Origin of the sequence: Vibrio sinus (assembly GCF_023634645.1) — a bacterium.
Lineage (GTDB): Bacteria > Pseudomonadota > Gammaproteobacteria > Enterobacterales > Vibrionaceae > Vibrio > Vibrio sinus.
Window position 1 is genome coordinate 288357 of sequence record NZ_JAMKMR010000001.1, and the last position, 57671, is coordinate 346027.

The following is a 57671-nucleotide window of genomic DNA, read 5'->3' on the forward strand; positions in this document are numbered from 1 at the left end:
ACCTTCGTTGTTGTACATCCGCTGACGAACAAAGCCATCACCAATACAATAAACACATTCTGTTGCATCTCAATATTCCAAAACAAGGCTCTGCCATAGCGAACAATGGATCTCTAGGCTGGCAATAGATACTGCTTTCGTTCACCAAGTAGATTCAATACCATTTGATTAAAGGTCATTATTTTCTTCGGTGTGACTCGTTTTTGCGCATAAATCAAACTCAGCTTTTGTGCTCTAACGGACCAGCCGGGGAAAAGTGGGTATAGTCTACCTTGTTCTAAGTACTCTTCAACTTGGTAATACGGCAGGCTTGCAACACCCAAATCCTGCATAACGAGCGCCAGCGCCGTTTGATAGTTGTTCGCACTTAAATTTCCCGTAACATTGACATGAAACTCCTGTGAACCGGAGATCAAATCCAGTGAATTCCATTCGCTTTTATAATTGTTCAATACAAAGGGCAACGCCTGAATATCAATCAACTCTGTGGCTTGATGTTGTGCGATAAAATCGGGGCTACATACCAACACATTGCGGATATAACCCAAATTCTTCGCAATGACGTCTTGGGGCAGCTTTTCATGGGCACGGATGGCAATGTCAAAATCACCTGACTCTACACTCTTCTCGTCAACGTCAAAGTTAAGTCTCAGATCGACTTCCGGAAACTGGCTAACAAATTGAGGAATGATAGTGCGACAAAGCATTTGGCCAAACTCAGGTGCTGCAGTAATTTTCAGCTCCCCAGACAGATCATGGGTCAGGTCCTTGACTCGCATTTCCGCTTCAATCGATAACATTCGAATTTGTTGTGCTTTCAAGAATAACTCGTGGCCTGCCTCTGTAAGGTCGATCTTACGGGTTGTTCGATGAAAAAGCTTAGCCCCTAGATGCTCTTCTAACTTTTGAATATGCCGCGATACCAGTCCTTTCGATACATCCAATGACTCCGCCGCTTTTGTGAAGCTGCTGGTTGTCGCTACACTAAGAAAGGTTTGAAGATGTTCAAGGTTCATCATTAACACCATTTTTTAAACAGTGTTATTATTTTTTACGGTTTTTCACTATTCGTAAAGTCAATATCATCCATTTTGTAATCAAATACAGGTGGAGAATATTATGAAAATCTTAATCATTGGCGCAGCAGGTACCATAGGGCAAGCCGTCACGTCAGCGCTTGAAAACGATCATCAAATCATCACAGCGGGAAGAAAAAGCGGTGACGTTATTATGGATATTACCTCAAATGATTCCATTTACACCGCGCTTGAGTCCGTTGGAACGTTGGATGCCATTATCTGTGCGGCCGGGGATGTCGGTTTTAACCATTTTGAAGATTTAACAGCGGCTGATTGGGAAAAGGGAATTAGAAGTCGATTGATGGGGCAAATCAACCTCACACAAATTGGTATGAAATATCTCAGTTCGCACGGCAGTATCACATTAACAGCAGGGATCATTGCCGACCATTCCATTGCCCAAGGTACTAGTGCCGCAACTCTAAACGGGGCCATTGAGCATTTCGTCAAATCCGTGGCGAACGAGCTGCCTAATAGGCAACGAATCAACGTCGTCAGCCCTTCTGTCGTTACTGAATCTTTAGGCGCGTATGGTGACTTCTTCCCCGGCTTTTTTTCAGTCGATGCAAGCGATGTCGCCAAATACTACGTCCGAGCGGTGCTTGGGGTTGAAACGGGTAAAACATTGAAAGCTTTTGGTGGCAACTAATCGCAGCAAATCCATAAAAAGAGTGTGCATCAAAGTACACTCTTTGATTTATATCCAGTCTTTACCCAGGTTAGTCAAATCGTCGCGCTAGATGTCTCTCGGACTCAAATACCCATTCATAAAAACCATATGTCTTGGGTCAACTTTAATTAATCAACAAGATAATTAATGATTGATTACCATCCAAAATTAGTGCGTTAAATTTCAATTAAAATCATAAATAACAATAATTTATATGGATTCCTCTTGAAATATTGAGCTCATTGAATTATTCCAATTCTGACGATATATTCCACTTATGGTCAGGAATCATACTGACTTAAGAACAAATAAAAAGACGGACATATGATCACCATATATCCGACTAGGAGGCTTCAGATTCGCTCATCTTCTGAAGAGTTTGGCTTGGACGCTTAAATTCAACCCAACCTTTGAAGGAGTAGATTATGCCTACACCACAATCAGTCGAAATGTCAGATTTTTCCTCACGTCGCAGAAGAAAATTCGCTATGTACGAGGAAGACACTACACTTTTTCAAGACCTAAACCCATTGTATAAAGATCTCCTTGATGTATTTTCTAAAGCATCTATCGAAAAAAGCATTGGCACAAAGCTTAAAGTCGTTGCCCAGGGGGCAAGTACAGCCAATACTGTGAAATCTTCTATTCAAACCACGGCTAAATATGTTCGTACGCAGCATAGCAAAAGTCATGGCTCTGATTCTCAAGACAGTGCATCTGAACAAATATCCTCTCAAGTCGTTGATAATTTAAAACAACATGCGATGAGTAAGCGTAAAGGGCTATCAAAGCACTTGAAATCGTCGATTTCAGAACAACTTGCGAGCAAACAGCAAGAATTATATGGCCTTGTCCCTCACATCGTTAAGACCATTATTAGTGAGTTGAACCCCGTCACCAAAGAGCTCAATGAAGCAAGAAAGGCGGCAATCAGTGCGTTAAAATCAGTGAAATTGCTGTCTGATACCAGTGGCCTAAGTAAAATAGGTACAACGCGATCGGCTTCGCTCATTATTGAGCGAGTTCGCTCTGAAGTAAAATCAGTCGCATTAAAACAATCTGGGTTACTCGTCCTTAACGCGGGCTTAATTACTATTAAGGTCATTAGCTTAGGTGTTGGAACGGTCGTAACCACCATCGTTAATGCGGTCATGGCCGTGTTTAACTTCTTAAAGGGTGTTTATGACAGGTGGCTAACCGAGCTTAAGTATATATGTTTCCAAGATCAGTGCCGCAACATGCTACTCAAAGCCGATACTCTAACCGACAAGCAATTTGAATCTTGGTTTTCTAACCAGATGGCGGAGATCCCTGTCATTGCGTGTTACATGATGTGCATGCCGAGATTCAGCTCCCCTTATGACTTCTTGAAGATCACAGACTCCACTCCGCCACCAAAAACTTTAGGAATCATTGTTTCACGTTGCTTGAAGAGGCGTTATCACAATATGTTCAAATCTGGCGAGTTTGATGGCTATAAAACCAGTCATCAAAAGTCATTGTACAGTGCCTATACCTCTTTACAGGCTCAGGCCAAAGAGTTTGTAAAAGAAGCGGTGATCAAGCTGACCAGTACTGACACAGCGGTCAATAAATTGCTGAGGGCGGCGCAAGGGGAAATTAACTATATCCCGGGTTGTAACTCTCAAATGATTAAATCAGCATTGATTAAAAACAGACAAAAGCAATTGGGCAAATATGGCGGCTATGCAGCAGGCCGACTGGAAGCGTTGTATTACACTAGAGAGCTGTAACAGACAAAGCATTGGTGTAGGCCAATATAAAGTAGGCTCACACCATGTGTTCTCGCGACCTAGTTCTTGGCAGGAAAATAGTAGTCGAATCTAACTGTTTGGTTTTTACGAGCAACGACTTGCTTACCTTTCGGGTAAATGGAAAATCTCCACTGAGACAACGCCTTTAGCGACGATTCATTAAAAATATACTCAGGCTTGGCATCAAGTACACGTATATTGGTAACATCACCCTTTTGGTTCACGTCGTAAGCGAGATTGACGTAGCCTTCAACATGTCGCTCAATAGCAAATTCAGGATAGACAGGGACGATACGAATAATCGGCTGGGTATAAGTATTTTGTGACTGATCGTACTGGACAATTTTTGCCTCAGGTACTTTTGGAGTCATGCTACAGCCGCCAACAACCAATAAAACTAACACCAATAGCAAACGCAATCGCATTTTTTCTCCAATTCTACAAAGGTAAAAGCTAAGCCATTAGAATAGATTGCCGTCCATAATGCAATCTATTGCGACGTCTAACTGCTACTTTCTTGCAATCACTGACTCCCGGGCCACTAGGCTACCTGGCACCATCGGTTTAGACGAGATCGGACGTGATTGTAAATAGTCAGTTAACTCTGCGATAGCCGCCTCAACCATCTTTTCGGACGGGTAGCTGATGCAGGTTAAAGGCGGTGTCAGCTGATCAGCTAGCGCGGAGTCTTGTAAAGATACAATCGAGACTTCTTGTGGAACGGACAAGTTAAAGTCCTTTAGCAGTCTCATTGCCACGGCTGCGTGACTATCTCGCATCACCAATAAAGCGGTAAATGAGGAATAACTGTTTAATAAGGCAAGCATGGCCTGCTCAACACCATCACTGGCCGTTACGATAAGCTGGCGATTCATTGGTATCGCCATGTTTTGCAGGGATGTTTTATAACCCTGCAACACTTGTGAAGACGCATGCCCGTCATCATCCAAAATCAAAGCCACACTGGAGTGTCCTTTGCTTGATAGATATCGGCAGGCGCTCTCACTGGCGAAACAATAGTCGTAACCAATAGCTCTATGATCGCCACTTAAGCCGCTATCGATGCAAACAATATTATCGCCTAACGCATCTGGCAGATGGCCACCAATAGCAATAATCGCGTCACAATGTCTTTTATTAAGCTCATCAACAACTCTTAGATACTCTTCGGGGGTGTCGGCAAAATTCACCAACATATATTTACCCATTTTTTTCAAGTGATTAGAAAAAAGAGGTAAATACGTCGACACTTGCCCCGCATCCGTGGTTGAAAGGATCACCCCAATATAATCCGAGCGTTGATTTGCTAAGTTCTGAGCAGCAGCACTGGGACGATAATTCAGCTCCTCTGCCGCTTTTAACACCGCATCACGACTGGCTGATTTCACACCTCGGCTACCACTCAATACTCTCGAAACCGTGGCTTTAGACACTTTTGCAAGTTGAGATACATCGGTGATGGTCACCATCTAACCTTACTCCATCAATATGGGTATAAAATCTAATAGCTTTAGGATATATGGAAACCGGTTTCAAGGATAGTTGATTTTTTACGGGTGGTTATTGTAATGACAAAGTCGCTTGGGAATTAGCCTGAGTTCAGAGCCATAAGATCATTGACAATGATCCCAAAACTCAATTAATCCGCAAATTCTTTTCAAACTGGGTCTAGCCTGTAAAAATATAAAATCAATTTCATATGTTGCATAAACGTACAAGTCAACAGTATAGAAAGGACAAAAGATGAGTGTAAAAGCTACAGAATGTTTTCAAATCAATTCAGGGTGTCAACAGTTTTTCTCTGAAGCCTCGCGCACCCAAGACACACAGCTTAGTCAGTATGTTCAAGTTTGTGATCAGGCAGGCTGCTCCAAAGACAAAAACACCGTCATAGATTACGTTCATACTGCAGTGGATGCTGGTGAGCTCCTTCTAGATATAGCAGATGCAGAAGACCTCGTTGATGGGTTATTTATTGCTATTGATGCCACAGATTTTATTAAAGATGTATTATCATTAATATTTGGTTCATCTAGAAAAATGGCTATACATATAATGAACCAAACTAGCTTAGACATAGTAATAACTGGTGATGGGGATAATGATGTCTACATTGACCATGGATACGAAGTATCTGCTCCCAAATTGGGTAGTATTCCTAAGATGGATAGTGAGGGAGATGCTAGTGTTGGGACCTATGCATTCTCCAACTGCTCTGGGGCACTTTATGGAACCATGGGAGCAATAAAAATGCGGTTAGTGGGAAGTGGCAATCCACAGACCGCTGTTGGATGGGTTGGTTCGAATGACGAGCAGTTTTCAATTGGATGGGAGGTGCCTTATAGTGGGGATAACCACTGTTTAACTCATGTCAATGAAGAAGGTAACTTCGGTCTTAAAGATTGGTATAAAAAAAAGGTATCGAAGCACGGAAAGTCTTCTGATTCATCATCATCTGACAAATATAAAGTTACATGTGCTCTTAGTACAACTAAAGGGGATAAGGCGACATTACTAGTGACAGTCACTGAAATCTAGAAATGGATCACTCCATAACCAACTTTTAGTATGCCTAACAGTTGTTACATTTGTAATTTCTATATAGCTAACAACTGGTAGGCTTGACTAAAAGAGCAATTTAACTAATACGTTTCGGAGCACGAACCGCTCTGTGTTTGAATTTGCTTCAAACACGAGGCATCGGTAAAGGTAGTTTAAAGTTCAGCAATATGAGACAAGGTTTCTGGATGGCGCTGCACCAATTTAAGAAGGGTTACAGCTTGTCCATTTGGGACACTTCGCCCTTGTTCCCAATTTTCTAATGTGCGAGATGATGTGTGCAATAAGCGAGCAAACACACCACGAGACATATTAAACTGTTCCCGAATACTAACAATCTCATCAGGTGAAATAATCAACTCATTGATGTCGTTAACTTGATGAGTTTTAAGGGTAAGCTTACCTTCTGAGTGCTCTTTAGATTCGACAAGAGCTGAGTTCAATTCTGTAAATAGGTCACGATTGCTCATTGCGCCACGCCTCCATAAAAGTCTTTAATTGTTTCTTTTGATCTGCGGTTAAGTCGGACATTTCGCTTTTGCCATAAATTGTCAGCAAATAAAAACGTCGTTTTTAATCGAGAAAGTAATAAATAACGCGGGAGCCACCACGCTTTCCCTTAGTCTTACTCACAACTCGAACTTTTCGCAAACCACCCGTCCCCTGAATTACATCTCCCTGTTTAGGGTTAAACATTAACTCAGCTTGAAAGAGTCTAAACTCTTCATAACTAAGATATTCATTACGGTATTTTTCAAAAATAGATGACTCAACAAATACGCTTTTCATAGGCCAAGTGTACGTAATTTACGTATAGATAGCAAAGTCATGCATTAACAAATGCATTTTAGGTTAGCTAAACTATCATTTTTTTGTGTACATCGATAAGTTCAGTAACGAGCTCTTTTGCGAGCATTGAAGTCATTAAATGGTCTTGTGCGTGAACCATGATGAGCGTCATTTGAGTTTTACCCTCTCCCTCATCCTGCTCTATAAGCTGCGTCTGAACTAGGTGCGCTTGATTGGCATAGGTTTGGGCCTCATGCAATAGCCCATCCGCCTCCTCAAACTGACCTTGTTTTGCACATTTCAAGGCTTCATAACAAAGACTCCTCGACTGACCAGCATTGATGATAATGCCCATGACTTGTTCTTCAAGATCCATCGCCATACTCCTTATTCCACCTCAAAACCGTTGTCTTTAGAGACTTGTGCAAACCACTCGCCACTTTTCTTAACACTTCGTTGCTGAGTCTTAAGATCCAGCTGATAAAATCCATACCGATTCTTGTAAGCATTACACCAAGACCAGTTATCAATAAATGTCCATAGGTGATATCCCAAACAATTGGAACCTTCCTCTAAGCCCTTGTGCAGCCATTTTAAATGTTCTTGGATAAACTCGATTCGATAATCATCTTGAATCTGACCATCTACTAAAAACTTTTGTTCTCCCTCGACACCCATCCCATTTTCCGAGATATAACAAGGGATGTTTCCATAATTTTCTTTTAAGTTCATCAATATATCGTAGATGCCTTTTTCAAAGATCTCCCATCCACGGTGCGGGTTCATTTTGCGTCCAGGCATCTCGTAATAATCAAAGAAATGCTCTGGCATAAAGGGGGCGTCAGGATTCACAGCATTTTCTCTTGCTTTCACGCGGCGAGGCTGATAGTAATTGACCCCCAATAGATCCACTTTCCCTTTAGCAATGAGTTCACAATCGCCTTCTCTCACTTCAGGCATTTGTTGATGTTCCTGTAATAGAGAAACCAATTCTTGTGGGTACTCGCCCTTTACCGCCGGATCTAAAAAGCTTCGGTTAAACAAGAGATCGCAAATTCTAGCGGCTTTAGTATCAGCAGGATGTTGAGAGCGCGGATAGGAAGGAGTGAGATTAAGAATGATGCCAATCTGACCTTTCAGTTCTAGAAGGCGATATTTTTCAACCGCTTTGGCATGAGCAAGCATAGTATGGTACGCGACTGTCACAGCTCGTTTAAAATCAACCACATTTGGGTAATGAAAATCGTACAAGTACCCGCCTTCTACTGGCACTATCGGCTCATTGAAGGTAAACCAGTGTTTGACCCTGTCGCCATAAAGCAAAAAACAGGTTTCAGCGAAATTAGCATAAGCGTCCAATACTTCTCGATTTTCAAACCCACCTATTTGTTGCATCGATAACGGCATATCAAAATGAAATAAGCAAATGAACGGCTGTATCCCCTGTTTAATTTGTTCATCAATAACATTTGAGTAAAACTCAACCGCCTCTTGATTAACACTACCCACTCCGTTGGGAATTAAACGCGACCATGAAATCGATGTTCGAAAACTGTTGTGGCCGATGTCTTTCATCAACTGAATATCAGCTTGGTAGTTACAATAAAATGTTGAGGCTTCTGTCGAAGAAATGCCGTTATGGAATCGATTTGGCTCATGTTTAAACCAATGATCCCAAATGCTTTCCCCTTTACCTGATGAGAAGGCTGCACCTTCTGTCTGAGTGGATGAGGCTGCACTACCCCAGTAAAAATTCTTTGGAAATTGATACTTCATCTTCACATCCTATTATGGGCACGAGGCCCCAAAAAATTTATGCGTTACACAGCGATAGGTTTGGTTTTTGGTTGTTGCTGCTCTTCCTCGAGTTCTTGCTTCAGCAGCTGCTTTTCGTAAGCTTTTAAAAACGGTAGGTACATCACCGCTGCCGTTGCCATACAAAATAGACTCATGACCACGGGAGCAAATGTCCAATTTGCCGCCCACGATGCGCCAATGGGGCCAGGTGTAGTCCATGGAGTTAGAGAAACAACGTGCTCTACTAACCCAAATTTGGTTGCAAACCAGGCTAGGCTGGCATTGACCATGGGAACAAAGATAAAAGGTAGGAAAAACATAGGGTTCATGATAATAGGAGCGCCAAAAAGGATGGGCTCATTAATGTTAAAAAAGCCAGGAACAATCCCCATTTTACCAATAGTGCGCAGGTGAGCGGCTTTACTACGTAACAGCAAAAACGCAAGAGGCAGCGTCGAGCCCACTCCACCAATCAGCAGGTAGTGATCCCAAAATCCTTGGACAAAAATATGAGGAATCGCTTCACCCGCCGCCATTGCAGCTTGGTTTGCTGAAAGGTTTGCCATCCAAAAGGGGTTCATGATACCGGTGACGATCAAAGCGCCATGAATCCCTGCAAACCACAACACTTGGCAAACCAACACCGCGAGCAAGACGGCAGGTAAGGTGTCTGAGGCAGAAACCAAAGGTTGTAGTAAAGACATAATGGCCTTGGGTAAGATCATTCCAGTCTCGGCTTGAACAAACAGATTTAACGGATGCAGTGTTAGTATGATGGCTAAAACTGGAATCAATATTTCAAACGAGCGGGCAACGCCAGTAGGCACTTCTGGAGGCAGTTTTATGGTGACTTTTTTTCTCTTCAAAAATGCATACACTTCGGTTGAATAAATCGCCGTCAGAATGGCGGTGAAAATACCTTGACCCGATAGGTACTGCATGGAAATCGCGCCATCTTTGATTGGTGCTGCAACCAGTAAAAATGACATCAAAGACAGCAATCCCGCCGTCACTGGTTCCAAATCATGGTGCTTCGCCAAACTGGCCGCAATACCAACGGAAATAAATATCGTCATGACCCCCATGCTCAAATTAAACGGCAGCATGAGTTGCTCGCGATAAGTCTTGGAAAAATCGAGCCAAGCCCGCGCAAAGCCCCAGCTGGTATCCGAAGAAAATGGAGGAAAGATAAACACCAGCATAAATGAACCCACAATCATAAAAGGTAATGCTGAAATAAACCCATCGCGAATTGAAGTAATGTATTTTTGTTGACCTAGCTTCCCAGCTATCGGAGTCACTTTTCGTTCAATGACATCGACCATATTGTCGTACAAAGCACTCATAATGTTGTCCCAATTGATGTGGAGTAAATGCAGATTAGTGGTTCGCTAAAATCAACGCTGGTTAATGAGCTCCAAAGCAAAATCCAGCACTTTGTCGCCCTTTTGCATTCCGTAATCCATCATGTTGATCGGCTCAACCTTGATACCAAAGCGATCCGCTTCTTTTTGCAGATCCGACTGCATGTACTTCACCTGAGGGCCGAGTAAAACGACTTGAAAACTGCCCACCTGATTGCTGAACTCCGACGCGCCATAGGCTTTTATTTCAGCGTCTATGCCACGCTCTTTGGCACTGGCTTCCATCTTTCTTACTAACAGAGAAGTGGACATCCCTGCTGAACAACAAAGCATTATCTTTTTCATTTGAGTACTCCTTTGTGGTTTAGAACCACGATTAATTTTCATGAGGAGCTATGACAGCCCTACGCTTCAGGAGTATTAATATGCGCCTTAAGGAAAATTTTGGAAACCGGTTTCCAAAACATTTCCGAGCCGCTGTGAAATCGATCATTACAATGGCTAACTTATCGCCAGATTTCGTGATCTGGATAAGATTTAGTAGAGGTAAAGGGTGCTAAAGCTTTCGTAAAGCTCAAATTGCAAACTGTGGACTAGCTGGCATTAATCGTGTTGTTTGATCGCCATCATTAATTATTTCGATATTATCCCTTACATTCGCCTCTGACTTAGGCCTGCCCAGGACCTGATATGAATCATTCACTTGCTGGCTTTGTTACTTCCCAATTAGAATTCTATCTCGCCCCTATCGCTCGTAAACTCGCACAAAACGTACACCTATCAGCTTTACGAGACGGCTTTCAGCTCTCTATGCCCTTTATATTTGTCGGTTGTATGTTTGTCCCTATCATATTTCCGCCATTTTCTGTGCCGCATTCAGAGTTCGCGACTTGGTGGGCCCATATCGCCCGCGCCTTACGGCCAACACTGCTTCCTACTTACCAACTCACTCTGGGAGTGGTTGGTCTTATCGTTGCTTTTGGTATTGCCACCAGCCTTGCGAAGCAATATAAATTGCCAGAACGAATATCGGGGTTAACGGGATGTATGGCTTTCTTAATGTTGGCAGGTATGGCGGACCCTACCCCACAGAACATTCGCTATTTGGGTGGCGCTGGCATTTTTACCGCGATCATCGCCAGCATCTATTCTGTAGAAGTAATACGTTTGTTTATCAAAAACAAATGGTATATTTCCATGCCAGAAGAGGTCCCATTGCTGACAGTTCAAAGCTTTCGTCTTATCGCTCCGATTATGATCATCATGCTGACATTGTCTTCTTTCAACCTGTTTCTCACCAGACACTTTGGTTTGCATTTCCCTCAACTGATTGAAGAAGTTTTTCATCCACTTCTCATGGCATCCGACACTTTAACGGCGGTGTTGATATCGATACTAATTTGCCAACTGCTTTGGTTTGTTGGCATTCATGGTGCCTTGGTAGTAACGGGAATTATGAACCCGTTTTGGATGTCTAATTTGCTGGCAAATCAGCATGCGATGGAGGCAGGCGCTGTAACACTTCCCCATATCTATCTGCCAGCATTTTGGGATTTTTTTGTTTTGATTGGTGGGGTGGGTTCAACGCTACCTTTGATCTATTTGGCGATCAAAAGTCGCTCAATTCACTTACGCTCCGTAGGGAAAGTCGGATTGGTTCCTTCGATATTTAATATCAATGAACCCATTTTGTTCGGCTTTCCTATCATCATGAACCCGATATTTATGATTCCATTTGTCTTAGTCCCGATGATCAATGCAACGATTGCGTGGTATTTAACTTCTGCGGGGATATTGGCCAAAGTGGTGACGATGATTCCCTGGTCGGTCCCAGCTCCAATAGGGGCTGCCTGGGCATCTAATGGCAGTTTCGCCAATGCTATGATGGTTGTACTCGCGATGGTTATTGCTTATTTTCTTTATCTGCCTTTTTTCAAGGCTCATGAAAAAATACTGATTGCCCAGCAAGAAGAGCGGCGAGGTGCTTTCCCGAGAAACCTTGCAACTCACCCCTCAAAGTGAAAACGTAAAGTATTGACAGCACGGCCGACTATATCAATCGGTCGTAATGCCTGTCCTTTTGACGATTTCCGTATCAAAACCATCAATACTGGTTTGGTTTTTCTTCACCCAATAGCGCTCGATTCCATCTTTACCTTGTTTCTCCGCCCAATTGGCCAAGTCATCTCGATCACTGACATAATCAAAATAAGGAACTGATTTCCCGCATGATGTCTGCACAGTATGAATTTTCTGGATGAAAATTTGCCTCATACCGTTACTTGGTGGGAACAGATCGACGTATTGCTTCCATTCGTCATCAAGCTGGTGGAGCACGGTGGCTTCTCCGTAGGTCCTAAGAATCAAAGGCGCACCTTCAAAAGCGCAAAACATTAACGTCATTCTGGGATTAAGGAGCACATGACTGGCGGATTCATTGCCACTGCCCGTTAAGTTTTGCCATGCAATGGTGTTTTCATCAATAACTCGTAACGAATCTCCGCCCTTGGGAGAAAGATTTACACTTCCTTCTCCAGCTGCGGTGGCAACAAAGTAAAGCTTTTGTTGCTGAATAAATTCAATATGCTTGTCCGATAGCTTTGAAAACTTTTGTCCCATATTTTCATCCTCAACTAACAAATAATTCTTACAATTTAGAAAAACACCAGAGAAATATCCAAATATTCAGGATACCCTATGAGATCTTATATTAGGCCCTTTCAACTTCACTTCACTCTATCACATCTTACCTTTTATGATAGCTATCGATTTTTCTATCCACTTTTGCAAACGCCAACATAGAAATATGACATTCGTATGACGAAAAATTTAGTTTTTTCTGTGTAATACCATTGAGATAAATGTAAATAATGAGTGACTTACCATCACGAAAAACTGTACATTAGCAATTAAATGTAAAATAATAGGGCGCAAATGCATTGAGCAGTACTGGTACAAGTAGACCTGAGCCTAAGAGTAGCAAGGTTGGACCAGTCAATGTTGTATCTATTGTCGAGTAAAGTCAGCTAACCAAATTCTAGGTGGAATTGCTTTATTCTCGAAGAAAAATAGATCTCCCTCAAAGACATTGAAAAGTGTCAGTTGCAAGATAGTAGCAAGAGCAATGCAGTATTAATCAATACAACATAACAGTGCGTCGTGCAGTACGGTTGGGCTTTTTCACGCAGGGAGATTTGGCGAAACTCCTGTCGTTAACTATTAATCAATTTTGTGCATTAAATAAATGAGTCAAGACAAATTCACCAATATCTATCGATTGCCAGGATCTATTCAAATTAGGATCGGCAAATGGCAGCAGACTTTTCGCGGCACTTCAGACATTGTGTTACACCAAGCTATTCAAGTCCGCAACAAACAATTTAAATCGAGAATACTTTCTCCTACTGGGTGGACGGTAAACTTGTTTGACAGCGAAGATATCTCTGTCACTCATCACGGAAAATATATACAAACGGCAATGCGCGCTCTAATTGACAGAAAAGTGGCCTACAAGAGAATTTACTTGTCCACTATGCCAATGGATCAGGCGGAGCCCGCTTTGGTGATGTTTAAACAAGAATGGATTCAAAAACACAATCGCGTAGCTAAAAAATACAATCATATAAAGCTTAAAGAGTTCTTAAGATACGCGATTGAAGAGCAAGAAACCTTGTACCCTTCAATACCTGAAGCTAAGTTTGATAAAATGCTTTGGAATAAACTGGTCACTTCTGAGCTTGGCCCTGCCAAAAAGTTCAATAACCCATTTTTTGTTAAGCAAGCATTAATAAAATAAAGTATGGCATATGAAGGTTTGCTAATATAAATAACTAACTCTCATTGCTATCTATATTTTTTCATAATACTTTGGTAAATCGTCACCCCATCTTCATTTTTTTTGGCCTTTATTCTGTTGAGGCCTTTTTGCAGCTCTTCTCGTACCGATTTATTTATTGACCTATTAAACGCGTAATATAAATAACCGTTATTTAGAATATATACAGTTTCGAAGATACTCGAATCTAAACCAGATTTCGCTGACCACCAATAAATGCTGTTTTCAGAGAAAGCCAATAAATCAATTCTATTTTTCAATAATAGCTCTAACAACCTAGTCACGTATGGCGCTTCTCGCATAGCCGCTCGAGGGATACCTAATGCCAAAAGCTTTTGCTCTCCTATATCATCACGGACAACGCCCACTCTATATTTTGCGATATCAATCGGATTATCAATTTTAACTTTCGAGCCCTTTCTAGTGATCAATACTAACTTGGCATCAGTAATTGGCCCAACCCAATTAAAAAGTTGCTCTCGGTGACTGGTACGAGTGGTTGAAAAAAGCACTGCTTTAGGGTTCGTTAAGGTTTCTTTATATGCAAAGGACCACGGCACCACTTGAATCTGGCTCGGTTTAATTTCCTGTCCAACCGCTGCCGCAGCTGCAACCAAAATATCCACCGAATACCCTTTCGCCACATCACCTTCAGAAAAATTAGAGGGAGGATAGTTTTCCGTGAAAAAAACGAGATCAGAAAAGCTGTTTTCACTTGCAGTTGCTAAAGAACTTGCAAGCATCAACGCCCATAGCATCCCTATTAACACATTGACGTGTAGCCATTGCATGTCGTTCCCTAAATGCGACATTATACGTACTCTAAAGCTAGTTGATAAATAATTTGTCGTCTAGAGTTTCACTATGTTTGTCTGGAGAACATATCGCCTATGTACACTACAGTTCTGGATTTCTGGTTTAATCAATTAACCCCCGACCAATGGTTTGCCGTCGACGAAAAATTGGATCAAAAAATACGAGAACAATTTTCCACACTTTTAATACAGGCCTCACGCGCCGAGCTTTTCGATTGGCGTCACTCTGCCAGAGGACGTCTAGCAGAAGTCATACTACTGGACCAATTTTCTCGCAATATTTATCGAGGAAGAGCAGAATCATTCAGCCAAGACCCATTAGCACTGGCCCTTGCTCAAGAAGCGGTGTCTCTCGATTTAGATATGGAACTGATACCAACCGAGCGTTCTTTTCTTTATATGCCGTATATGCACAGTGAATCGAAAAAGATACATGCAGAAGCCATCAAACTGTTTGAAAAACTCGATAATGAAAGCAACCTTAAGTATGAGCATTTACATAAAGATATCATCGACAAATTTGGCCGTTATCCACATAGAAACGTGATACTAGGTCGAGAGAGTACAAGCGAAGAGATTGAATTCCTAGCTCAACCCAATTCCAGCTTTTAGATACGAAGTCCACAAGCTTTGGGATTGTATAGGAAGATAATAAGGTACTGTACTGGGAGAAGAGAAAGCTCTGATGTCAACTAACATACAATTAGTTCACGGCGATATCACCACAGCGGTAGTCGATGTCATTGTAAATGCTGCAAATCCAAGCTTACTCGGTGGCGGGGGTGTCGACGGTGCTATTCACTCGGCTGCGGGCTCTAAGCTACTTTCTGCTTGTCGAAAGCTGCCTGACAACAACGGAATTCGCTGCCCACATGGCGGTGCAAAAATCACCGAAGCAGGAGACTTGCACGCGAATTACGTCATTCATGCTGTTGGGCCTATCTATAGTCAATCTCATGACCCTGAAACAACACTTCGCTCTGCTTATGCCAGTTCATTGGATCTTGCCATCGAGAACCAATGCCAAAGTATTGCTTTTCCTGCGATATCTTGTGGCGTATATGGCTACCCGTTGCCTGATGCAGCGAATATTGCTTTAACTACCTGTTTACTTAAACAATATGCCCAATTAGACATTCGTTTTTATCTGTTCAATCAAACGATGTTTACCCTTTGGCAACAGCAGCTTGATCGGCTAACTTAAACCTTGTCCACGAATTTGGTGATTCCTATATGAACTTGTTAACTGACTTACCCAGCAATTTGTCTGATGAAGTGTTTGAAGATCTTCTCTGTGCTGAGCACATTCGCATCGAGAGAATCGTCTCCAAGGGACACAGTTCTCCTGACGACTACTGGTATAACCAAGATGAAAATGAATGGGTCGTTGTGTTGTCTGGTGAAGGCTGTATCGAGTATGAGGATGGTAAGCAAGTAACGCTAAAGCCCGGCGACTATATTAATATTCCTGCAAGGACAAAGCATCGTGTTCTGCGCACTCTACCAGATACTGAAACTGTTTGGCTGGCCATATTTTATTAGGACTGGCGGGCAAAATGCCCGCCAGTCCTAGCTTTCTAAGTGATAACTAATTATGAGCAGGTGGCGTTAACACCGACCGTTGCAAAGGCTGACTCAACATCTGACGCACTGTAGCCTAAATCAGTCGCAGCTTTAGCAACACCACATCCGCCTTGGTCAAAGTTGCTGTTCGCAGACCAATACAATTGGTTTGCAACGGCAAAGACTTCAAAGCCTTTGCGGACATCCCAACCCTTTTTATTCGCTAGCAAATAAAAGGCCCGGTTGAATACTCCACTAGAGTAGTGAACGTTCAAGCCATCGTAATACTCTGAAGCATCATCGATCGATTTACCATCTTTTGATGGAGTATCGAAATATCTTAATCCACCGGTTGATTTGAAAATATCGGCACCCACAACCCAGTCAACTTTGCCTTTCATGTAGTATTCAGCCGCCTCACCCGCGATGTCAGAAAATGCTTCGTTAATCCCACCTGACATTCCTTCGTATACTAGCCCTGAGTTTTGCTCGGTAAATCCATGGCTGACTTCATGGGCACTAACATTGATATCCACCAATGGGTAGAAGGTAGTATAACCGTCACCAAAGGTCATCGACGAGCCGTTCCAAAACGCATTTTCGTAGTTTCTATCATAGTGAACGCGCATCATTAGCTGGAACTTAAGTGGCGCCGTATTCAACCAATCTTTATACATGTCAAACACAACTTGACCAAAGTACTGAGCATCGTTGATCGGTGAATATGCTCCATTGACTTGTTTATAGTTGTTGTAGTTGGAAGAATCCGAACAGGTATAGCTGTATGCTTTGTTGCCAAAGTTATAGCGCCTGTTTTTCATATCGACCGTTTTGACATTGGTCGTATCCATCGTACAAGTGGTACCGGTTTTATCGACCAGAAATGCTGGATAATCCTTGCCATAGTTGTAGTCGCCAGTTTTAACATTGCCACCGGGTCCGGTGCCGTGCTCTTCATTGTGAGCTAGTCCTTCCCAGCGTTTTATGATCTTCCCTGAATTCGCATCAATAAAGAAAAATGGTCGGGTCGGCTCTTCAGCTTCCACGTAGAAGTTAACCATGTACACCAACTGAGCCTTGGAATTACTATCTAGCTTAACCATTAACTCTGAGTGAGGATTTTGAAACTCAACATCCTCACCGGTTAGACTTGTCTTTGTTTCAAAGGCCTTTTTGGCAATGGACAACGCTTCGCTGCCCTTAATGTTGGCCTTCACTGCAACGACATCAGCGCTGATGCCTCTCAGCATTTGGCCAGTGACCTGCTTAGGCTCTTGTGCCGTCTTGGTGGCCACCACCGCCGTATCAAAGACAGGTACACCATAGTAGGTTTGTTGATAGCGTACTTTTGTCTTACCGTTTGGTAAAACGACCGTTTTTTTGACTTTAAACCCTAACTCTTGCGGTACGATACTATTTGTAGCTGCAAGTCCTTGTTCTAGAAGAGCATTATCATTGACTTTGACCATTTCAGCGGCGTTGGTTGAAAAAGCCAAGGCCGCTCCAATAGCAACAGCTAAGAGTTGACGTCTAGTAGTTTTCATTTTTTAAATCCTAGTATTTTATTGTTAGTTAGACTTCCTATATTCCACTGCAGGAAGGCTGGATTATTTTTTCCAGCACATAAAAGATGGCGTACGAATTCGTAACTTTCTAGAATTTCAAGTAATTTGTCATTTCAATGTGTCAACTTAACTAGACGAGAAAGACCAAATAAATAGAGTAAATACGTAATTTTCACAAATAACTCTTAACATTCAACAACTATAAGTGATAAAAATATGACAACATTTAAATAACCATTTTATAAACAAATAGTTATTACTTAAATTTATAAACTTATGAACATATTCGATAACAACAATGTCATTCACAAAAACCTGTATTAGTCCATGCGTTTTTCTTTGTTTTTTGAAGCTGTAGGACTGGCAAAGCGATTCCCTTGCTAATTTCGTCTATAGTTGATTAAAGGGTGGCACTAGGATCAATACATACTTCAGTGCACGATAACGATTAGAGAAATACGACGACAAGGTTAAATGGATTGAACTATGTTGGATCGCCTAAAAAACACCAGTGTTGGCTTGCAATTAAAGATTGTCATTACATTGTGCTTAATATTCGCATTTTCAGGCATTGCTGTTCTGGTTTATCACAACGCCTATTCATTACTGTTAAAGAAGACGTTAACCTCCCATCAAGCACAGATTGAAGCATTAGCTGAAACCATTGCAGGTCAATACAATGCCTATCTTGAAACCGCCAAGGTACTCGATTCCACCTTTAAAAACGGTTACTTGGCAGGTGTTTACCAAGAAGACTATAGCGTCGACTTTATGGGCCAGAGCATCAAAAATATTACCCAGTACGGAGAGAGCTTAGTCAACGACACCAAACTTGTTGATAGTTTTACAAGAGATACTGGATCGGTTGCGGCTTTATATGCACCACTTGGGAACGAGTGGATCGTTGTGTCATCGTCTCTCAAAGATCCCTCTGGGCAAAGAAGCATAGGTACAAAACTTTCACCTTCCCATCCAGGTTATAAAGCTTTAATGAATGGCGAGGAGTTTTATAGTAATGCTGTCTTATCTAATAAACGTTACATCACTTATCTTGCCCCTATAAAAACGGCTACTGGTAAGATTATCGCCATCACTTCTGTTGGATTGCCCGTTGAAAATGCAACCCAAGATCTGTTCAACTCACTACGAAATGTGACTTGGGGGGAAACCGGAACAACGGTTGTGGTTGATAACGATAATGCCCATCGTGGTGAATTTTTACTAAGTCAAGATACAAGCCAGACAGATAGGCTTATTCAGGAAGTAACGGATGCGGCAGGTCAGAGACCATTTTCTGTCATATTTGACTCGAAGAGCGGCCTAATCGAGTACCCATCTCAGTTCCCTGGCAAAGGTGGAACAGGTGAAAAGTATATGGTTTTCACCGAGGTCCCTGGTTGGAACTGGAAGCTTCTGGGTGGAACTTTTGTTGACGAAGTCACTAAGGAAAGTACCACTTTATTAGGTCTGATTATTTTGGTAGCCGCTATTATTGGTATTGCCACTCTCATCCTTCTTACTCTGTTTCTTAACAACACACTTAAACCTCTTACGACTCTCAACCAATGTGTGAAAAGGTTAGCAAAAGGGGAAGTCAGTATAGAGATACAAAAAGGCACCGCAGATACACAAAATGAGATAACCAGCTTAACCAATGGGGTTGCTGATATGGCATGTCAGCTTAAAGAGCTCGTCACTCAAATTTCATCAACAAGTGATGCGGTAAGCAACCAATCACAAAATGTTGCTCGTGACGCCAAATTAAACTTAAGTCAAGCTGACTCACAACAAAGTAAAGTTGAGCGAGTGGTTGCCTCTATCGATCAAATGACCGTTTCTGCTAAGTCCATTGCCCAACAAGTCGATGCTATCGTCGAAAATGTACGCATAGCCAACAAAGATAGCCAATCTGGATTAAACATGGTCGAAAATATGAGCTCAGGAATGAATGTGCTTAACGATAACTTGGCCCAATCATCCGATGCCATCAATCAAGTAGAGAAAGACAGTGAAGGCATTCAAAATGTCACGAAGATGATCGATGAAATCGCAGAGCAAACTAATTTGCTCGCACTGAACGCTGCAATTGAGGCGGCACGTGCCGGAGAGCAAGGGCGAGGCTTTGCTGTGGTCGCAGACGAAGTACGTACGCTTGCACAAAGAACACAGAACTCGGTCAAGGACGTGGTGACCATTATAGAGCAATTGAAAGCTTCAACATCAAGCTCGGTAGAACTCATGAGTCAAAGCCAAACTAACGCGACAGAGGTGATTGAAAAAGCGTTGCAAGTCGGTGAAGGTTTGAGGTCCATCGCCAACCAAGTCCACAGTATCTCGGAACAAGCTGAGACCATTTTATCGACATCAGAAGAGCAAGCGAGTGCTGCAGAAGAAGTCGCTGCGAACACCTTACAAATCAGCGAACTCAATAGGCAAAGTCGAGAAACAAGTGCGCAAACTTCAAGCAGTGCACAGGACTTGGAACAGCAAGCCTCTGTGCTAAAACAAAAAGTTGGCTTCTTCCACTAATTTTTCACCTTTCCACTGATATACTCAAGAAATTAGAAATCGAAACGGATGTAATTTTCAGGCACTGCTTACATAAACATACATTATGGGTATTTACACGCCTTGATAATTAGCAAAACCTAGCGACAACCGTTTGATTATAGTAAAATTTTGTCCTCACCATACATAACCATACACCATGCCTATTTACTTTGTGTCCCAACCTCCCTATATTTCCGAAGTAGTTATCTAACTACCCTTTGGGCTTGATGCTATGACATCTATTTGACAAATGAGTCATCTTTAATGTACACACTGTACCGGATTTCAACCAATTCACTGGACAAACACGTGACCGACGAATTTCTTCCACTGTGCCGACCAGCTACTGATGAAAATGACATCAATGCTCTTATTGATGTGGTTAGATCTGGCTGGATAACCACTGGCCCTAAAAACGCAGCATTAGAAAAAGAGATAAGCCAATTGACGGGCGCTCCTCACGTTGTAGCATTAAGCAGCGCAACCGCGGGCATGCATTTAGTGTTGAAAGCGCTAAACATTGGGCCTGGAGACGAAGTAATTACCCCATCTCTAACTTGGGTATCGACGGCTAATATGATTTGCCTAGCTGGTGCCAAGCCTGTATTTGTCGATGTAGACCCGAATACCTTGATGGTTTCATCAGAGCAAATTGAACCTCTTATCAATAAGAACACAAAGCTGATTATACCCGTTCATTATGCCGGTGCTGCATTAGAGTTAGACGCTATCTATGATTTGGCCAAGAAATACGACATTCCTGTTGTTGAAGATGCCGCACATGCGCTAGGGGCGGAATATAAAGGAAAACCCATTGGTGCCCGCGGGACCTGCCTATTTTCATTGCATGCCATTAAGAATATTAGCGCGGGCGAAGGCGGCCTATTGACAACCTTCGACGCAAAAATTGCTGACGCAGTACGCCGCTTGAAATTCCATGGTTTAGGTGTTGATGCCTTCGACAGAAAGGAGCAAGGCCGCTCGCCTCAAGCAGAAGTGATTGAGCCTGGTTTTAAATACAACCTGCCAGATATCTGTGCCGTTTTAGCCCTCGGTCAATTGAATCGAATAGATGCAATCACCGAGAAACGCCGGGTACTAGTGGAACATTACAGCCATCTATTAAGCACTGTTAGCGGGATAACCCCTTTATCCATCCCATCTTACCCGCATAAACATTGCCACCATTTGATGATCGTCAAAGTCGACCCAACCGAATTTGGCGTTGATCGTAATGACCTTATTGAACTGTTGAAACAACGCAACATAGGGTCAGGCATACATTTTCGACCTATTCACCAACAAAAATACTATAGAGAAAACTACGTCACTCTATATGGTGAACCGAATACAAATTTAAACCACACCGAGCTTGTTGGCTCACAAATATGTTCACTACCACTCTTCCCTGACATGTCACTAGGAGATGTCGAACGAGTAGTAGAAGCCATCAAAGATATTGCGAGTAAAAATGAAAAATAACCAATCTGTAGGATTTGTATCCATCGTTATACCCGTCTATAACGAAGAGGCGACACTGCCAGAGCTGCTACGTCGTACTAAAATAGCAGGGGATAGCTTAGAGCAAGACTATGAATTGATCTTAGTCGACGATGGGAGCAGAGATCGCAGTGCTCAGCTCATCGAAGAAGCAGCGAATCAAGATGGTAGCGCTGTGGTTGGAGTCATCCTTAACCGTAACTACGGACAGCACAACGCTATTATGGCCGGGTTTAATAAAGCCAAAGGCGACGTCATCGTGACACTGGATGCTGATCTGCAAAACCCACCTGAAGAGATCCCTAAGCTTATCGCAGAGATTGAAAAAGGGTTTGACTCCGTGGGCACCGTGCGTCGTAACCGTAAAGACTCCATGTTACGCAAACTGCCATCGAAGATGGTAAACCTATTGGTTAAAAAGTCTACTGGCATCGCCATGACCGATTACGGCTGCATGCTGCGTGCCTATCGCAGACACGTAGTGGACGCAATGTTGGAATGTCACGAAAGAAGTACGTTTATTCCTGTGCTTGCGAATGGCTTTTCTCGTCACACTAGTGAGATCGATGTCGATCATGACGAACGTGCAGATGGAGAGTCCAAATACAGCTTCATGAGCCTAATCAGCTTAACCTTCGATTTGGTCACCAGCATGACGACTGCACCACTTCGAATGCTAAGTGTATTCGGTGCAATCATGGCGGCACTGGGTATTTCGTTCGGCATACTGCTGTTTATATTGCGCTTTATTTTTGGAGCCGAATGGGCGGCTAACGGAATTTTCACATTGGATGCGATATTGTTCGTGTTCATTGGCGCTCAATTTATCGGTTTGGGGCTTTTAGGTGAATATATTGGACGTATATATTCAGACGTAAGAGCAAGACCGAGATATTATGTACAGGAAGTGATTGTGGGCCAGGCTGCTAAAGAAGCGCGTGAGTCAAGTAAGTAATTGTAAATTAGAGAAATTTGGAAAATATTATGAAAACTGTTGTTTTCGCTTACCATAACTTTGGTTGTGTTGGTATTCAAAGCTTAATTAAAAGTGGTGTAGAGATCTCTGCCATTTTTACTCATATCGATGACAAAAACGAAAATGTTTACTTCTCATCAGTCGCTAAACTAGCCGCAGACCATGGCATTCCTGTCTATGCACCAGAAGACGCCAATCACCCTATTTGGGTTGATAAAATCCGCTCACTTAAGCCGGACATGATCTTCTCTTTCTACTATCGCAATATGTTGAGCCAAGATATCCTAGATTGTGCGCCAAAAGGGGCATTCAACCTACATGGCTCTTTACTGCCAGCCTATCGTGGCCGTGCTCCAATCAACTGGTGCTTAGTCAACGGTGAGACCGAAACTGGCGTCACGCTACACTCTATGGTCGCTAAAGCCGACGCTGGAGATATTGTTGCTCAGCGTTCACTCTCTATCGGTGATGAAGATACTGCCGCCACGCTTCACCAACGTCTACTTGAACTAGCAGACACTATGTTGCTTGAAGTCATACCACAGCTGAAAGATGGCAAGGTGACATACACAGCTCAAGATGAATCGAAAGCGTCATGCTTTGGCCGCCGTACACCGAAAGACGGTGCAATCGACTGGAACAACGATGCACGCAGCATCTTCAATTTAGTTCGTGCAGTGACTGAACCTTTCCCAGGCGCATACTCATACCTCGCTAACCAGAAAGTTATCATCTGGAAAGCGAGCGTTAGCGAAACTCAATATGACAGCACTCCTGGGACCATTGTCTCTACTAACCCACTTGTCGTTGCCTGTGGAACAGGTTCAATTGTCATCGAGTCAGGACAAGTTGAAAATGGTCTATACCTAAACAGTGAACAGCTCACCTCTGAGTTGCACTTAGTGAAAGGCACACGTTTTGGCTCGGCAAACAACCTCAGTAAGAAAAAGCGCCAGAAAGTGCTTATCTTAGGCGCTAATGGCTTTATTGGTACTCACTTAACTCGACGCTTGCTAGAAGATGGCAATTATTCCATTTATGCGATGGACATGAGCTCTCATCAAGTATCTGAGTTCTTGGATCACCCTGACTTCCACTTTGTTGAAGGTGATATCACTATCCATAATGAGTGGGTTGAATACCATATCAAGAAGTGCGACATCGTACTGCCTTTGGTTGCTATCGCCACTCCAATTGAATATACCCGTAACCCATTACGTGTATTTGAACTAGATTTCGAAGAAAACCTGAAAATTGTTCGTGACTGTGTGAAATATAACAAGCGCGTGATTTTCCCATCGACTTCAGAAGTGTATGGCATGTGCACAGACGACGAGTTTAACGAAGACACGTCGCCACTTATTGTTGGACCAATCAACCGCCAGCGTTGGATTTATTCTACCTCTAAACAATTGCTTGACCGCGTGATTTGGGCTTACGGACAAAAAGAAGATCTGAAGTTCACCCTATTTAGACCATTTAACTGGATGGGTACGCACCTTGATAGTCTGGATTCTGCAAGAGTAGGCTCAAGCCGTGCCATTACTCAGCTTATCTTAAACTTAGTAGAAGGTACGCCGATTAAACTCATTGACGGTGGTGAGCAAAAACGCTGCTTTACGGATATCAATGACGCTATTGAAGCTTTGTTCCGTATTATCGAAAACAAAGACAATAACTGTAATGGTCAAATTATCAACATTGGCGCACCATACAATGAAGCCAGCATCAAAGAGCTTGCTGAAACCTTAGTCGCCAAGTTTGAAGCTCACCCACTAAGAGCACATTTCCCGCAGTTCGCTGGGTATAACCTAGTAGAAAGTAAAGCCTTCTACGGCGATGGCTATCAAGACGTTCAACACCGTCGCCCAAGTGTTGACAATGCTAAGAAACTGCTTAACTGGGAACCAAGCACTCACTTTGAAAAGACTATCGAAGAAACATTGGATTTCTTTTTGAAGGGTGCGCTAGAAGAGATGAAGCATGACCAATAGCCCAATAAAAGTTGGCCTACGGATTGATGTGGATACGTTCCGAGGGACAAGAAAAGGGGTACCAAAGCTGCTAGAAATACTGAACAAGTATGATATCAGTGCCTCATTTTTCTTTTCCGTCGGACCGGACAATATGGGACGCCATTTATGGCGTCTTATACGCCCCGACTTTTTTAAGAAGATGCTTCGTTCAAATGCGGGTAGCTTATATGGTTACGACATTTTGTTTAAAGGAACCATGTGGCCAGGCCCGAATATTGGCAAAAAACTTGGCCACGTAATCAAACAAACTGATGATGCAGGGCATGAAGTCGGATTGCACGCGTGGGACCATCATAAATGGCAAATCAAAATAGACGATATGTCAGCGGCTCAGCTTTCCCAGGAGATTGAGAAGGGCTATATGTCACTTCAGTCTATCACTGGTAAAGAGGTGGTATGCAGTGCTGTCGCTGGCTGGCGTTGCAATGACCAAACCATTGTAGAAAAGGAAAAGCACCCATTTCGCTACAATAGTGACTGCCGTGGTGAATCCATCTTTATTCCGAAAAACGGCAAAACGCCACAGATTCCAGTCACCATGCCAACCTACGATGAGTTGATTGGAGAAAATGGTATTACCGATGAGAACTATAATGACCACATTATTCAGCTCATCAAACCAGAAGGCCTGAATGTGTATACCATACACGCAGAAGTCGAAGGTATCCAATATGCGGATATGTTCGAAGCATTAATCAAAGATGCGATTTCTAAAAATATTCAGTTTGTTCCTCTTGGCGAATTACTACCAGAAAATGACGCCAGCTTACAAATCAACGCCATCGAAAATATTGCTTTCGAGGGCAGAGAAGGCTGGATAAGTCAGCAGGCAGTACCAAACTAGAGATTGTAATGAAATACCTGAAAAACTCATGGCCTGTGATCCTCATAGGCTATTTTTTGCTTACTTATATCTTCCCTTTAAATTTTCACGCGCTGTTCTCGCCAGACGAAATCAGGTATGCAGAGATTTCGAGAGAAATGGTGGCTAGTGGTAATTGGGTGGTGCCTCACTTTAATGGCCTAAGGTATTTCGAAAAGCCAATTATGGCCTATTGGCTGAACGCTATCTCGCAAATCTTATTCGGAGAGAATAACTTTGCTGTGCGCTTACCCTCCGCGCTGGCTGTGTTAGGCTCTGCTGCATTCCTGTATTTTTTTGTGGCCAAAGAAACCAAAAGCAAAAACATTGCTGGCATCTCTACAGGAATTTTCCTCAGTATGTTTCTGGTGGTCGCGGTCGGAACATATAATAGTGTCGACAGTGTATTAAGCTTTTTCTTAACCGCTTCCTTCGTGTCATTTTATTACGCTGTCATGTCAGAAGAAGCGCGGCAAAAAGCCAAGCTTTACTTTATTGCTGGCGCATTTTGTGGCGCGGCATTTCTGACCAAAGGCCCATTGGCCCTAGCACTACCAGTGATTGTCGTAGGTGGCTTTTCCATCTGGCAAGGAAAGACATTGTCGCTAGTGAAATACGGTTTCATCAGTGTACTTGGCGCGTTGGTCGTCTCTTTGCCATGGAGTATCGCGGTCTACCAACAAGCACCCGATTACTGGCACTATTTCTTTTGGATTGAAAATATCAAACGCTTTTTTGGCAGTGTTAATGTCGCCCAGCACGCTGAGCCTATATGGTATTATATCCCTTTCGTACTAATAGGTATTTTGCCTTGGCTTTTTGTTGCCAGCTCTTTACTTAAAGAAACCTTAAAGAACAAGGCTCACCCATTAATTCAATATGCACTACTTTGGGCCCTACTCCCTTTCATTTTTTTCTCGGCTTCTGAAGGTAAGATAGCCACCTATATTTTGCCGTGTATGGCACCCATTGCAGTGCTGCTTGGCTATGGGCTAAAACAAGTATTTGACAACCAATCTCGTGTATTCAAGTTCGGCCTCTGGTTACATCTAACAATAGCCTTACTGTTAGTCGTTGCTATTTTTGTCGCTTTTTACCTACATAAATTGCCCTTGGAGAGTGGTGAGGATGACAAAGTTTGGATTTTTGCGTTTATCTTTGCATTTTGGTCGGCCTGCATCTTTTATGCGATTAGAACAAAACGGGTGACATCCTTTGTTGTCGCACATATGCTGGCGCCGGTCGCATTAATTGGTTTATTTGGCCCTGTGCTTCCTAACAAAACCAAACAAGCGCAATTACCACAATACTTTATTGAGAAAATTGCCAAAGACATTTCTCCCGATACACTCATTGTGGCGGACTATCCTTCAACCATGTCCGCGTTTAACTGGTATCTAAAACGCTCAGACATCTATCTCACGCTCGGAAAAGGGGAAGTTCAATATGGACTTAGTTACCCAGACTCAAAATACCGATACATTGAATTTAGCCAATTAGGTCAATTCATTGAGAAAAAGCGTTTAACGCAGCCTGTATTGATTGAGTTTAGTAATGATGTAACTCTACCAAAAGGCTTTCCAGCCCCGAATAAAGTCATTCAATATGGCAAGTTCCGTGCGCTATTGTTCAACCAGGTAAACCAATGATTACTCTATTCCTGTTTATTATTTCGGTCCTCTCGAGCTCATATAGCCAATATTGGCAAAAAAAGACCGCGATGTTGATTGACAGCAACCCAAAGGCTTCCGTGCTAGAGAAAGTACTTAGTCTTCCGGCTTTGATGTCAATATTCTTTCTGTTTCTTGCTGCGGTAACTTGGCTGGGTGTGCTTAGAGAATGGAGTGTGTCCATTGCCTACCCAATGTTGAGTGTCAATTTCATCATCATGCTGTTCATTTCTCATTTTTGTTTCGGTGAAGACATTAAGTCTCGCCACTGGCTGGGTAGCGTCTTAATTTTGTCAGGCGTGGCATTATTAGGGAGCGCATTATGACCCAAAGCTCTGGCTATAAAGACGGCGTTAAATTTGCGCTACTTAGTGTGTTGCTAGTTACTGTTGCCCAAATATCAATGAAACTAGGGGTAATGAATCTACCATTTAACACTTTAAACGCTATTCATATAGATAGTATCTTGCGCTTTATTACACAGCAGTGGACACATCTTGCATGGTTAGCGCTTGGATTAATGTGTTATGCCTTATCAATGTTAGTGTGGGTTGTCGGCCTAAAATATCTGCCACTCAGTATCGCCTACCCTCTTCTTAGTATCAGTTATGTGCTGGTTTATTTTGTCTCTATGCTGATTCCTCAGTTTAGTGAACATTTTTCCATCGTTAAACTGTCTGGTATTATCCTCATCATTGTAGGGTTAAAAGTATTTTTTTCTGGAAGTAAGACGAAGTCGTAAACGCAAATCTCAATGGCGAGTTGCCATTCAGAGCGCAAGTATTTATATAAAAGAGGTTACTTCTATCAAGGAGCGATAAGGTGGCGTCATCGTTTAGTTAAAAATCGGAGTGTTATCTTGAATATAGCAGTCGCTGGAATCGGGTATGTAGGACTATCAAATGCGGTACTACTCTCCCAAAACCATCATGTCATCGCGTTAGATATCGATGAACAAAAAGTGGAGTTACTCAACCAACGAGTATCGCCGATAGTGGATAGTGAAATCGAAGACTTTTTTCAAAATCGAACGTTGCAACTGGATGCGACCACCGATAAACATCTTGCTTATCAAAACGCAGATTTCGTTATTATCGCCACACCCACTGACTATGACCCAAAAGAAAACTACTTCAATACCCGCTCCATTGAAGCCGTTATTCAGGATGTGATCGAAATTAACCCAGATGCAGTGATGGTCATAAAATCGACAATACCTGTTGGATACACGGATAAAGCCCGTGAGAAATTCAACACTAACAACATTATCTTCTCTCCTGAGTTCCTGAGAGAAGGAAAAGCGTTGTATGACAATTTACATCCTTCACGGATTATCGTTGGAGAAAAAAGCGAACGCGCGGAAACCTTCGCTCAGCTCATTGCAGAAGGCGCAACGAAAAAGCACATCCCAACGCTATTCACTAATTCCACTGAAGCTGAAGCCATCAAGCTGTTTTCTAACACCTATCTTGCTATGCGAGTCGCTTATTTCAACGAGCTGGATACGTACTCAGAAACCCATGGCTTGGATTGTCGCGATATCATAGAAGGCGTGTCACATGATCCAAGAATCGGCTTTCAATATAACAACCCATCATTTGGTTATGGGGGATATTGTTTACCGAAAGATACCAAACAGCTACTGGCAAATTATAAGGATGTTCCCAACAACCTTATCCAAGCTATTGTCGATTCCAACACCACGCGAAAAGATTTTATTGCGGAATCTATAATCGATAAAAAGCCAAAAGTCGTTGGTATCTATAGGCTCGTAATGAAGACTAATTCCGATAACTTCCGCTCTTCTTCAGTTCAAGGGATCATGAAACGCCTAAAAGCAAAAGGCATCGAAGTCGTGATTTATGAGCCATCGTTAGAGGATGATCAGTTCTTTAATTCTAAAAACTACAAAGACCTCGAACAGTTCAAACAAGACGTGTGCCTTATCGTGACTAACCGTATGTCAGCAGAGCTAGATGATGTCGTAGATAAAGTTTATACCCGAGATCTGTACCGACAAGATTAGCGCCTTTCGATAAAAAAATAGCTGCTTTCGCAGCTATTTTTTGTATTCCTTAAGCCTCGCCTACCGAGCATTATGTAGTAAGAATTCACTTAGCATCGTCGTAACAAGCTCTGGCTGCTCTAAGTTGCTAATATGTCCGGCATTAGGGATCTCAACCAATTGACTACCGGCAATTGTATCTTGCATAAGATATGACTCCATCACAGGCCTTGGAATATCTTCTTGACCTACAGCGAGCAGCACTGGAAGAGTAAGAGTTTCGATATCTTCCATCATGTCTCGCCGACCAAAAATCATACGACCCATTCTTGCAATTTCTATGGCCTGCTCACCTTTAATTGACTGCAGTCGCTCACTAAACGCGTTGACAAGTTGCGGCGATTGCTCCGCACCATTGCGAGCAAAAAACATAGGGACCACAGCTTGCAAAATCGGTGGTGGCACCATTTCCATACTAGAGATAGTATCTAGCATCGAAAAGTACTTTTGATGTGTTACCTCGGGTTCAAGGCCAACAAATGTATCCATCATGACTAGGCTCTTGATACGACTCGGTGCTAACAGCGCCAATTCTGCTCCCCACATTCCACCAACCGATAAGCCAATGATAGAAAACTGCTCCACGTCCAGATGATCCATTAACGCGAGCATGTCATTTGCAATATCTTTTAGACTGGATGTATTTTTCGGAGCAGAAGCAGACTGGCCGTGAGCCCATAAATCTGGCACGATACAGCGATAGGTTTGACTGAGCACCTCAATTTGGGGTGACCACATCTCGTGATCCCAAAGGTAGCTATGCCCAAACAGAACAACAGGCCCTTCACCTTTATCAATATAAGCGAGTTCCTGGCCATTAATAGTAAATTTTTTCATCAGTTTTCGTCCATTTTTTCTACTACGTAAGACTTACTTAAGCGGTTTAACTAACTCATCCAATCCTTCAATTTTGAGAGCTAAACACAATTGCATAAGCTGCCCAAGCTCTCCATCGGGGAACTGACTTTTGTTGGCAAACCATAGTAGATATTCTTCAGGGAGATCAATAAGAAACGTCCCATTATATTTTCCAAATGGCATTTTTGTCGATGCCAATTTCACTAACGAAGATTTATCAAACATCATTGTTACTGCTGTTCATCATTTTTTAAGGTGTACGGTGGACATATTCCACAATCACACTATTACCTTCAATGTAAGCTCTCTGGATTTCACCATCCACGCTCATTTTGCTCGTTAAGTGCACTTCTTTTGGCGTGGTTAGGTTATTCTGCACCATAGAGGGAATGACTTTACGCGGGTCTACATTAAGGTGGTCACAGAACTCGCTGACAAATGTCATAGAAAGAGGAGTTGCACCACGCAATAACTTAGAAAATTCTAGCTGAGATAAGCCTAGTCTTTTGACCATTTCCATTTGAGTGAGCCGCATCTTGGCTTTTTGAGACATCCATACTTGATTTAACGCTTCTCGATCTTCTTGGGTAAAATCCATCTACATACCTCCAAAAAACATACCGTTCATTCAACTACTCAACTTTACAGACATGATGTTACTTGGGTTATTCGCGGGTGAATGTTAATAGTGAGGCGAAGCAAATACCAAGTAACGAGAATTTAACAGTGTCGGAAAAACCTGATTTCATATTGTCAATATGCGGTGAGATTTAGATGAATGTTGTATAGAAAGTGACATCATCCAAAAACTATGAAATGATTCAACGTGATAGCGAATAAAAAGCCGTTAATTCAAACGCGTATGTTAGGCCTGAGTTAAGTGAACAACAAAAGTTGATCACTTAACCAGCGATTGTCAGAACCAGGTGGATAACCATTTTTTGAACCAATCGGTCAACCGCTTAAACCAACTTCCTTCCTCTACGTTTTGTAGAGCGACAAGATCAGCCTGTTTTACTTCTTTATCCTGAACTTTGTAAATAATTTTGCCTAACACTTCACCTTTGGAAATTGGAGCACTAATATCCTTGCTGTATTCAATAGAAGCAGTCAACTTACCCGCTTCGCTTTTTGGCAACGTGATATACACGGGAGTATCTAGACCAACCTCCACGTTATCTTTGTTCCCCATCCAGACTCTAGCGTCAGCGATCTTCTCGCCCGCATTATTTGGCTTAACGGTTTCAAAAAACCTAAACCCGTAGCTAAGCAACTGCTTACTTTCCATTTCTCGGCTTTTAGCACTTTTCGAACCCATTACAACAGATATCAAGCGCATGTCACCATTGGTCGCCGAAGTGGCGAGGTTATATCCTGCTCCACTGGTGTAACCTGTTTTCATTCCGTCCACATTAAGACTGCGATCTCTTAGTAATCCATTGCGATTGTACTGAGTGATCCCATTGTAAGTGAAGGCAGTCTCACTGTATAACGGATAAATATCAGGAAGATCTCGAATGATTGCTTGACCTAATTTCGCAATATCTCTTGGGGTAGAATACAAGCCTTGACTATCTAAACCATGAGGGTTGGTATAAGACGTTTTATCCAGGTTTAATTTATCTGCCCAAGAGTTCATTAGGCTCACAAAGGCTTTTTGCGAACCCGCGACATGCTCCGCAATAGCAACACTGGCATCGTTACCCGATTGCACTATCAATCCTCTATACAAGTCTTGCATTGAGACTTTAGTGCCCACTTCAATAAACATTTTTGAAGAATCAGGAAAGTTTTTTGCCCATGCATTGCTGCTAACCACTACCACATCATCCTTACTGATGTTACCGCTGTTCATCTCCTGACCAGCGACATAAGCGGTCATTAACTTGGTTAAACTCGCGGGATTTAGACGTATATCCGCATTCTTTTCTACTAATACTTTTCCTGTGTTGTAATCCATCAATATGTACCCCTTCGCACTCAAAGCTGGCGGAGATGGAATAATTGTTGGACTGGCTATCGATACTGGGGAAATCAAGGCCACTGCGAATGAGATTACTGCAGAGGCAAACGATGTGTTCTTCATAATGCCTTACCAAATTTCTGACCTAAGGTTGAGTATAAAGAAATGCTAAGAAGGATTTAGGGAGATTTTACGTTTTTTTACTTAAAATAAATATTTATATCAAAGAGTACAAAATTCATCACATTTTGATACATTTAGAATGCGACGAGACCCAGAAAACATACTGCAGGCTACTTCAAGTAGCCTGCTTTAACCAAACGCTTGCGCTCAAATATATCTCGGTATGTGAACCACAAAAATGTCGCCACAATTGAGAAAAACAAATAAGACATCGCGAATACAATTGGAGAGGTGATGAGATCAGCGGATAGACCCCAAGCAATGCCTGTCACTGTCACTGTCAACTTCGCAATCATTCCACATAGTAGTAAGAACAAAGCGAATTCAGGAAAGCGAGTACTTCTAAAAGCAAACCAATAACAACTAGCAACAGCAAGTGTGGCAATGGATAATCCAAGAACAAATGAATGCCAGTGATCAGCAGAAGCAACACCCGCAGACACGCTTGCCATTAGCACTAATACTAATTTCATCATTCACCTCAACAATCAGGATTTAAAATAACATAAGTGAAAACTTATTTTTCGATATTATCACCTTTTAGAGTCAGTAAATCAACTCTAGAAACGCTTAAATCTTGAAGTAAAAGTGTAAGAATGTGACTTGCTAACTGTCTGTTTTACAGTTAAGTATGCTGTATATAAGGGAAAAGAATAGAAAATAACCCATTTTCTTATTCAACTTCACAAATATCATGGTTATGCGATAAGTTTCATTAACCTGTTGTGTGAGGTAAAGTCCTAGCCAAAAACGTGCTTATGCTGCTTTTGGGTAGGACTCTAGCCCCTTATGCTTTGCCTTACGACTGTAACTACCTTTGCCTTTTTTCGCTTTTACTACTCGAGTTTTAAACAGCTTACTCGTCACCAGCGCTTTTAGTGCACTATCTTTTATCGTGCCACGCTCGATGTCGCACTCGTCGTATTGTTTGTTTTATGTCATCTAAGATTACTCCGTATTGTTGAAGACAGACTGAACCAAAACAACTTAGGTATGCCGCTTGGTCCATACGCTAAATTTGTTTTGGTTCAGCCGACACTATTTTACCGCCATAGGATAGGTAGATAAAGCTTAGTAATAGAAAACCTATTCCTGTTGCGAATCATTCTCAGTAAAATAATGTTCTTGAAATGATGATTTCGTAGAAAACTAATAAACAAAAAAACGTTTCATTGTTATGAAACCTGATTTTTGTGCTTCAAAAATGAAACCTAGCGCATAATTTTGTTTGAAAACAGAGAAAAATATGAGGATCGAGTCTAATATTCGTTGACTTGCAATGCGATTACTCTAAACTCGATTGCAGCTAGAAAGCAGTTCTTTGTTTACACATACATTTCGTTGGATTATTTGTAACTCCCCCGTCGTGTCGTACGCAATAGCAATCTACTTTTCCACGCTATCCGCGCCGAATTCGGCCCTATTGTTTAATTTAGGATATTTATTATGTCTAACACAGTTACTGGTACTGTAAAATGGTTCAACGAAACTAAAGGTTTCGGTTTCATTCAGCAAGAAAATGGACCTGACGTCTTCGCACACTTCTCTGCAATTTCTGGTGACGGCTTCCGTACACTAGTTGAAGGCCAAAAAGTTGAGTTCGTTGTATCTCAAGGTCAAAAAGGTCCTCAAGCTGAAAGCATTAAAGTGCTGTAAGCCAACCGCTTTTTTGTAAAATAGCCAGCTAGTTTAGCTGGCTATTTTTTTGTTTGGTAATTTTTCATGGCACTTAAACCTACTATCTATAAATTTCGAATCGCGGTAACCGATTTGAACCGCGATCACTACGACAACCTCAACCTCACTGTCGCCCAACACCCTTCAGAAAATAATAAACGCATGCTCGCGAGAGTACTCGCATTTTGCTTAAATACTGGCTCTTCTATTGCCTTCACGAAAGGGCTCTCTACCGTTGAAGAACCCGATATTTGGTCACATACTTTGGACAACCACATACAGCTGTGGATAGACGTCGGAGAGCCTGACTTCGAACGAATAAAAAAGGCTTCACATAAATCGGAGCAAGTAAAGATATACACGTTCAACGCCAAATCGGATGTATGGTGGCAACAAAACCAATCTCAACTTACCTCATTGAGTAAAGTAGAGGTCTATCAGTTTGAACATGACTCAATCGAACAGTTGGCGCAAAATCTCTCTCGCGGCATGGATCTGTCCGTCATGGTATCGGAGCAGTCCATTTTTGTTGATATGGACTCTGGTTCATTCGAGATAGGTTGGAAAACACTGCATGAATAACCTCAAACAAGCCCTGCTCGATACCCACATTAACCAATTGGAAATCATCAGCCAGTGCGAAGATATCTGGAACTGGTATTGTGACAACAACCAATCCCTGTTTGACAAAGCATGCCTAAACAAACCTGATAGCCAACCAAGTAGCCATTTGCTCGGTATTGCGACAAAACAACACATCGAATGTTTGGATAGATACACTCAACAATCAGAATCTTCGCTGGCAATGAATCAAGCACTTGAGAACACTCTAGGTGGGAAAGAAAATAAGTTTCGTCACATTGAGCAAGAGCAGCTGATTTTGACCACCCACATTTGGCTATATTTACAAGGCTATTTAGGCCTAGATTTTAGTTTGTCCAACGATTACGCGGCAAAAACGGCAAATAGCATCGCTCAAGTCACCAATCAAAATGAACAACCAATAAGAACCAAATTCCTAGAAAGCTACTATATGGGCACTCAACTTCATCGCCCGCAAACTCAATCAAGTATAATAGGCTGGTTTAAAAAACTGTTTGGTAGTTATTGACCCATATACCCTGTTAGAATACGCGCAGATTTAACTGTTGTTACAAGTGAGAACCTTATGAAATTAGTACGTTGGCTTTTAGGTAGATTGATCCTATTGTTTGACTTTTTGTTTCGTCCTAAAGGTATAAAGAGATCAGTACAGGAGCAGGTGCGAGTTGATGAACAATCTAAGAATTTAGCTTTGTATCAATTTAACGCCTGTCCATTTTGTGTAAAAGTGCGCAGAGCAATGAAAAGGCTATCAGTAAATGTTGAGCTTCGTGACGCCAAGAATGATGAAAAGTATAGGGAAGAGCTTTTATCACAAGGTGGTAAATCCAAAGTTCCATGCTTAAGAATTGAACAGAACGGCGAAGTCAAGTGGCTATATGAATCGTCGGATATTGTCCATTATTTAGAAAATCAGTTTCAACCCATGTAGGCTGGAACTCTATTTCCCTTTCTTCGCATTGAGGGTTATACCCAAATTACTTCGAGATGCGAGTTTCAGCGAGATAGATAAGGCTTCAATGCTAGGCAGGGATGTGAGGCATAGTCATTCTACGGTGAACATCCCTAACAACGCAGTGAAGCCTTATCTACTCGCCCTTTGGGAGCGGTGTGAGTGGCCCACTTTCGCGTCAAAGGCCTTTAAAATGGATGGCCATTCCTGCAGACCTTTTCCTTAAATTGGGCCACTCACACCGCTCTGAATCCTGCATATTGAAGTAACTTGGGTATATATAATCAGCTAATTTTACTGGTTGTTTTTACTGGTATTTATCTGTACTTTATACTCTCACCTAATTAAGGACTACCATGTTTAGTTTTATGACTTACCGTTGGCAACTCTCTGCAATGCCCAGTAGCCGGTAGGTCCAGTCGTGCCTGGCTACGAGTAGACGTAGCCAGTTTAGTCTGTTTTTTCTTCTCGTAGCCAGATCAACCATCAGGAACGAGAAGAATGAATAAGAATACCATCAGCAAGCCGCTGCCTTTCTCCGTCTCGCGTAAGTTACTTGGTTTCACTTATGCTTTGTCCGCATGCCTTTTGTTTTCGATAAAACCCATTTTTATTAAGCTTGCTTATGTATATGGTGGGAACGCCGTATCCATCATGTCGCTTCGGGCGTTTAGCTCTTTACCTATCTATATCACTATCGGTGTGGTGCTACTACTGCGTTCAAAAGCAAACCGAAAGGCGCTTAAGTGGCATGGCGCGGGAGCCGTAGCTATCGGCGTACTTGGCTACTACCTCTCCAGTCTGTTAGACATATTGTCGTTGCAGCATATTTCTGCACAGCTCGAACGGTTATTGCTTTTCTTATACCCCAGCTTAGTGATCTTAATAAACTGGGTATGGACAAAAAAGAAACCTAGTCAACAGGTATGCTTTGCAACTTTACTCGGCTATATTGGCGTAGCGATAATCTTCATCCATGACTTTCAGCTTGATGGTGATAGAGTCCTCACGGGTGCCACCCTTGTTCTGGGTGCTGCTCTCTCTTTTGCCCTATACGTCATTTTGAGCAAGCCACTCATTCATAGTTTAGGTAGCTTACTTTTCACAAGTATCGGTATGGGCAGTGCTGGAATTGCAATATTAATCCAGCTCTCGCTATCCAACACTGATATGTGCACATGGAACAGCCATTTGATTATACTCGGGTTAATGTTAGGTGTACTGTGTACGGTTATCCCCTCTTATTTAATGAGTGCCGCCCTTGCACGCTTGAGCACTGAACATGTCAGTTTGATGAATAATATAGGGCCGACCTTTACCACTGTTGCTGCCGTTTTCGTGTTGGGAGAATCATTTACCGCCTATAACTTCATAGGACTGGTCCTAGTCATGATGTCTATTTATTTACTTAACCGAAGTAAACCTTCGAAACAATAGCCATACCCAAATTACTTCGAAATGCGAATTCCAGCAACATGCACAAAGTGCTTTAAAAATGAAGCTGCACAAGTTGCTGGAATTTCAAATCAATGATTAAAAATGTCGTCAGATAAAGGGTTGCTATCACAGTACACGCAATGCCTAGCGTAACCTTTGGAGCAATCACGCGTTTTAACGGGGTTTTGGAGACCAAGGCCTTTTCACTTTTTAGTATGGACTTTTCTTGTTCTGATAAACGGTAATCACGAATTAGGCCATATACTGTACTCGCGATTTCAGCTAGCATTTCTTTTCCATTGTCCTCTCGGCCGAACTTTCCTTTAAACCCAAGCTGCAAAATCAAATAAAGGAACTCGATAACATATCGATACTTTTTCGGTTCAGGTTTGATCCTTTCTAGAATGAGAAAAAGCTTTTCTCCACCTGAGGTCTCGTTGTGGAACTCTGACAGTAGGCTTTTTTGACTCCAGTGACTTTTTTCTCCCCATTCTTGAGAGCAAACTGACTCATCAATGGCCGCACATATACAATAGCGAATCACCAATATCGACGCCCTATCCACGTCCATGTCATTGAGTTTTTTTTCCCCTTTACGGATTTCTCTTGCCATCTGCTCTCTAAGAGGCATTGGGTCATCCAGCCAAGGGATCGATGGAATACATGTTAACATCGCAACCAGCCAAGAAAATTGGTCAACCAGCGGGTTAATACCGATATTCGCTATTTCCAAATCGTCAACAACAATGTTACGTGATAAGTCGGGTGACGGCATCACCTCCATGGGCATTCCTGCCTCAGGTTGATACAACACAATGGTTGAGTCATTATCTTGATAACTCATAACTTCACCGCCCACAGCTGTAACGATAACCCTTTAAACTCTCCAGCAGTGTGAATAGCAAGGGCAGCACTTGACCGAAAACTCGCCCATTCCTCACTTCCTTTATCCAACTCAAAATAGGTATAGCCCGCGTGATAAGGTAAAGCCCTAGGCACGACAGGCATTGCCTTGAGCCTAATGCCTGGCAATTGTAAGTTGATGAGATCGCGTATATGGTCAATGGCCCCTAGCTTAGTTTGACTGACGAATTGGGTATGCAGAATATCAACAGAGACATCCGCTTTGACCGCAAGTACAAATGTCATGTTTTCCACCAGCTTTCTGTCTGGGATATCGGCTGACTTAATACCAAACTGCTGTTCTTTTATTGCCAACGGAATAGCACGCTGCTCAGACATTACACTTAACAAGCTCTTAAGATCACGTAAATAGGCGGAGAAGCATTGCGTTGCTTCTTGATGAACATATTGTACAAATGCTCTAGGCCTACGATTGGCTGAGCACAAGGTAGAAAGTTCACCTTCTGCTTGCAACAAGATTTGATAAAAATTGGCAGGATGCACGCCTTGCACCTTCGAAAGATGCCAAAACAGCGGCTCGTAACGATTTAATATTTGCAACAACATAAAATCTGCAACTGACGATACGCCTTGTTGATCCACTTCTCCTAGTCGTCGCACAATAGACTCAGCTTTATGTTGAAGCATTGAAGCAAACTCCGAGGCGAAATGGCTCAATACTGGCGATGCCTGGATATCCACACAAGGCGGTATAAAATCTGCGTCTAGAACCACTTTGCCTTCAGGGGATACTTCAGAGATCTTCAAGATAGGTATACCCGTGTAAGAACACTTATCTTCATCTTCTATCAGTAACTTGAAGTTCAGCTTTCCCACTTCGATATTAGCGACACCTACACTGTCATAACAAGCATCACACGCTTCTTGTGTATGAATGGAATACCTTGAATGTTCACTATCGGAACCAAACAGCTGAGATTTGTCTGAAGGCAGTGGACAGCATAAGAAAACCACTTTGTTTACCGTAGATGTCGGGACTTCCAGCACTTTTGGTAAATCAGCCAAAAGCGGCAACTCAAATGGCGTTCTATCCAGAAATATACCTTCAGCTTTGGTTAAACCAATTTTTCCAAGTGCTAAAAGCTCATTGTTAACTTCTAAATGCTTTATTCCCCAATGCAATGGGGAACTGAAAATATGAAATAAACTGGCTGACTTTTTTTGACTGCGCTCCAATTGCTGGAAGTGCTGTGGCCTCATAAACATCCCGTCTTGCCAGACCACTGGGTTATACATAGACATATTTTTACCCTTAGAAATAGGTTTGTTCAATTCCACGAGTGTTGTTAATGACGAGTTCATTACCTTGTACTTCAAGTTTGATGAAATATTCACTCTTCGCGTCAATGGTTTCAACTTTACGCCATGAAGATCCGTTGATGTCCCTAAAAGCAGCCGCGATCCCAAGAGCCCGTGTTTGCGGATCAAGAGTCAATGTTTCATGGAGTGTTTCATTCGGTTGTAACTCAAACTCATATCGCTTTATGTACTCATCACCTAACGATGCTTTATCATTTTCAAACAGTGCAAAAAAATCTAAGCTTCGAAACATGACTGGAGAAGTGAGCTCATAAAGCCTTAATATCACCGGAGAAGACTGCCCACTACTTCTTACATTCAGCTCCTTGGACGTATCTATGATCATCTCGACCGACGAACTGTCGGGCGTTAAACCTGTGGACTCTTTAAACTGATCCCACATGCTGCAACCCGATAACATAACTATCACTAAAACGATGATTATCTTACGCATGACTATCCTTAATGTATTGACTGTATTCCATTTTAATTCTTTGATCTGCGTCTTTTTCAAGCATATTGAGGCGGTTTAGTAAGTGCTCATCAAGCAAATCTCTGGGCATTTTCCAAAACATTAAACTCTGGCGAAAACGCCGACTCTTTGTATCTATTGACTGCCTTGAACTAGATATTCGAACTAACTCCTGCACCGTGTCTGTCGTCACTTTTTGTCTAGCCTTAGCAAGCCGCTGTTCATGTAGATTCATTTCCGCTAAAACTTGCTCAAAAAGCTCTGTTGGCTCAAGACGCTTGTCCTTGTATAGCGCTATCATCACCTCTGCTATATCTACGCTCTCCAACTCGATTGACTCTTCGCCCATTCGGCTCATTTCGTCGATGTTCTTTAGGCTAGTTTGAAAATGATCGATACATAGCCTCAGGCAGCGTCCTACACTACCAAAAAAATGGACATCACGTAGTAAGTCAGCATCACTTTTTATACCCAGACCTTTGAGCAGAGCGATCAGACAAGCATGGTCCTGTCTCGCCGCTACTCTTGTTGGGGTTGAAACATCAATCTCCTCGACACAGTTCTGGCTGACATCGCAACTTTTTGTCGCGTTTGAGTGGACGTGATTGGGCTCAGTTTGAACCGAGCGTTGTTGATTATACGTATCGCTATCCGCATTTGACTGCATCCAGTTGTCGGGGATCAATGGTGCTGCGTGAAAATATGCACCCATACTTTCAGAGTCATCGACTAACTGCCGAGTGCTTTTGTTAGCTGGCTGTGGATGACGACTATCAATGGGATCACATACTTGGGCTTCACTATCTGAAGTACTGGCCCCAGTTAGGTGCTGTATTGGATCCTGTTCCGTATGTTCGTAGCGAGTTGCATCGAAGAGTTGGTCTGTTGATTGGCCACGTTCACCCAGAACAACGTCGTTAGACTTAACGTCATTGGGTAGCAAACTATCAAGAGGATCTGTAGAGTCTCGATTGGGCTCTATGTCAATAGCTATATCTGTGTGAGTGGACATCTGATCAATAGTGATCGTAAGTTCATACTCTCCTAATGAAAGCCTATCACCTTGATGCAGAGAAATCGGCTGGCTTTTCTGTACCTGCTGTCCATTCAACAAGGTTCCATTCGTGCTTACATCACTAAAGTAGTAGTCATCACCATACATGGATATCATGCCATGGACACTGGAAATGAAACGATTGTTATCTAATAAAACAGCAGAACACCCTGACGAACGACCTATGGTTCCTCCCCCATGAGGCATTTCAATATGTGTCTCACCACGATAGTCTTCAGGGTGCTTTGTTAAATTGATAACCAACTGGTTAGTAGACATTCTTCTACACCATTAAAATAACATGGAAAGAGAAAGCTCTAAGCCTCCTATTCCATCATTGTAAACGGGAAACAAGTAGCTGATTTGAGGAATGATTTGTATATGAGCATTAGGGTCTGAACCTAGCTTGACTACCGTCCCTATTGTCGCAACTGCACGCAATTCAAACTGAGAAATATCTTCTAGTTGGGCGCCGTATTTAAATCCGTCACTATCTACAACCCAGCGATTTTTATAATTGACCATCCCTGCAGAGAGTCCAGCTCCAACGTAGGGAGTCAGCCAGCCCCAACTATTTAACGCATATTGTGGTACAGCTCTAAGTTCGTAGCTCGTGACTTCTTGATATATTCCATTCGGTGGCGCAGTGATAGAATCTTGAATATAGTTCAAGCCGAACCACCAACGCCAGCGATTATTATTTTCATCAATTGGCGTAGTATAAACTAAGCCAAAACTAGTGACATCTTGGCTACCACTTTCTCCTTGTTGATAATCAATACTGGTCAAATTTACTAGAGAAACCGTCCCTCCATAACGTTGCCCTTTGGCAAATAGTGGTGAAGATACAATGAGAAGTGTACACAATGAAATACAGTGAAAGATCTTTGACATCCCTATCTCTCTTTAAATGAAATTACATCTTAATCAGTCGAACCTGACTTACTTCAACTGAGAATTTCGCAGGGTGTAGAGGACCTTACCAACAAAATTTATTAATTCAATACTGTAAACTGAGTGGCTGGTTGAAAAGGAAAAACATCTGCTAAGTTAGACAAAACACCTATTAAGTTGGTTAATTTGCCTGTCTTCATGGAGCGGTACGCGCAGTAAGATAACGAGATACGCCCAACTTAAAACTGAATTAATCATAATTTTTTTTAATTGTAATAACTATCAATAGAATCTTTATTTTTTTTGAATTATGCCGCAAAGGTATATTTAATCGGGCGAGTATTATCAAATTGACTATCAACTCATGTTACTTTTACTGCTCTTTAAACTAGACAGATATTTTTAATAAGTCACTACAATGAGAAATATTAATCAACTAATTAATTCGACAAACCAAACAGATGAAGTCTCAAGTATAGAAAAATCAGTATTCACTACTCGCTTTCAGTTGTGTTTAAAACAATACAAAGAAATTAGTTTCTGACGTCAATGTGCACACTGGGGAATATCAAGTATTACTACACAGTTAGTCATTTTTACTGGTGGTATTAGAGATTAGCCTATTAATACATTAAGCATCATGATAAAAATAAAATATTCAAAATCGACGGTCATAACGTCACTATTACTAACATTATTCGCCGTAACGGTACTGATTGTAATATACGCCTACGTATTTCCTTCTGCTCCTCTTTGGACATTATTGGCGAGCATTTCTGTCGTTGTTTTCACGTTCGCACTACTCAACTGGATACTTTGGAAAAAAGGAAAAAATACAACACACACCTTGTCTTTAGAAAGCGAATCGGACGCTCTCATAGATTTACTAACTCCACTATTGCTTTCATCTATAGATAAACCTATCTATCTAATTTTAGGTACAATCGGAGCTGGAAAGTCGACCTTTTTATACACATCCAATGCAATCAAACCCATTGATCACACACGAACCAATGAGAACGACTATTTCAAGTGGTTTGAATCGGAAGAAGCCATCTATATTGAGCCCTCTCACCCAATGGTTCATCAAGAACATTCTCAATACAATGCCGAACTCTGGACAACATTCATTAAACAAATTGTCCAATACAAACCTAGAAAGCCAATTGCCGGATGTATGGTATTGGTGGACTTTGAGTACCTGATACTCAACGAAGCTGCTCAAGTAGAATACACGCTGAGTTTAATTCGCGACCACTTAACCATGCTAGGAGATAAGACACAGACTTCGCTGCCAACCTACCTGATCCTCACCAAACTGGATAAGCTGGACGGATTTAAAGAGTATGTTCATTACAGCCCAGTAAAATCTTGGCTGGAATATTTTTCGATCAACTTCAAGCATTGCAGCGGTAATCTAAAACAGGATTATCATCACTGCTATCAAAAATTACGTACCTCTCTAGAAACGTACTCACTCGACGCATCTTCTCTCGCAACAAACAATGAAGAGAAAAAATCAATTATTGGCTTTGCAAAACAATTTGAACTGTGTGAAGGGCTGGTTTATCAAGTCGTAGAGTCGTTTCATCAAGCAAAAAATGGAGTGTTTTACCTCGATTTACGGGAGCTGTTCTTTGTTTCCAATTTACAAAGTGGCCGCAAGTACAATCTACTTGCCAAAAGCTGCAGCCATTATTTTAACGTTCCAGTCATCGCCTCTGAGCATACTCAGCTGATTGAAACACCCTATTTCACCCGGTTTTTGGTTCAGTCGCAAATCCTCCCCGAGAGCGATTATAGTCGAGAAAATCAAGGATATTTAAAGAAAATTCAGCGTAAGAGCTACATGACCATCGTAGCCTCATTACTCATCGTTTCGGTAGTGGGCTTTTTCCTTATACAAACGCTTTCCGCCAACCTTCATGTCATCAATCAGCTACTATCGGTATCTAAAACGCAACATCGCATAGCACCTTCTGGGTTCAATCAAAAGCTTATCGAAGCCAGTAGTACGATATCACCCAGATACAAAGGCTGGACGATAGGTAATGAAGCCCTGCGACACGAAAAAAGCACAATGCTAGTAAGCCGTTTGAAAGACAGCACAAGTATCGCCTACCAATCACTAATCGATATCATCTCCACCGATCTAATGCCCACTATAGAGCAAGGCTATCGTAAACAACTCGACATTCTCAAAGATACGCCTGAGCTTGCTCTACCAATGTTGAAAGGCTATTTAATGCTTAAGTCCCCAGAAAAGAGAAACCTTGCTTTCTTACAGCACCAAACTCAAGCGATGCTATCAAAACAAGGGGTTTCTAGTGCTTTAAACGATGAAGTGATGAATTATTTAACCGCCTACTTCAAAACACCATTTCACGCTGTAGGCATTGATATGGAACTGGTTAGGTCAATACGAAGGGCATTACTGGCTCAACCTAATTCAGACTTGGTCTATGCCGAGCTAATCAGTCAAACTAAGCAAAAAGACATTGGCACGCTAAATTTGAAGCGGGCAATTGGTTTTTCATACAACGCAGTATTTAGTGACAACACGAACGATAGCAGACTTGAGTTTAGCAAAGTGTACACTGACACAGGTTTCAAAACGTTCTATAAACCCCAAGTTGATCAAATAGCCAAAGCCGTTACCGCTGATGACTGGGTATTAGGATTGTCGAACAATGTCATCCCAAGCGACGATGAACAACAAAGCTTTAAAGACAAAGTCAGACAAAAATATATCGACGACTATATCAGCCACTGGCGCAAAGCGCTGAGTGAACTTAAGGTGAAGCGCTTCAATAACATCATGGAGTTAAACAATGCGGTTGATCTAATTTCAGGCCCGTCGTCTCCATTTAGCACGGCCCTACGACTGGTTTACAACAATACTGCGTTCTCTCCCACGAACAGCCTATCCATGATAAAAGTAGATGGGAGCGATGTGTCTCAATCGGTAACCGATCAGGTTGCTGATACAATACAAAACTCCAAACTATCAAGCCATATAGTGATGAAAAGGGTTGAGCGCTCATTTTCTTCACTCAACCAGTTACAAAACCCTGAAACCGACAATGCGCCAACACCTTGGGAAGAGACCACATCATCGCTAAGTAGGCTTAGGACCTATCTAAAAGAAATTTCAGATGCACCAAACCCACAACTTGCCGCTCTCTCAGCAGCACGTTCACGTATGAAAGGTGTCGAGTCTGACCCAATCATCCAACTCAAACAAATCGCTATCAAGTCTCCCGAACCCGTCAAAAGCTGGCTTCTTAGCATAGTACGACAAAGTTGGTCAGTAGTGGTGCACGAAGCTGCGGAAGGTATTCAAAGCAAATGGGATAGCGAGGTATACAGTAAATACCGTCAAATAGGCCTCAATAAATACCCATTTAGCCTATCCGCATCTGAAGAAATTTCCATAGACGACTTCGAACAGCTCTTTTCTTCTGGTGGAATTCTAGACGAGTTCATTCAGAACAACCTTGCCCCGTTTTACGATACGAACTTGTGGACGGCAAAAAAAGTTGAAGGCCAAGTTTTGCCTTTAACCCCAGCATTTTTGGTCCAACTTAGAAATTACACCGTGATTAAAAATACACTCATTAACAAGGCGACTAACCGCTTTTACCTCCCTTTTAACACCAAGGTCTTGGATCTAGACTCTAGCGCAATACGGGCAACCATTAATCTGTCCGATTCACCCATACTTTACTATCAGGGACCAAGTAAAGTGCGGGAGCTGCACTGGCCCCCGAGCAACGGCAACTTTTCTAGCAGTATAACTATTCAAGATATTACCGCCGAAGGCAAACAGCATGTGCTGTCGGAAAACGGGCAATGGGCACTATTCCGACTTATTGGCAACTCAACCATCTCCAATGTCAAAGATGGCAGTTTTACCAGTGAGATCAATGTCGCTGGCCGTAAATTAAGCCTCAATATTCACCCACTTACAACAAGGAACCCATTTACTTTATCAGAGCTTTATAACTTTAACTTACCAAAAACAATAACTTTATAACAAAACAGTTAATAAATTCAGAAGGCAGAATCAATGATAACTAACGCTAACTTACAAGGACTCGATAGGCTTGATCGCAAAATATTATCAAACTTATTATCTAATGGGAGGGAATCCATCGCCAACCTGTCACGCAACATAGGGCTGTCGAGAACGGCGGTGGCAGAGCGGATCAATCGATTGGAACGAACTGGGATTATTAAAGGCTATACTGCCCAGATCCGAGTTGAAAGTGAAGGAAGAAAAACCGCCAGCTACTTGCTTATATCTTGTGAAAAAGGCAGAAAAGACGATGTGACCAATGCTTTAAGGGAAATACCAGAGGTGAGACTAACCAGTATTGTAGGAGGAAGCTACGATATTATCGCATTAATAGAAGCCCCCGATCTCCATTGTATCCATAACCTTTGTAATGAGATTGAGGCATTTAAAGGTATCCGAAGTCTCAATAATACCGTGATTTTACATCAACCCATCGCGCGATAGACCATAAATACAACAACACTATCCGATTAAAGGTTGTCTAAACCAAAAGAAAAAGGAGAGCCGAAGCTCTCCATTTCAAAAACTCAAGTCAGCAATTAAAGTGCTGCTTTCGCTTTTTCTACTAAAACAGTAAATGCTGCTTTGTCGAATACTGCGATGTCTGCAAGGATCTTACGATCGATCTCGATAGATGCTTTCTTAAGACCGTTGATAAAACGGCTGTAAGATAGACCATTTTGACGAGATGCTGCATTGATACGTGCAATCCATAGTTGACGGAATTGACGTTTCTTGTTGCGACGGTCACGGTAAGCGTATTGACCAGCTTTAGTTACAGCTTGGAAAGCTACGCGGTAAACACGTGAACGTGCTCCGTAGTAACCTTTAGCTTGTTTTAGAACTTTCTTATGACGTGCACGAGCTTGTACACCACGTTTTACGCGAGGCATTATGCTTCTCCTAAACTAAACGATAATAAACTAAAAAGAATTAAGCGTATGGCATCATACGAACAACTGCAGCCACTTCACATTTAGGAAGGATTGCGTTTGGACGTAGTTGACGCTTGTTCTTAGTAGTACGCTTAGTCAGGATGTGACGTTTAGTAGCGTGCTTGTACTTAATACCACCAGCAGTTTTCTTGAAACGCTTAGCAGCACCTTTGTTGGTTTTCATCTTAGGCATGATGAATAACTCCGCATTGTGATAGTTTAATTAACAATGTAATTAGGGCGAATAAAACCCTGCCACCTTCCCTTCTTTAAAGGTCAACGGCAGGGTTCATTACTTGTAAGCCGTTAATTACTTCTTCTTAGGGGCAAGCACCATAATCATTTGACGGCCTTCAATACGATTTGGGAAAAACTCCACAACTGCTAATTCAGCCGTGTCTTCTTTCAATCGATTTAGAACGTCAACACCGATATCTTGGTGTGCCATTTCACGGCCACGGAAGCGAATTGTTACCTTCACTTTGTTGCCGTCTTCTAGGAAACGCGTCAGGTTGCGTAGTTTTACCTGATAGTCTCCTATATCAGTTCCAGGACGGAATTTTACTTCCTTAATCTGGATCTGCTTTTGTTTTTTCTTCTGCTCTTTAGCAGCTTTGCTCTTTTCGAAGAGAAACTTGCCATAGTCCATCACACGACAAACTGGTGGCTCGGCGTTAGGGCTGATCTCTACGAGATCCATACCAGCTTCATCAGCTGCTTCAAGTGCTGCGTTGATTGATACAACACCAACGGACTCACCGTCAGCACCAGTTAAACGAACTTCACGTACGCCACGAATTTCACCGTTTAGTCTGTGCTGGTTTTGTTTGGCCGGTTGTTGGCCACGTCTTCCGCCTTTAATAGTTTATTCCTCCAGATTAAGCTTACGGGTAGACACCTCAGCTTGGATGTATGAGATAAAGTCATCCACTTTAAACTTACCGAGGTCTTTACCTTTACGAGTACGTACTGCAATTTCTCCGGCTTCCATTTCCTGGTCGCCACAGACAAGCATATACGGAACACGCTTTAAAGTATGTTCGCGGATTTTAAAGCCAATCTTCTCATTTCTCAAGTCTGCTTTGGCTCTAATTCCACTTTTTTGCAGTTTTTGTGCGACTTCTTGAACGTAATTCGACTGCTTATCAGTGATATTCATGATGACAGCCTGTTCTGGCGCTAGCCAAGTCGGGAAAAACCCTGCGTATTCTTCGATAAGAATACCGATGAATCTTTCTAGCGATCCTAGGATTGCACGGTGAATCATAACAGGCACATGACGCTCGTTATGTTCACCAACATAGGTAGCACCTAGTCGACCTGGTAGGTTGAAGTCTAGCTGAACCGTACCACATTGCCATGCACGATCTAAACAGTCATAAAGTGTAAACTCAATTTTCGGTCCGTAGAACGCCCCTTCACCCTCTTGAATTTCAAACGGGATCTCCATAGAGTTCAATGACTGTTTCAGTGCTTCTTCTGACTTGTCCCAAATTTCGTCTGAACCAACACGTTTTTCTGGTCGCGTCGAAAGTTTAACTACTATGTTGTCAAATCCAAACGTATTGTACGTATCGTAAACCATTTTGATACAAGACGTGACTTCGTCTTGTATTTGGCTTTCAGTACAGAAGATATGCGCATCGTCTTGAGTAAAGCCACGCACACGCATGATGCCGTGTAGTGCACCTGATGGTTCATTACGGTGGCATGAGCCAAACTCAGCCATACGTAGCGGTAGATCGCGGTACGATTTTAAACCTTGGTTAAAGATTTGTACGTGACCCGGACAGTTCATCGGCTTAAGCGCATATTCGCGGTTTTCCGATGACGTCGTAAACATAGCTTCGGCGTACTTGTCCCAGTGACCTGAACGTTCCCAAAGGACGCGGTCCATAATAAGCGGACCTTTCACTTCTTGATAGCCGTATTCAGTGAGTTTCTCACGTACAAATACTTCTAGGTCACGGAAAATAGACCAACCGTTATGGTGCCAAAATACCATACCCGGCGCTTCTTGCTGCATATGGAACAAATCAAGTTGCTTGCCTATCTTACGGTGGTCACGCTTCGCGGCTTCTTCCAAGCGTGTCAGGTGCGCTTTTAGTGCTTTTTTGTCATGGAAAGCCGTGCCATAGATACGTTGCAACATTTTATTGTCGCTGTTACCACGCCAATACGCACCCGCTACATTGAGTAAAGTGAAATGCTGGCAAAAGCCCATGTGCGGTACGTGTGGGCCACGACACATATCAATGTATTCTTCATGATGGTATAAGCCTGGGCGATCGTCTCTCGCTACATTTTCATCCAAGATTTCCATTTTGTAAGTTTCGCCACGTGACTCAAACGTATCACGTGCTTCTTGCCAACTTACTTTTTTCTTGATGACTTGATATTTGGTTTTAGCTAGCTCCTTCATGCGCTTTTCGATCTTTTCCAGATCGTCTTGCGTTAAAGAGTGCTCCATATCAATGTCATAGTAGAAACCACTGTCGATGGTTGGACCAATCGCCATTTTTGCTTCTGGATAAAGTTGCTTGATCGCATGACCCAATAAGTGAGCACAGGAGTGACGAACGATTTCTAAACCATCAATTTCATCTTTCGCGGTGATGATTTCTAAGCTTGCATCTTGTTCTATCAAATCACATGCGTCAGCTCGCTCACCATTCACACGACCTGCAATGGTTGCTTTCGCTAAACCAGGGCCGATGGATTGTGCGACGTCTAAAGTGGAAACAGGATTGTCAAATGAACGCTGACTGCCGTCAGGGAGAGTGATAATAGGCATTATTTTTCCTTTACAGTGGTGTTGCACACCAAGCAACACGTGTTCAGTTTCAATGGCTCTATCTTTATGAAACTATAAAGATAAGTCGTAATAGTGTAAGAAAAACAACCGACGCAAATACCAATGCATCTTTGTAATTCAACGGCATTGTAACGAATTAAGGTGAAATAACAATCCTTGTCAGCTTGTATACCTAAATTAACAACGCTGAGCCGATAAGCCGGACGTTGTTCGTTGTGTTTTCGCCATGACGCACGTGAGTGTAAAAGTGACGAGAAATGAAATTGCCATTCCAGCAACGAAGTAACCAATTTTCTCGGGGCTGATGGAAATAATCCCGGGAATTCCTGCTGCCCCTAAAGCTTGAGCTTTGACTTGGAAAAACGTCACAAAAGCACTAGATGCCGCTGCACCAATCATTGCCGCTATAAATGGATATCGTAGTTTTAGGTTAACGCCAAACATGGCCGGCTCAGTGATCCCCAATAAACCTGTCACTCCGGAGGGTATGGCGATCGATTTGAGTTTGCTGTCTCTGGTCATGACGCCCACCGCAAGCGATGCTGAGCCTTGAGCAATATTAGACATAGCAGCGATTGGGAAGATGAAACTTCCTCCTGTCACAGCAATATTAGCAAGAAGCTGAGTCTCAATCGCAATAAAGCTGTGGTGCATTCCAGTGATCACAAACGGCGCATAGATCAAACCAAAGACAGCTCCGCCCAAAGCACCCGCTGAGTCATAGAGCCAATTCAGCCCATCACCCAACATAAACCCGACGTCTCTTGTCACCGGGCCCACAAAAGCGAACGTGATAAAGCCAGCAATGAGTATGGCAAGTAGTGGTGTTAATAAGTTGTCTAACACAGAAGGAATAATTTTGCGTAGCCCTAGTTCCAGCTTGGCCAGAATAAAGGTCGATACCAGAACGGGCAACACAGAGCCTTGATAACCGACTTTTTGTATCTCGAATCCAAAAATGTGCCATGTTGGGACCGTGCCGGATACAGAGGCGCTTGCAAAGCCCCATCCACTGAGTAGATCTGGGTGAACCATCACCATACCTAGTGCTGCACCTAAGAAAGCGTTACCACCAAATTTTTTTGCGGCGGAAAAACCGAGCAAGACTGGTAGGAAAACAAATGGTGCACTAGCGAACGTGTTGATCATACTGGCTAAGCCAGCCAAACCAGGATTTGCGTCGATTACCGACTTTCCGTCAAAAAATAGGCCGTTGGCGGTGAGAACATTATATATCCCCATCATTAACCCACCCGCCACAATTGCCGGGATAATGGGTACAAAGATGTCTGACAAGCCTTTCACCAACCGCTGCAACACATTCTGTTTTGAAGCACCAGCGGATGCGACATCGTTCGTTGACATGTCATTGAGGCCCGTTAGTTTCGCAAGTTCATGGTATACCTGATTGACCGTCCCTGAGCCAAAGATGATTTGATACTGACCACCGACACTAAATTGACCTTTCACCCCCTCAATATTAGACACTTGGGCTTCCTTAACCCGGCTTTCATCGACTAACACGAGCCTCAACCGCGTTGCACAATGAGCCAGTGCTTGTAGGTTGCCTTTTCCGCCCAGGCTGTCCAACAGCTCTTCGGCAATCACAGGATAATTCATGCTTCACCTTCTCAATGACTTTTAAAATGATCAAACCAAATTGGGAACGTTTGCAATATAGTATCAATGACACATGTATTAAACCAATCGGTGTTGAGACTGTGACATTGATCTAGCAACAACTAGGCTACATTCACACAGATAAAAAAGCTCTCATCTAACGCTATGTTAGATATTGCCTTCACTATAGTTGTCAGATATATTGCAAACGTTCCCAATTGGTAATTATCAAAAGCGAGCCTATATGTCACCCACTAAACTTATCGAAATAGCTGGCGGCTTGAACAATATCCAGCGAATACTTATAGACGGCTCCAATTTAAGCCTATCGTTAATTAACCCCGTAGAAGAGCCATTACTGGACAACAACGCAAAGATTGAAAAAGTCGCGCAAGAGTGGCAACTCACTGTACGAACAGATGATGAGCTGAATGCTAAAGCTCTAGAGCTACTCTCAGACCAACTCGCAGAGCGCCATAAAGATGAAGTCAATAAGCTGTCTGTCCAAGACTGCTCATTTAGACCAACTTGGCATATTTCCCCTCCGTGTGGGCTACTCAACGACCCAAATGGTTTCATCTTTCATCAAGGCAAATACCATTTGTTCTACCAATGGAACCCATTTGCCTGCACACACAAAGATAAATATTGGGCACACCTTACCAGCACCGATTTACTTAGCTGGCAATGGCATGAACCATCACTCACTCCCTCTCATTGGTACGATAGTCACGGGGCTTTTTCAGGGCATGCTGTCAGCCATGAAAGCGAGCTATATCTTTTCTATACCGGAAATTCTAGGTTAGGGCATGATCAAAGCCGGCGTACAACCCAGTGCTTAGCTAAGTCATCGGATGGTATTCACTTTGACAAGCTCGGCCCCATTATAGATACCGTCCCTCAAGGCCTTACCCAGCACTTTCGTGATCCAAAAGTGTATTTTCGTTGTGGACGATGGAATATGTTGTTAGGCGCGCAAACAGCTGCGCTTGAAGGTAGGCTTGCTCACTATCAATCGGATGATTTGCTGAATTGGACTTACCAAGGTTTACTGGGATCAGAGCTTGGCGATCTCGGCTACATGTGGGAGTGCCCTGATTTTTTTGAACTTTCAGACCAGCCTTTTGTTGTAATAGGCCCTCAAGGGATACCCTCGCCCTCAAAGCACGATACTAACCCTCATCAAAATCGTATTTTTTTAGTTCAAGATTCAACTAACAATGGATTCACCTTCAAGCAAGGGTGGGCACTGGACCATGGTTTCGACTTTTATGCTCCTCAAACCACACTGGCAAAAGACGGAAGACGCGTCCTTGTGGGATGGATGGGGTTGCCCGATGATGTGGAGCAACCAAGTGTCGCAAACGGTTGGATACATCAGCTCACGTGTGTTCGCGAGCTGCAATACGTTAATGGCAAAATAATTCAAACGCCTGCTCGCGAGCTAGAGCGTCTAATGACAGAGCCTTTTACTCAAGAACTCGGCACAACACCTATCCACTTAAACACCAGGGCGTTCGAGCTAAGCATTAGTTTAGATAATGACTGTCAATTGATCATGGCGGATGATAACCAGCACCAAGTGGTTCTATCTTTTGCGTCATGTACTCAAACGTTTCGCTTCGATCGCAGCAACACCCTAATGACAAACGGAGATAGCATAAGAGAAGTAACAGAGGTAGGCCACAAAATTGATGTAACCATTTTGGCGGACAGCTCGTCCCTTGAACTTTTTATCAACAAAGGGGAAATTGTTATGAGCGGCAGAGTGTTTTTGTCACCAGGGGCAACCCATTTTTCATTGTTGGGAGGAAACAAGTCCGTTGTCATTAGGAAGGTAATGCCATGTTCACCACCCTTTTTACCCCTTTCTAGTAAGCCAAAGGAAACTCTGCATGAGCTCCATTTTTAGCACGTTTGTCTATCAATGCAATCAAACGTAAGCACGAGTTTACTCATGCCATGCCCTTCTCCGCCAATAAGTTCGAGAAGCATCTTAGCCGCGCTTTCTCCCGCTTTTTCAAACGCATAGTTGAATGTCGATAAAGCCGGATTATTAATATATGCCAGCTCATCATTGCCAAGGCCTAATACTTTCACCTGCTTACCAACTTCAATGTTTGCCTCTTGTAGAGCCTTGATAGCCCCTACAGCGATGCGATCGGTTGCGCAAAAAAGCCCGTCCAGTTGGGGAGTCATGGTTAGCTGGTTTTTGGTCAGTTGAAAGCCAGACTCCATAGTAAAATCACCGTGAGCATGGAAAAGTAAAGCTTGTCCATGCAGCGATAGAGCTTTTTCCAGCCCTTGACAACGTTCACCATCGACCGCTCGATCATCACTTTGAACCCCTATAAAGCCGATATGTTTGCAGCCTGCATCTATCAGTCTGTTACCAGCTTCAAAGCCAACTTTAATATCATCATGAATGACACTAGGAATATTAAACAACGACCCGTCCTGCCCAACAAGCACGACTGGAGCATGAGATTGATGAATTGCAGACACCAATTTACTATCGATATGAGTCGCAAAAAGTACAATACCTTCCACCTGCTTTTGATTCAGTACCTGAATAAACTCGAGCTCTTTATCATGTTGTTGGTGAGTATTCGTCAATAAGACGTGCTTGCCTGCCGAATCAAACACTTTGCTTAAACCGTCCACACCTTGGGCCACTGCATTCGATGACACCCTTGGTACTATTACACCAATCAAATTGGTTTTACGACTTTTAAGATCTTTGGCGACTTGATTGACAACATATCCGCACTCTTCAATCGCCTTGAGCACTTTTACTCTTGTCGCTTTTTTAACCCCATATTCGTTGTTGACGACGCGAGAGACCGTGGATTTTGAAACACCTGCCAACCTCGCGACATCGTGCAAACTAGCCATAAACTACCCTAGTATATTTTCTTATCTAGCAGCGTATTATACCCAAGTTATTTCAATATGCAGGATTCAGAACAATGTTGGTGGTCCAACTCAATGAATAAGGATAAAAAGTAGGGCAGCATTAAGTGGATAATACAACTTGAATGGATAATACAAATAGCTAAAACGGCAATTCAACCTGCATTCTGACGTTATCATCGTTGTTTTCATGCCACAAGTAATCAAACCTTACCCTAGGTTGGCCAGATTGCTTATTACCAAAGCCTAAGCTTAATTGTAGGCCGTGGTTCATCATCCATGCTTCGGGGTCCGTCGTTAAGTCCGGTGTATTATCACTTGGATAAATAGTGTTTTTAAAGCTTGTCCCCCAGCTCTGATTAGACTGGCTATTCGGTGTCCATATCCCTAGCCCAAAGTGACTACTTGAATAATTATCAGACAAAAACGGCTCTGAGCTGTATTTAAAGCCCCAATCTGACCAATAATTTCCTGAAGACGTTGTATTTGGCTTAAAGCTCAACTTTGGCAACTGAGCGGAGTAATTGGTGTTTGTTGCCAAGGTGTTATCGGTTACACTGGCGTTTGTGGTACACAGAGAGCCGCTGTTATCACTCGGGGCTGGGGTTGCCGAGCTTGCCTTATCTATAGCAGAGTTGGAATTGACCACCACGGGTTTACTAAGCGCGCTCGAATCTGGTGCGAAGCAATACGCATAAGACTGAAGCGGCAGCAACGCAAACAGAAGAGCAATTCCAATCTTATACATCTATCTAAAAACCTATTACTTCTTCAACAACATATTAAATCTAGTACACATCAAGCTCTGACAACAAACGTGCAACACCTGAAGTTGTGAAAGCGTCGACATTTTCTTTTTTCGATAATTTTTCTCGAATAAGCGTACTTCGAACGGCGAGCTTCTCAGGGCATGCTAGCACGCTCCAGCGAGTCATTATTTCATCTGCTTTACAAAACTGGTTAAACTTTACAAAATTATCCGGCCCAATCACAAAGGTTATATCGTCTGTACGGTAAATTTTTTGTAAGTTTTCTAACACATCGAATGTCGTCACACTCTCACCCGGCTTATATAGACTCTCTTCAATTCTTGAAAGTTCCAAGTTGAGCAGATTTAAATCTCTGATAAAGGCCTCGACGAGCTTGCAACGCAACTCGAAGTCAGCCATATGTTTGCCCCAAGCATGACAAATACTTGGTATCAGTAATATGGTGTCAAAATGGCTTAGTGATTCGATGACGCTCTTATGGCCCAGACTTGGCGGATTAAAAGCACTACCAAACACAGCGATCTTATTCATTTTGTATCCTATTTGTGCACTAAAGCGAGTTCACAGTTTTCTAATGAGACGAAATAGGTATGATATACCCAAGTCACCTTAGGATGCGAATTTCAACGAGATAGGCAAGGCTTCAATGCTAAACAGCGATGCAAGACACCATCATATGGTACTGAACGTCGCTATCAACGGAGTGAAACCTTGAGTATTTTAGCAAGAATCGCAAACATTAACGCTAGCAGGAATATTTTTAATGGAACAACAAATTAGAGATGAAATGAGAGTGCTGCCTTCTATCGATCCTCATTTTGAGATCAATCGAAGAGTGAACTTCATCAAACAGAAACTGCAAGAATCAGGTAGCAAGTCATTGGTACTAGGTATCAGTGGTGGGATAGATTCGACCACATGTGGAAGGCTGGCCCAGCTCGCAGTGGATGAGCTCAACCAAGAATCAAATAGCGATCAATACCAGTTTGTGGCAGTTCGCCTTCCTTTTGGTGAGCAAAAAGATGAAGATGAAGCGCAGCTTGCACTTTCTTTTATTCAGCCGACTCACTCAGTTTCTGTCAATATCGAAGCAGGCGTAGAAGGTACGCATGCCGCAACCCGCGCGGCCCTACAAGAAAGCCATCTACTGCCGGATGACAGCTCAAAAGTGGACTTTGTCAAAGGTAACGTAAAAGCCCGTACTCGAATGGTCGCACAATACGAAATTGCAGGCTACGTAGGCGGTTTAGTACTGGGTACCGACCATTCAGCGGAGAATATTACTGGCTTCTACACGAAATTCGGTGACGGCGCATGTGACTTAGCACCACTGTTTGGTTTAAGCAAACGTCAAGTGAGAGAGTTAGCCGCGACAATGGGCGCACCAGAAGTACTCGTGCACAAAGTACCAACCGCAGATTTAGAAGAGCTAAGCCCGCAAAAGGCAGATGAAGATGCGCTCAATCTGACCTATGAACAGATTGACGACTTTCTCGAAGGGAAACCTTTGCCGCAAGACATAGCCGATCGTATCGTAAGCATATATAAAGCAACACAGCACAAGCGTTTACCCATCCCAACAATTTACGATTAACCAGCATTTGGTCGACCCACTTTTACAACCCCGAAATACATCAAAGCCTCCAAAACGGAGGCTTTGTCTAGTGAGTGATATAGAAGCGTGTATTAACCGCGATAATAACGTTGTGGAACAAACGGCATCTTTTCAACGGTCATCGGCAGTTGTTTACCTCTGACTTCAGCGAACACTTCTGTACCAATGGATGCAAGATCAGCGCGAATATACGCCATTGACACTGGCTTGCCTGCATTCGGACCCGCAGTACCACTCGTCACGACCCCAATTTTAGCGCCTTCAGCGTCAAACAACTCGACGCCTTCACGAACCGGTGCTTTAGTCTGCCCAACAAGGCCAACACGCTTGCGAGTCACGTCTTTGGTCGCTATTTGATTTAAAATGATCTCTGCACCTGGGAATCCACCAGCTCTTTCACCATCAGCACGTCGTATTTTGCTAATCCCCCACAAGAGACTCGCTTCAACTGGTGTCGTCGTCGTATCAAGATCATGGCCGTACAAACATAGGCCACATTCCAAACGCAGAGAATCTCGAGCTCCCAAGCCAATCCATTCTACTTCTTCGTATGCGGTAAGCTTACGTGCCAAAGATTCAGCATGTTCGCTCGGTACTGAGATTTCATAACCATCTTCCCCCGTATAACCGCTGCGACTAACATAGCATTCGATGCCATCCAGCTGAACCTTGTTAATATCCATAAATAGCATATCCGCCACTTCTGGTTGAATATCGGCAAGAACCTGAGCCGCTTTTGGTCCTTGTAATGCTAACAGTGCACGGTCTTCGATCACTTCCAGTTTTACATCACCTGGTAAGTGTTTGGAGATATGTGCGATGTCTTGCTCTTTACAAGCAGCATTCACCACGAGGAAAAGGTGATCGCCAAAATTCGCAACCATAAGGTCATCAAGAATACCACCCTGCTCGTTAGTAAAGAACGCATAACGCTGCTTACCTTGTGGAAGGTCAATAATATCAACCGGAACCAACGACTCCATAAGCTTCGCCGCACCATCTCCATGTAGCCTTAGCTGCCCCATGTGCGATACGTCGAACAAACCAGCTGCATCGCGCGTATGCAAATGTTCTTTCTTAACCCCTAATGGGTATTGCACTGGCATTTCATACCCTGCAAATGGAACCATTTTTGCGCC

Annotated in this window: 57 protein-coding genes and 2 pseudogenes (2 of these 59 cut by a window edge); 26 read left to right on the forward strand and 33 right to left on the reverse strand. The window is 42.6% G+C overall.

All coding sequences use genetic code 11. From position 1 onward, the window contains the following. Positions 1-68, reverse strand: the 5' portion of a protein-coding gene (locus M9194_RS01150; RefSeq protein ID WP_250610432.1) for a hypothetical protein. 523 nt of this gene lie to the left of the window's left edge; the window shows 68 of its 591 coding nt (coding positions 1-68); it begins with the start codon at positions 66-68; the stop codon falls past the left edge of the window. 45 nt (positions 69-113) lie between these two features. Continuing rightward, a complete protein-coding gene (locus tag M9194_RS01155) occupies positions 114-1016 on the reverse strand; it encodes a LysR family transcriptional regulator (RefSeq protein WP_250610433.1) in 903 nt (300 codons plus the stop codon). Between the two features lie 103 nt (positions 1017-1119). Between M9194_RS01155 and M9194_RS01160 the strand changes: the two genes are divergently transcribed. Continuing rightward, positions 1120-1728 carry a short chain dehydrogenase gene (locus M9194_RS01160; protein WP_250610434.1) on the forward strand — a complete coding sequence of 203 codons (609 nt, stop codon included), beginning with the start codon at positions 1120-1122 and terminating at the stop codon, positions 1726-1728. Between the two features lie 446 nt (positions 1729-2174). Then, positions 2175-3503, forward strand: coding sequence for a hypothetical protein (locus tag M9194_RS01165; protein WP_250610435.1), 1329 nt, complete (start codon positions 2175-2177; stop codon positions 3501-3503). Between the two features lie 59 nt (positions 3504-3562). On the opposite strand, the gene M9194_RS01170 is transcribed toward M9194_RS01165, so the two are convergent. Then, positions 3563-3949, reverse strand: a complete 387-nt coding sequence (locus tag M9194_RS01170) for an energy transducer TonB (RefSeq protein ID WP_250610436.1) — start codon at positions 3947-3949, stop codon at positions 3563-3565. 84 nt (positions 3950-4033) lie between these two features. After that, complete coding sequence (locus tag M9194_RS01175) at positions 4034-4993, reverse strand: LacI family DNA-binding transcriptional regulator (RefSeq protein WP_250610437.1); 960 nt, start codon at positions 4991-4993, stop codon at positions 4034-4036. Positions 4994-5267: 274 nt separating this feature from the next. Here M9194_RS01175 and M9194_RS01180 point away from each other — a divergent pair, with 274 nt between their 5' ends. Then, positions 5268-6062, forward strand: a complete 795-nt coding sequence (locus M9194_RS01180; protein WP_250610439.1) for a hypothetical protein — start codon at positions 5268-5270, stop codon at positions 6060-6062. A 176-nt stretch (positions 6063-6238) separates the two neighbouring features. On the opposite strand, the gene M9194_RS01185 is transcribed toward M9194_RS01180, so the two are convergent. From M9194_RS01185 to M9194_RS01210, 6 genes and pseudogenes are all read right to left on the reverse strand, one after another. Beyond that, on the reverse strand, positions 6239-6553 hold the full coding sequence (locus M9194_RS01185) for a helix-turn-helix domain-containing protein (RefSeq protein WP_250610441.1): 315 nt from the start codon (positions 6551-6553) through the stop codon (positions 6239-6241). After that, positions 6540-6872, reverse strand: a pseudogene (locus M9194_RS01190) (type II toxin-antitoxin system RelE/ParE family toxin). The gene M9194_RS01185 and the pseudogene M9194_RS01190 overlap by 14 nt, the downstream one beginning before the upstream one ends. A 67-nt stretch (positions 6873-6939) precedes the next feature. Next, positions 6940-7248, reverse strand: coding sequence for a PTS N,N'-diacetylchitobiose transporter subunit IIA (gene chbA / locus M9194_RS01195; RefSeq protein ID WP_250610443.1), 309 nt, complete (start codon positions 7246-7248; stop codon positions 6940-6942). Between the two features lie 11 nt (positions 7249-7259). Beyond that, a complete protein-coding gene (locus M9194_RS01200) occupies positions 7260-8648 on the reverse strand; it encodes a glycoside hydrolase family 1 protein (protein WP_250610444.1) in 1389 nt (462 codons plus the stop codon). Between the two features lie 44 nt (positions 8649-8692). Beyond that, positions 8693-10015: a PTS sugar transporter subunit IIC gene (locus tag M9194_RS01205; RefSeq protein ID WP_250610445.1), complete on the reverse strand. Its 1323-nt coding sequence runs from the start codon at positions 10013-10015 to the stop codon at positions 8693-8695. 51 nt (positions 10016-10066) lie between these two features. Then, positions 10067-10378: a PTS sugar transporter subunit IIB gene (locus M9194_RS01210; RefSeq protein WP_250610446.1), complete on the reverse strand. Its 312-nt coding sequence runs from the start codon at positions 10376-10378 to the stop codon at positions 10067-10069. A gap of 345 nt (positions 10379-10723) precedes the next feature. Here M9194_RS01210 and M9194_RS01215 point away from each other — a divergent pair, with 345 nt between their 5' ends. Continuing rightward, the gene (locus M9194_RS01215) at positions 10724-12055 is read left to right on the forward strand and encodes a PTS sugar transporter subunit IIC (protein ID WP_250610447.1); all 1332 of its coding nucleotides are present in this window, start codon (positions 10724-10726) and stop codon (positions 12053-12055) included. 33 nt (positions 12056-12088) lie between these two features. Here M9194_RS01215 and M9194_RS01220 read toward each other — a convergent pair whose 3' ends face one another. Continuing rightward, the gene (locus tag M9194_RS01220; protein WP_250610448.1) at positions 12089-12652 is read right to left on the reverse strand and encodes a pyridoxamine 5'-phosphate oxidase family protein; all 564 of its coding nucleotides are present in this window, start codon (positions 12650-12652) and stop codon (positions 12089-12091) included. A 625-nt stretch (positions 12653-13277) separates the two neighbouring features. Here M9194_RS01220 and M9194_RS01225 point away from each other — a divergent pair. After that, a complete protein-coding gene (locus M9194_RS01225) occupies positions 13278-13829 on the forward strand; it encodes an MSHA operon transcriptional regulator (RefSeq protein WP_250610450.1) in 552 nt (183 codons plus the stop codon). 47 nt (positions 13830-13876) lie between these two features. Here the strand turns inward: M9194_RS01225 and M9194_RS01230 are convergent, their stop codons facing one another. Beyond that, on the reverse strand, positions 13877-14659 hold the full coding sequence (locus M9194_RS01230) for a substrate-binding periplasmic protein (protein ID WP_250610452.1): 783 nt from the start codon (positions 14657-14659) through the stop codon (positions 13877-13879). Between the two features lie 99 nt (positions 14660-14758). Between M9194_RS01230 and M9194_RS01235 the strand changes: the two genes are divergently transcribed. The 3 genes from M9194_RS01235 to M9194_RS01245 all read left to right on the forward strand — a co-directional run bounded on the left by M9194_RS01235 (position 14759) and on the right by M9194_RS01245 (position 16225). Then, entirely contained in the window at positions 14759-15295 is a 537-nt protein-coding gene (locus tag M9194_RS01235) for a DUF924 family protein (RefSeq protein WP_250610454.1), read from the forward strand. 73 nt (positions 15296-15368) lie between these two features. Beyond that, positions 15369-15887: an O-acetyl-ADP-ribose deacetylase gene (locus M9194_RS01240; RefSeq protein WP_250610456.1), complete on the forward strand. Its 519-nt coding sequence runs from the start codon at positions 15369-15371 to the stop codon at positions 15885-15887. A 29-nt stretch (positions 15888-15916) separates the two neighbouring features. Beyond that, complete coding sequence (locus M9194_RS01245) at positions 15917-16225, forward strand: cupin domain-containing protein (protein WP_250610458.1); 309 nt, start codon at positions 15917-15919, stop codon at positions 16223-16225. Positions 16226-16281: 56 nt separating this feature from the next. Here M9194_RS01245 and M9194_RS01250 read toward each other — a convergent pair. Then, positions 16282-17790, reverse strand: a pseudogene (locus M9194_RS01250) (M4 family metallopeptidase); the annotation flags it as partial. 507 nt (positions 17791-18297) lie between these two features. On the opposite strand from M9194_RS01250, the gene M9194_RS01255 reads away from it, so the two are divergent. The 9 genes from M9194_RS01255 (at position 18298) to M9194_RS01295 (ending at position 29431) form a co-directional block, all read left to right on the forward strand. Then, positions 18298-20340, forward strand: a complete 2043-nt coding sequence (locus tag M9194_RS01255; RefSeq protein WP_250610459.1) for a methyl-accepting chemotaxis protein — start codon at positions 18298-18300, stop codon at positions 20338-20340. 285 nt (positions 20341-20625) lie between these two features. After that, complete coding sequence (locus M9194_RS01260) at positions 20626-21843, forward strand: aminotransferase class I/II-fold pyridoxal phosphate-dependent enzyme (protein ID WP_250610460.1); 1218 nt, start codon at positions 20626-20628, stop codon at positions 21841-21843. After that, positions 21833-22816, forward strand: a complete 984-nt coding sequence (locus tag M9194_RS01265; protein WP_250610461.1) for a glycosyltransferase — start codon at positions 21833-21835, stop codon at positions 22814-22816. Before M9194_RS01260 ends, M9194_RS01265 begins: the two co-directional genes overlap by 11 nt. A 29-nt stretch (positions 22817-22845) precedes the next feature. Next, positions 22846-24831, forward strand: a complete 1986-nt coding sequence (gene arnA, locus M9194_RS01270; protein ID WP_250610462.1) for a bifunctional UDP-4-amino-4-deoxy-L-arabinose formyltransferase/UDP-glucuronic acid oxidase ArnA — start codon at positions 22846-22848, stop codon at positions 24829-24831. Next, a complete protein-coding gene (gene arnD, locus M9194_RS01275; RefSeq protein ID WP_250610463.1) occupies positions 24821-25717 on the forward strand; it encodes a 4-deoxy-4-formamido-L-arabinose-phosphoundecaprenol deformylase in 897 nt (298 codons plus the stop codon). The genes arnA and arnD overlap by 11 nt, the downstream gene beginning before the upstream one ends. Before the next feature lie 8 nt (positions 25718-25725). Beyond that, positions 25726-27384, forward strand: a complete 1659-nt coding sequence (locus tag M9194_RS01280; RefSeq protein ID WP_250610465.1) for a phospholipid carrier-dependent glycosyltransferase — start codon at positions 25726-25728, stop codon at positions 27382-27384. Beyond that, positions 27381-27731: an EamA family transporter gene (locus M9194_RS01285; RefSeq protein WP_250610467.1), complete on the forward strand. Its 351-nt coding sequence runs from the start codon at positions 27381-27383 to the stop codon at positions 27729-27731. Before M9194_RS01280 ends, M9194_RS01285 begins: the two co-directional genes overlap by 4 nt. Further along, positions 27728-28147 carry a 4-amino-4-deoxy-L-arabinose-phosphoundecaprenol flippase subunit ArnF gene (gene arnF, locus M9194_RS01290; RefSeq protein ID WP_250610469.1) on the forward strand — a complete coding sequence of 140 codons (420 nt, stop codon included), beginning with the start codon at positions 27728-27730 and terminating at the stop codon, positions 28145-28147. The genes M9194_RS01285 and arnF overlap by 4 nt, the downstream gene beginning before the upstream one ends. 117 nt (positions 28148-28264) lie before the next feature. After that, positions 28265-29431 carry a nucleotide sugar dehydrogenase gene (locus M9194_RS01295; RefSeq protein ID WP_250610471.1) on the forward strand — a complete coding sequence of 389 codons (1167 nt, stop codon included), beginning with the start codon at positions 28265-28267 and terminating at the stop codon, positions 29429-29431. Positions 29432-29491: 60 nt separating this feature from the next. Here M9194_RS01295 and M9194_RS01300 read toward each other — a convergent pair whose 3' ends face one another. The 6 genes from M9194_RS01300 to arfA form a co-directional block, all read right to left on the reverse strand. Further along, positions 29492-30307, reverse strand: coding sequence for an alpha/beta fold hydrolase (locus M9194_RS01300; RefSeq protein WP_250610473.1), 816 nt, complete (start codon positions 30305-30307; stop codon positions 29492-29494). 33 nt (positions 30308-30340) lie between these two features. After that, positions 30341-30553: a DUF3820 family protein gene (locus M9194_RS01305; protein WP_250610777.1), complete on the reverse strand. Its 213-nt coding sequence runs from the start codon at positions 30551-30553 to the stop codon at positions 30341-30343. Between the two features lie 25 nt (positions 30554-30578). After that, positions 30579-30926 carry a helix-turn-helix domain-containing protein gene (locus M9194_RS01310; RefSeq protein WP_250610475.1) on the reverse strand — a complete coding sequence of 116 codons (348 nt, stop codon included), beginning with the start codon at positions 30924-30926 and terminating at the stop codon, positions 30579-30581. A 318-nt stretch (positions 30927-31244) separates the two neighbouring features. Beyond that, positions 31245-32414 carry a D-alanyl-D-alanine carboxypeptidase family protein gene (locus M9194_RS01315; protein WP_250610477.1) on the reverse strand — a complete coding sequence of 390 codons (1170 nt, stop codon included), beginning with the start codon at positions 32412-32414 and terminating at the stop codon, positions 31245-31247. A 170-nt stretch (positions 32415-32584) separates the two neighbouring features. Further along, entirely contained in the window at positions 32585-32947 is a 363-nt protein-coding gene (locus M9194_RS01320) for an NADH:ubiquinone oxidoreductase (RefSeq protein WP_250610778.1), read from the reverse strand. 283 nt (positions 32948-33230) lie between these two features. Continuing rightward, the gene (gene arfA, locus M9194_RS01325) at positions 33231-33383 is read right to left on the reverse strand and encodes an alternative ribosome rescue factor ArfA (protein ID WP_250610779.1); all 153 of its coding nucleotides are present in this window, start codon (positions 33381-33383) and stop codon (positions 33231-33233) included. Positions 33384-33920: 537 nt separating this feature from the next. On the opposite strand from arfA, the gene M9194_RS01330 reads away from it, so the two are divergent. The 5 genes from M9194_RS01330 to M9194_RS01350 all read left to right on the forward strand — a co-directional run bounded on the left by M9194_RS01330 (position 33921) and on the right by M9194_RS01350 (position 37143). Next, positions 33921-34130 (forward strand): cold-shock protein, encoded by a 210-nt coding sequence (locus tag M9194_RS01330; RefSeq protein WP_250610479.1) that lies wholly within the window; start codon positions 33921-33923, stop codon positions 34128-34130. Positions 34131-34196: 66 nt separating this feature from the next. Further along, positions 34197-34733, forward strand: coding sequence for a YaeQ family protein (locus M9194_RS01335; RefSeq protein ID WP_250610481.1), 537 nt, complete (start codon positions 34197-34199; stop codon positions 34731-34733). Next, positions 34726-35262, forward strand: coding sequence for a hypothetical protein (locus tag M9194_RS01340; RefSeq protein ID WP_250610482.1), 537 nt, complete (start codon positions 34726-34728; stop codon positions 35260-35262). The genes M9194_RS01335 and M9194_RS01340 overlap by 8 nt, the downstream gene beginning before the upstream one ends. Positions 35263-35319: 57 nt before the next feature. Beyond that, entirely contained in the window at positions 35320-35685 is a 366-nt protein-coding gene (locus M9194_RS01345) for a glutaredoxin family protein (protein WP_250610483.1), read from the forward strand. Positions 35686-36207: 522 nt separating this feature from the next. After that, positions 36208-37143 (forward strand): DMT family transporter, encoded by a 936-nt coding sequence (locus M9194_RS01350; RefSeq protein WP_250610484.1) that lies wholly within the window; start codon positions 36208-36210, stop codon positions 37141-37143. A gap of 52 nt (positions 37144-37195) precedes the next feature. Here the strand turns inward: M9194_RS01350 and icmH are convergent, their stop codons facing one another. From icmH to M9194_RS01375, 5 genes are read right to left on the reverse strand one after another with little or no spacing between them, the layout of a single operon-like run. Then, on the reverse strand, positions 37196-37987 hold the full coding sequence (gene icmH, locus M9194_RS01355; RefSeq protein WP_250610485.1) for a type IVB secretion system protein IcmH/DotU: 792 nt from the start codon (positions 37985-37987) through the stop codon (positions 37196-37198). Further along, positions 37984-39309, reverse strand: a complete 1326-nt coding sequence (tssK, locus tag M9194_RS01360; protein ID WP_250610486.1) for a type VI secretion system baseplate subunit TssK — start codon at positions 39307-39309, stop codon at positions 37984-37986. Before tssK ends, icmH begins: the two co-directional genes overlap by 4 nt. A 10-nt stretch (positions 39310-39319) precedes the next feature. After that, entirely contained in the window at positions 39320-39820 is a 501-nt protein-coding gene (gene tssJ, locus M9194_RS01365; RefSeq protein WP_250610488.1) for a type VI secretion system lipoprotein TssJ, read from the reverse strand. Further along, positions 39813-41171 carry an FHA domain-containing protein gene (locus M9194_RS01370; protein WP_250610490.1) on the reverse strand — a complete coding sequence of 453 codons (1359 nt, stop codon included), beginning with the start codon at positions 41169-41171 and terminating at the stop codon, positions 39813-39815. The genes tssJ and M9194_RS01370 overlap by 8 nt, the downstream gene beginning before the upstream one ends. 12 nt (positions 41172-41183) lie before the next feature. Next, positions 41184-41786 (reverse strand): porin family protein, encoded by a 603-nt coding sequence (locus M9194_RS01375; protein WP_250610492.1) that lies wholly within the window; start codon positions 41784-41786, stop codon positions 41184-41186. A gap of 640 nt (positions 41787-42426) precedes the next feature. Between M9194_RS01375 and tssM the strand changes: the two genes are divergently transcribed. Further along, complete coding sequence (gene tssM / locus M9194_RS01380; RefSeq protein WP_250610494.1) at positions 42427-45822, forward strand: type VI secretion system membrane subunit TssM; 3396 nt, start codon at positions 42427-42429, stop codon at positions 45820-45822. A 33-nt stretch (positions 45823-45855) separates the two neighbouring features. Next, positions 45856-46308, forward strand: coding sequence for an Lrp/AsnC family transcriptional regulator (locus M9194_RS01385; protein ID WP_250610496.1), 453 nt, complete (start codon positions 45856-45858; stop codon positions 46306-46308). A 95-nt stretch (positions 46309-46403) separates the two neighbouring features. Here the strand turns inward: M9194_RS01385 and rplT are convergent, their stop codons facing one another. From rplT to M9194_RS01410, 5 genes are all read right to left on the reverse strand, one after another. Next, positions 46404-46757: a 50S ribosomal protein L20 gene (gene rplT, locus M9194_RS01390; protein ID WP_073605034.1), complete on the reverse strand. Its 354-nt coding sequence runs from the start codon at positions 46755-46757 to the stop codon at positions 46404-46406. A gap of 40 nt (positions 46758-46797) precedes the next feature. After that, complete coding sequence (rpmI, locus tag M9194_RS01395; RefSeq protein ID WP_004401085.1) at positions 46798-46992, reverse strand: 50S ribosomal protein L35; 195 nt, start codon at positions 46990-46992, stop codon at positions 46798-46800. 117 nt (positions 46993-47109) lie between these two features. Continuing rightward, positions 47110-47661 (reverse strand): translation initiation factor IF-3, encoded by a 552-nt coding sequence (gene infC / locus M9194_RS01400; protein ID WP_250610780.1) that lies wholly within the window; start codon positions 47659-47661, stop codon positions 47110-47112. Positions 47662-47664: 3 nt separating this feature from the next. Beyond that, positions 47665-49593, reverse strand: a complete 1929-nt coding sequence (gene thrS / locus M9194_RS01405) for a threonine--tRNA ligase (RefSeq protein ID WP_250610498.1) — start codon at positions 49591-49593, stop codon at positions 47665-47667. Between the two features lie 198 nt (positions 49594-49791). After that, positions 49792-51234 carry a sucrose-specific PTS transporter subunit IIBC gene (locus M9194_RS01410; RefSeq protein ID WP_250610500.1) on the reverse strand — a complete coding sequence of 481 codons (1443 nt, stop codon included), beginning with the start codon at positions 51232-51234 and terminating at the stop codon, positions 49792-49794. Positions 51235-51478: 244 nt separating this feature from the next. Here M9194_RS01410 and M9194_RS01415 point away from each other — a divergent pair, with 244 nt between their 5' ends. After that, on the forward strand, positions 51479-53146 hold the full coding sequence (locus M9194_RS01415; protein ID WP_250610502.1) for a glycoside hydrolase family 32 protein: 1668 nt from the start codon (positions 51479-51481) through the stop codon (positions 53144-53146). Here the strand turns inward: M9194_RS01415 and M9194_RS01420 are convergent. The 3 genes from M9194_RS01420 to M9194_RS01430 all read right to left on the reverse strand — a co-directional run bounded on the left by M9194_RS01420 (position 53143) and on the right by M9194_RS01430 (position 55448). After that, positions 53143-54129 carry a LacI family DNA-binding transcriptional regulator gene (locus M9194_RS01420; protein WP_250610504.1) on the reverse strand — a complete coding sequence of 329 codons (987 nt, stop codon included), beginning with the start codon at positions 54127-54129 and terminating at the stop codon, positions 53143-53145. The two genes, M9194_RS01415 and M9194_RS01420, sit on opposite strands and share 4 nt — an antisense overlap. 160 nt (positions 54130-54289) lie before the next feature. After that, positions 54290-54895: a hypothetical protein gene (locus tag M9194_RS01425; protein WP_250610506.1), complete on the reverse strand. Its 606-nt coding sequence runs from the start codon at positions 54893-54895 to the stop codon at positions 54290-54292. Positions 54896-54935: 40 nt separating this feature from the next. Beyond that, complete coding sequence (locus M9194_RS01430) at positions 54936-55448, reverse strand: nicotinate-nicotinamide nucleotide adenylyltransferase (protein WP_250610507.1); 513 nt, start codon at positions 55446-55448, stop codon at positions 54936-54938. Positions 55449-55680: 232 nt separating this feature from the next. Between M9194_RS01430 and nadE the strand changes: the two genes are divergently transcribed. Further along, the gene (gene nadE / locus M9194_RS01435; RefSeq protein ID WP_250610508.1) at positions 55681-56511 is read left to right on the forward strand and encodes an NAD(+) synthase; all 831 of its coding nucleotides are present in this window, start codon (positions 55681-55683) and stop codon (positions 56509-56511) included. A 92-nt stretch (positions 56512-56603) separates the two neighbouring features. Here nadE and gcvT read toward each other — a convergent pair whose 3' ends face one another. After that, positions 56604-57671, reverse strand: the 3' portion of a protein-coding gene (gene gcvT, locus M9194_RS01440; protein ID WP_250610509.1) for a glycine cleavage system aminomethyltransferase GcvT. Its footprint extends 60 nt past the window's final position; only the last 1068 of its 1128 coding nucleotides appear in the window; its start codon lies beyond the right edge, outside the window; the stop codon is at positions 56604-56606.

Bases quoted from the DNA above. Each gene is read 5' to 3' on its own strand.
- M9194_RS01155 (WP_250610433.1), bottom strand. From the start codon at position 1,016: ATGAACCTTGAACATCTTCAAACCTTTCTTAGTGTAGCGACAACCAGC.
- M9194_RS01160 (WP_250610434.1), top strand. From the start codon at position 1,120: ATGAAAATCTTAATCATTGGCGCAGCAGGTACCATAGGGCAAGCCGTC.
- M9194_RS01165 (WP_250610435.1), top strand. From the start codon at position 2,175: ATGCCTACACCACAATCAGTCGAAATGTCAGATTTTTCCTCACGTCGC.
- M9194_RS01170 (WP_250610436.1), bottom strand. From the start codon at position 3,949: ATGCGATTGCGTTTGCTATTGGTGTTAGTTTTATTGGTTGTTGGCGGC.
- M9194_RS01175 (WP_250610437.1), bottom strand. From the start codon at position 4,993: ATGGTGACCATCACCGATGTATCTCAACTTGCAAAAGTGTCTAAAGCC.
- M9194_RS01180 (WP_250610439.1), top strand. From the start codon at position 5,268: ATGAGTGTAAAAGCTACAGAATGTTTTCAAATCAATTCAGGGTGTCAA.
- M9194_RS01185 (WP_250610441.1), bottom strand. From the start codon at position 6,553: ATGAGCAATCGTGACCTATTTACAGAATTGAACTCAGCTCTTGTCGAA.
- chbA (WP_250610443.1), bottom strand. From the start codon at position 7,248: ATGGATCTTGAAGAACAAGTCATGGGCATTATCATCAATGCTGGTCAG.
- M9194_RS01200 (WP_250610444.1), bottom strand. From the start codon at position 8,648: ATGAAGTATCAATTTCCAAAGAATTTTTACTGGGGTAGTGCAGCCTCA.
- M9194_RS01205 (WP_250610445.1), bottom strand. From the start codon at position 10,015: ATGAGTGCTTTGTACGACAATATGGTCGATGTCATTGAACGAAAAGTG.
- M9194_RS01210 (WP_250610446.1), bottom strand. From the start codon at position 10,378: ATGAAAAAGATAATGCTTTGTTGTTCAGCAGGGATGTCCACTTCTCTG.
- M9194_RS01215 (WP_250610447.1), top strand. From the start codon at position 10,724: ATGAATCATTCACTTGCTGGCTTTGTTACTTCCCAATTAGAATTCTAT.
- M9194_RS01220 (WP_250610448.1), bottom strand. From the start codon at position 12,652: ATGGGACAAAAGTTTTCAAAGCTATCGGACAAGCATATTGAATTTATT.
- M9194_RS01225 (WP_250610450.1), top strand. From the start codon at position 13,278: ATGAGTCAAGACAAATTCACCAATATCTATCGATTGCCAGGATCTATT.
- M9194_RS01230 (WP_250610452.1), bottom strand. From the start codon at position 14,659: ATGCAATGGCTACACGTCAATGTGTTAATAGGGATGCTATGGGCGTTG.
- M9194_RS01235 (WP_250610454.1), top strand. From the start codon at position 14,759: ATGTACACTACAGTTCTGGATTTCTGGTTTAATCAATTAACCCCCGAC.
- M9194_RS01240 (WP_250610456.1), top strand. From the start codon at position 15,369: ATGTCAACTAACATACAATTAGTTCACGGCGATATCACCACAGCGGTA.
- M9194_RS01245 (WP_250610458.1), top strand. From the start codon at position 15,917: ATGAACTTGTTAACTGACTTACCCAGCAATTTGTCTGATGAAGTGTTT.
- M9194_RS01255 (WP_250610459.1), top strand. From the start codon at position 18,298: ATGTTGGATCGCCTAAAAAACACCAGTGTTGGCTTGCAATTAAAGATT.
- M9194_RS01260 (WP_250610460.1), top strand. From the start codon at position 20,626: ATGTACACACTGTACCGGATTTCAACCAATTCACTGGACAAACACGTG.
- M9194_RS01265 (WP_250610461.1), top strand. From the start codon at position 21,833: ATGAAAAATAACCAATCTGTAGGATTTGTATCCATCGTTATACCCGTC.
- arnA (WP_250610462.1), top strand. From the start codon at position 22,846: ATGAAAACTGTTGTTTTCGCTTACCATAACTTTGGTTGTGTTGGTATT.
- arnD (WP_250610463.1), top strand. From the start codon at position 24,821: ATGACCAATAGCCCAATAAAAGTTGGCCTACGGATTGATGTGGATACG.
- M9194_RS01280 (WP_250610465.1), top strand. From the start codon at position 25,726: ATGAAATACCTGAAAAACTCATGGCCTGTGATCCTCATAGGCTATTTT.
- M9194_RS01285 (WP_250610467.1), top strand. From the start codon at position 27,381: ATGATTACTCTATTCCTGTTTATTATTTCGGTCCTCTCGAGCTCATAT.
- arnF (WP_250610469.1), top strand. From the start codon at position 27,728: ATGACCCAAAGCTCTGGCTATAAAGACGGCGTTAAATTTGCGCTACTT.
- M9194_RS01300 (WP_250610473.1), bottom strand. From the start codon at position 30,307: ATGAAAAAATTTACTATTAATGGCCAGGAACTCGCTTATATTGATAAA.
- M9194_RS01305 (WP_250610777.1), bottom strand. From the start codon at position 30,553: ATGTTTGATAAATCTTCGTTAGTGAAATTGGCATCGACAAAAATGCCA.
- M9194_RS01310 (WP_250610475.1), bottom strand. From the start codon at position 30,926: ATGGATTTTACCCAAGAAGATCGAGAAGCGTTAAATCAAGTATGGATG.
- M9194_RS01315 (WP_250610477.1), bottom strand. From the start codon at position 32,414: ATGAAGAACACATCGTTTGCCTCTGCAGTAATCTCATTCGCAGTGGCC.
- M9194_RS01320 (WP_250610778.1), bottom strand. From the start codon at position 32,947: ATGAAATTAGTATTAGTGCTAATGGCAAGCGTGTCTGCGGGTGTTGCT.
- M9194_RS01330 (WP_250610479.1), top strand. From the start codon at position 33,921: ATGTCTAACACAGTTACTGGTACTGTAAAATGGTTCAACGAAACTAAA.
- M9194_RS01335 (WP_250610481.1), top strand. From the start codon at position 34,197: ATGGCACTTAAACCTACTATCTATAAATTTCGAATCGCGGTAACCGAT.
- M9194_RS01340 (WP_250610482.1), top strand. From the start codon at position 34,726: ATGAATAACCTCAAACAAGCCCTGCTCGATACCCACATTAACCAATTG.
- M9194_RS01345 (WP_250610483.1), top strand. From the start codon at position 35,320: ATGAAATTAGTACGTTGGCTTTTAGGTAGATTGATCCTATTGTTTGAC.
- M9194_RS01350 (WP_250610484.1), top strand. From the start codon at position 36,208: ATGAATAAGAATACCATCAGCAAGCCGCTGCCTTTCTCCGTCTCGCGT.
- icmH (WP_250610485.1), bottom strand. From the start codon at position 37,987: ATGAGTTATCAAGATAATGACTCAACCATTGTGTTGTATCAACCTGAG.
- tssK (WP_250610486.1), bottom strand. From the start codon at position 39,309: ATGTCTATGTATAACCCAGTGGTCTGGCAAGACGGGATGTTTATGAGG.
- tssJ (WP_250610488.1), bottom strand. From the start codon at position 39,820: ATGCGTAAGATAATCATCGTTTTAGTGATAGTTATGTTATCGGGTTGC.
- M9194_RS01370 (WP_250610490.1), bottom strand. From the start codon at position 41,171: ATGTCTACTAACCAGTTGGTTATCAATTTAACAAAGCACCCTGAAGAC.
- M9194_RS01375 (WP_250610492.1), bottom strand. From the start codon at position 41,786: ATGTCAAAGATCTTTCACTGTATTTCATTGTGTACACTTCTCATTGTA.
- tssM (WP_250610494.1), top strand. From the start codon at position 42,427: ATGATAAAAATAAAATATTCAAAATCGACGGTCATAACGTCACTATTA.
- M9194_RS01385 (WP_250610496.1), top strand. From the start codon at position 45,856: ATGATAACTAACGCTAACTTACAAGGACTCGATAGGCTTGATCGCAAA.
- rplT (WP_073605034.1), bottom strand. From the start codon at position 46,757: ATGCCTCGCGTAAAACGTGGTGTACAAGCTCGTGCACGTCATAAGAAA.
- rpmI (WP_004401085.1), bottom strand. From the start codon at position 46,992: ATGCCTAAGATGAAAACCAACAAAGGTGCTGCTAAGCGTTTCAAGAAA.
- thrS (WP_250610498.1), bottom strand. From the start codon at position 49,593: ATGCCTATTATCACTCTCCCTGACGGCAGTCAGCGTTCATTTGACAAT.
- M9194_RS01410 (WP_250610500.1), bottom strand. From the start codon at position 51,234: ATGAATTATCCTGTGATTGCCGAAGAGCTGTTGGACAGCCTGGGCGGA.
- M9194_RS01415 (WP_250610502.1), top strand. From the start codon at position 51,479: ATGTCACCCACTAAACTTATCGAAATAGCTGGCGGCTTGAACAATATC.
- M9194_RS01420 (WP_250610504.1), bottom strand. From the start codon at position 54,129: ATGGCTAGTTTGCACGATGTCGCGAGGTTGGCAGGTGTTTCAAAATCC.
- M9194_RS01425 (WP_250610506.1), bottom strand. From the start codon at position 54,895: ATGTATAAGATTGGAATTGCTCTTCTGTTTGCGTTGCTGCCGCTTCAG.
- M9194_RS01430 (WP_250610507.1), bottom strand. From the start codon at position 55,448: ATGAATAAGATCGCTGTGTTTGGTAGTGCTTTTAATCCGCCAAGTCTG.
- nadE (WP_250610508.1), top strand. From the start codon at position 55,681: ATGGAACAACAAATTAGAGATGAAATGAGAGTGCTGCCTTCTATCGAT.